The organism is Aeromonas sp. QDB23, assembly GCF_027707745.1.
Classification (GTDB): Bacteria; Pseudomonadota; Gammaproteobacteria; order Enterobacterales; family Aeromonadaceae; genus Aeromonas; species Aeromonas allosaccharophila.
Genome location: NZ_JAPCJA010000004.1, coordinates 57,672 through 115,342, shown reverse-complemented (window position 1 = coordinate 115,342; position 57,671 = coordinate 57,672). Strand labels below are relative to the sequence as shown.

Annotated in this window: 51 protein-coding genes, 1 tRNA gene and 1 pseudogene (2 of these 53 cut by a window edge); 22 read left to right on the top strand and 31 right to left on the bottom strand. The window is 60.7% G+C overall.

Annotation, left to right across the window (positions count from 1 at the left end; genetic code table 11):
• The 3 genes from PG888_RS03265 to PG888_RS03255 form a co-directional block, all read right to left on the bottom strand.
• On the bottom strand, positions 1-365 hold the 5' end (the start) of the coding sequence (locus PG888_RS03265) for a malic enzyme-like NAD(P)-binding protein (RefSeq protein ID WP_270692670.1). Its footprint begins 877 nt before the window's first position; the window shows 365 of its 1,242 coding nt (coding positions 1-365); the start codon lies at positions 363-365; the stop codon falls past the left edge of the window.
• A 254-nt stretch (positions 366-619) separates the two neighbouring features.
• A complete protein-coding gene (locus PG888_RS03260; RefSeq protein WP_100652317.1) occupies positions 620-1,846 on the bottom strand; it encodes an aromatic amino acid transporter in 1,227 nt (408 codons plus the stop codon).
• A 168-nt stretch (positions 1,847-2,014) separates the two neighbouring features.
• Complete coding sequence (locus PG888_RS03255) at positions 2,015-3,448, bottom strand: DUF2867 domain-containing protein (protein ID WP_270692669.1); 1,434 nt, start codon at positions 3,446-3,448, stop codon at positions 2,015-2,017.
• A gap of 286 nt (positions 3,449-3,734) precedes the next feature.
• On the opposite strand from PG888_RS03255, the gene PG888_RS03250 reads away from it, so the two are divergent.
• Complete coding sequence (locus PG888_RS03250; protein WP_270692667.1) at positions 3,735-4,826, top strand: hypothetical protein; 1,092 nt, start codon at positions 3,735-3,737, stop codon at positions 4,824-4,826.
• Positions 4,827-4,892: 66 nt separating this feature from the next.
• Here the strand turns inward: PG888_RS03250 and priA are convergent, their stop codons facing one another.
• Entirely contained in the window at positions 4,893-7,100 is a 2,208-nt protein-coding gene (priA, locus tag PG888_RS03245; RefSeq protein WP_270692666.1) for a primosomal protein N', read from the bottom strand.
• 147 nt (positions 7,101-7,247) lie between these two features.
• Here priA and rpmE point away from each other — a divergent pair, with 147 nt between their 5' ends.
• Complete coding sequence (rpmE, locus tag PG888_RS03240) at positions 7,248-7,463, top strand: 50S ribosomal protein L31 (RefSeq protein WP_005340673.1); 216 nt, start codon at positions 7,248-7,250, stop codon at positions 7,461-7,463.
• Between the two features lie 100 nt (positions 7,464-7,563).
• Here rpmE and PG888_RS03235 read toward each other — a convergent pair whose 3' ends face one another.
• On the bottom strand, positions 7,564-8,214 hold the full coding sequence (locus PG888_RS03235; protein ID WP_270692665.1) for a chromophore lyase CpcT/CpeT: 651 nt from the start codon (positions 8,212-8,214) through the stop codon (positions 7,564-7,566).
• 122 nt (positions 8,215-8,336) lie between these two features.
• Positions 8,337-10,190 (bottom strand): methyl-accepting chemotaxis protein, encoded by a 1,854-nt coding sequence (locus tag PG888_RS03230; RefSeq protein ID WP_270692663.1) that lies wholly within the window; start codon positions 10,188-10,190, stop codon positions 8,337-8,339.
• Positions 10,191-10,337: 147 nt separating this feature from the next.
• Between PG888_RS03230 and rraA the strand changes: the two genes are divergently transcribed.
• Positions 10,338-10,823 carry a ribonuclease E activity regulator RraA gene (gene rraA / locus PG888_RS03225; RefSeq protein WP_005340678.1) on the top strand — a complete coding sequence of 162 codons (486 nt, stop codon included), beginning with the start codon at positions 10,338-10,340 and terminating at the stop codon, positions 10,821-10,823.
• A gap of 270 nt (positions 10,824-11,093) precedes the next feature.
• Here rraA and PG888_RS03220 read toward each other — a convergent pair whose 3' ends face one another.
• The 3 genes from PG888_RS03220 to PG888_RS03210 all read right to left on the bottom strand — a co-directional run bounded on the left by PG888_RS03220 (position 11,094) and on the right by PG888_RS03210 (position 13,653).
• A complete protein-coding gene (locus tag PG888_RS03220; protein ID WP_042059239.1) occupies positions 11,094-11,768 on the bottom strand; it encodes a 7-cyano-7-deazaguanine/7-aminomethyl-7-deazaguanine transporter in 675 nt (224 codons plus the stop codon).
• Positions 11,769-11,927: 159 nt separating this feature from the next.
• Entirely contained in the window at positions 11,928-12,215 is a 288-nt protein-coding gene (locus PG888_RS03215) for a DUF3630 family protein (protein ID WP_270692661.1), read from the bottom strand.
• Positions 12,216-12,225: 10 nt separating this feature from the next.
• The gene (locus tag PG888_RS03210) at positions 12,226-13,653 is read right to left on the bottom strand and encodes a protein adenylyltransferase SelO (protein ID WP_270692660.1); all 1,428 of its coding nucleotides are present in this window, start codon (positions 13,651-13,653) and stop codon (positions 12,226-12,228) included.
• A gap of 105 nt (positions 13,654-13,758) precedes the next feature.
• Here PG888_RS03210 and PG888_RS03205 point away from each other — a divergent pair, with 105 nt between their 5' ends.
• Entirely contained in the window at positions 13,759-14,061 is a 303-nt protein-coding gene (locus tag PG888_RS03205) for a c-type cytochrome (RefSeq protein ID WP_182938478.1), read from the top strand.
• Positions 14,062-14,129: 68 nt separating this feature from the next.
• On the opposite strand, the pseudogene recQ reads toward PG888_RS03205, so the two are convergent.
• A pseudogene (gene recQ, locus PG888_RS03200) lies at positions 14,130-16,058 on the bottom strand (ATP-dependent DNA helicase RecQ); the annotation flags it as partial.
• A 184-nt stretch (positions 16,059-16,242) separates the two neighbouring features.
• Between recQ and PG888_RS03195 the strand changes: the two are divergent.
• A complete protein-coding gene (locus PG888_RS03195; protein ID WP_182969997.1) occupies positions 16,243-16,707 on the top strand; it encodes a thioesterase family protein in 465 nt (154 codons plus the stop codon).
• 124 nt (positions 16,708-16,831) lie between these two features.
• A complete protein-coding gene (locus PG888_RS03190; protein ID WP_005356927.1) occupies positions 16,832-17,359 on the top strand; it encodes an AbiTii domain-containing protein in 528 nt (175 codons plus the stop codon).
• Positions 17,360-17,628: 269 nt separating this feature from the next.
• On the opposite strand, the gene PG888_RS03185 is transcribed toward PG888_RS03190, so the two are convergent.
• From PG888_RS03185 to PG888_RS03140, 10 genes are all read right to left on the bottom strand, one after another.
• A complete protein-coding gene (locus tag PG888_RS03185; protein ID WP_270692656.1) occupies positions 17,629-17,856 on the bottom strand; it encodes a hypothetical protein in 228 nt (75 codons plus the stop codon).
• 215 nt (positions 17,857-18,071) lie between these two features.
• A tRNA-Pro gene (locus PG888_RS03180) sits at positions 18,072-18,148 on the bottom strand.
• A 155-nt stretch (positions 18,149-18,303) separates the two neighbouring features.
• Complete coding sequence (locus PG888_RS03175; RefSeq protein WP_234604205.1) at positions 18,304-19,008, bottom strand: MOSC domain-containing protein; 705 nt, start codon at positions 19,006-19,008, stop codon at positions 18,304-18,306.
• Positions 19,009-19,053: 45 nt separating this feature from the next.
• Positions 19,054-19,899, bottom strand: a complete 846-nt coding sequence (locus tag PG888_RS03170) for an ABC transporter permease subunit (protein ID WP_374759803.1) — start codon at positions 19,897-19,899, stop codon at positions 19,054-19,056.
• Positions 19,900-19,972: 73 nt separating this feature from the next.
• On the bottom strand, positions 19,973-20,878 hold the full coding sequence (locus tag PG888_RS03165) for an ABC transporter permease subunit (RefSeq protein WP_042059538.1): 906 nt from the start codon (positions 20,876-20,878) through the stop codon (positions 19,973-19,975).
• On the bottom strand, positions 20,875-22,029 hold the full coding sequence (gene potA, locus PG888_RS03160; RefSeq protein ID WP_024945572.1) for a polyamine ABC transporter ATP-binding protein: 1,155 nt from the start codon (positions 22,027-22,029) through the stop codon (positions 20,875-20,877). The genes PG888_RS03165 and potA overlap by 4 nt, the downstream gene beginning before the upstream one ends.
• A gap of 78 nt (positions 22,030-22,107) precedes the next feature.
• Positions 22,108-23,193 (bottom strand): polyamine ABC transporter substrate-binding protein, encoded by a 1,086-nt coding sequence (locus tag PG888_RS03155; RefSeq protein ID WP_042059536.1) that lies wholly within the window; start codon positions 23,191-23,193, stop codon positions 22,108-22,110.
• A 119-nt stretch (positions 23,194-23,312) separates the two neighbouring features.
• Complete coding sequence (locus PG888_RS03150; protein ID WP_082628350.1) at positions 23,313-24,410, bottom strand: polyamine ABC transporter substrate-binding protein; 1,098 nt, start codon at positions 24,408-24,410, stop codon at positions 23,313-23,315.
• A 53-nt stretch (positions 24,411-24,463) separates the two neighbouring features.
• On the bottom strand, positions 24,464-25,825 hold the full coding sequence (locus tag PG888_RS03145; protein ID WP_270692651.1) for an aspartate aminotransferase family protein: 1,362 nt from the start codon (positions 25,823-25,825) through the stop codon (positions 24,464-24,466).
• A 174-nt stretch (positions 25,826-25,999) separates the two neighbouring features.
• Complete coding sequence (locus PG888_RS03140; RefSeq protein WP_042656534.1) at positions 26,000-27,331, bottom strand: glutamine synthetase family protein; 1,332 nt, start codon at positions 27,329-27,331, stop codon at positions 26,000-26,002.
• 490 nt (positions 27,332-27,821) lie between these two features.
• Here PG888_RS03140 and PG888_RS03135 point away from each other — a divergent pair, with 490 nt between their 5' ends.
• From PG888_RS03135 to malZ, 9 genes are all read left to right on the top strand, one after another.
• Complete coding sequence (locus PG888_RS03135) at positions 27,822-28,208, top strand: TraR/DksA family transcriptional regulator (RefSeq protein ID WP_042059525.1); 387 nt, start codon at positions 27,822-27,824, stop codon at positions 28,206-28,208.
• A gap of 148 nt (positions 28,209-28,356) precedes the next feature.
• Positions 28,357-29,214, top strand: coding sequence for a hypothetical protein (locus tag PG888_RS03130; RefSeq protein WP_042059523.1), 858 nt, complete (start codon positions 28,357-28,359; stop codon positions 29,212-29,214).
• A 62-nt stretch (positions 29,215-29,276) separates the two neighbouring features.
• Complete coding sequence (locus PG888_RS03125; protein ID WP_270692650.1) at positions 29,277-29,723, top strand: Mpo1 family 2-hydroxy fatty acid dioxygenase; 447 nt, start codon at positions 29,277-29,279, stop codon at positions 29,721-29,723.
• 21 nt (positions 29,724-29,744) lie between these two features.
• Positions 29,745-30,239: a CreA family protein gene (locus PG888_RS03120; RefSeq protein WP_005355485.1), complete on the top strand. Its 495-nt coding sequence runs from the start codon at positions 29,745-29,747 to the stop codon at positions 30,237-30,239.
• A gap of 74 nt (positions 30,240-30,313) precedes the next feature.
• Positions 30,314-31,303 (top strand): 2-hydroxyacid dehydrogenase, encoded by a 990-nt coding sequence (locus PG888_RS03115; protein WP_139710559.1) that lies wholly within the window; start codon positions 30,314-30,316, stop codon positions 31,301-31,303.
• Positions 31,304-31,501: 198 nt separating this feature from the next.
• Positions 31,502-32,863, top strand: coding sequence for a molecular chaperone (gene yegD, locus PG888_RS03110; protein ID WP_270692649.1), 1,362 nt, complete (start codon positions 31,502-31,504; stop codon positions 32,861-32,863).
• A gap of 165 nt (positions 32,864-33,028) precedes the next feature.
• On the top strand, positions 33,029-33,445 hold the full coding sequence (locus PG888_RS03105) for an META domain-containing protein (RefSeq protein WP_042656540.1): 417 nt from the start codon (positions 33,029-33,031) through the stop codon (positions 33,443-33,445).
• A gap of 82 nt (positions 33,446-33,527) precedes the next feature.
• On the top strand, positions 33,528-34,376 hold the full coding sequence (locus PG888_RS03100; RefSeq protein ID WP_058052455.1) for an HDOD domain-containing protein: 849 nt from the start codon (positions 33,528-33,530) through the stop codon (positions 34,374-34,376).
• A 5-nt stretch (positions 34,377-34,381) separates the two neighbouring features.
• A complete protein-coding gene (gene malZ / locus PG888_RS03095) occupies positions 34,382-36,211 on the top strand; it encodes a maltodextrin glucosidase (RefSeq protein WP_111808761.1) in 1,830 nt (609 codons plus the stop codon).
• A gap of 99 nt (positions 36,212-36,310) precedes the next feature.
• On the opposite strand, the gene PG888_RS03090 is transcribed toward malZ, so the two are convergent.
• Positions 36,311-36,844, bottom strand: a complete 534-nt coding sequence (locus tag PG888_RS03090; protein WP_270692648.1) for an ATP--cob(I)alamin adenosyltransferase — start codon at positions 36,842-36,844, stop codon at positions 36,311-36,313.
• A gap of 89 nt (positions 36,845-36,933) precedes the next feature.
• Positions 36,934-38,076, bottom strand: a complete 1,143-nt coding sequence (locus tag PG888_RS03085; RefSeq protein ID WP_270692647.1) for a DUF5610 domain-containing protein — start codon at positions 38,074-38,076, stop codon at positions 36,934-36,936.
• Positions 38,077-38,246: 170 nt separating this feature from the next.
• Between PG888_RS03085 and trmA the strand changes: the two genes are divergently transcribed.
• Complete coding sequence (gene trmA / locus PG888_RS03080; RefSeq protein ID WP_075113748.1) at positions 38,247-39,380, top strand: tRNA (uridine(54)-C5)-methyltransferase TrmA; 1,134 nt, start codon at positions 38,247-38,249, stop codon at positions 39,378-39,380.
• A 67-nt stretch (positions 39,381-39,447) separates the two neighbouring features.
• On the opposite strand, the gene PG888_RS03075 is transcribed toward trmA, so the two are convergent.
• From PG888_RS03075 to PG888_RS03050, 6 genes are all read right to left on the bottom strand, one after another.
• On the bottom strand, positions 39,448-41,181 hold the full coding sequence (locus tag PG888_RS03075) for a methyl-accepting chemotaxis protein (protein WP_270692645.1): 1,734 nt from the start codon (positions 41,179-41,181) through the stop codon (positions 39,448-39,450).
• 51 nt (positions 41,182-41,232) lie between these two features.
• Complete coding sequence (gene mglC, locus PG888_RS03070) at positions 41,233-42,243, bottom strand: galactose/methyl galactoside ABC transporter permease MglC (protein WP_033136342.1); 1,011 nt, start codon at positions 42,241-42,243, stop codon at positions 41,233-41,235.
• Between the two features lie 16 nt (positions 42,244-42,259).
• Entirely contained in the window at positions 42,260-43,780 is a 1,521-nt protein-coding gene (gene mglA / locus PG888_RS03065) for a galactose/methyl galactoside ABC transporter ATP-binding protein MglA (protein ID WP_270692644.1), read from the bottom strand.
• A 52-nt stretch (positions 43,781-43,832) separates the two neighbouring features.
• A complete protein-coding gene (gene mglB / locus PG888_RS03060; protein ID WP_042059495.1) occupies positions 43,833-44,819 on the bottom strand; it encodes a galactose/glucose ABC transporter substrate-binding protein MglB in 987 nt (328 codons plus the stop codon).
• Between the two features lie 256 nt (positions 44,820-45,075).
• Positions 45,076-48,135, bottom strand: a complete 3,060-nt coding sequence (locus PG888_RS03055; RefSeq protein ID WP_270692642.1) for a beta-galactosidase — start codon at positions 48,133-48,135, stop codon at positions 45,076-45,078.
• 189 nt (positions 48,136-48,324) lie between these two features.
• Entirely contained in the window at positions 48,325-49,332 is a 1,008-nt protein-coding gene (locus PG888_RS03050) for a substrate-binding domain-containing protein (protein ID WP_021230745.1), read from the bottom strand.
• 202 nt (positions 49,333-49,534) lie between these two features.
• On the opposite strand from PG888_RS03050, the gene galE reads away from it, so the two are divergent.
• The 5 genes from galE (at position 49,535) to bacA (ending at position 54,796) form a co-directional block, all read left to right on the top strand.
• Positions 49,535-50,548: a UDP-glucose 4-epimerase GalE gene (galE, locus tag PG888_RS03045; RefSeq protein ID WP_108541424.1), complete on the top strand. Its 1,014-nt coding sequence runs from the start codon at positions 49,535-49,537 to the stop codon at positions 50,546-50,548.
• A gap of 60 nt (positions 50,549-50,608) precedes the next feature.
• Positions 50,609-51,667, top strand: coding sequence for a UDP-glucose--hexose-1-phosphate uridylyltransferase (locus tag PG888_RS03040; protein ID WP_270692640.1), 1,059 nt, complete (start codon positions 50,609-50,611; stop codon positions 51,665-51,667).
• Complete coding sequence (galK, locus tag PG888_RS03035; RefSeq protein WP_270692639.1) at positions 51,664-52,812, top strand: galactokinase; 1,149 nt, start codon at positions 51,664-51,666, stop codon at positions 52,810-52,812. The genes PG888_RS03040 and galK overlap by 4 nt, the downstream gene beginning before the upstream one ends.
• A 64-nt stretch (positions 52,813-52,876) precedes the next feature.
• Positions 52,877-53,866 carry a galactose-1-epimerase gene (galM, locus tag PG888_RS03030; RefSeq protein WP_270692638.1) on the top strand — a complete coding sequence of 330 codons (990 nt, stop codon included), beginning with the start codon at positions 52,877-52,879 and terminating at the stop codon, positions 53,864-53,866.
• A gap of 114 nt (positions 53,867-53,980) precedes the next feature.
• The gene (gene bacA, locus PG888_RS03025) at positions 53,981-54,796 is read left to right on the top strand and encodes an undecaprenyl-diphosphate phosphatase (RefSeq protein WP_182938494.1); all 816 of its coding nucleotides are present in this window, start codon (positions 53,981-53,983) and stop codon (positions 54,794-54,796) included.
• Between the two features lie 77 nt (positions 54,797-54,873).
• Here the strand turns inward: bacA and PG888_RS03020 are convergent, their stop codons facing one another.
• From PG888_RS03020 to PG888_RS03010, 3 genes are all read right to left on the bottom strand, one after another.
• Positions 54,874-55,563, bottom strand: a complete 690-nt coding sequence (locus tag PG888_RS03020; RefSeq protein ID WP_270692637.1) for a ChrR family anti-sigma-E factor — start codon at positions 55,561-55,563, stop codon at positions 54,874-54,876.
• A complete protein-coding gene (locus PG888_RS03015; RefSeq protein ID WP_162518057.1) occupies positions 55,556-56,125 on the bottom strand; it encodes a sigma-70 family RNA polymerase sigma factor in 570 nt (189 codons plus the stop codon). The genes PG888_RS03020 and PG888_RS03015 overlap by 8 nt, the downstream gene beginning before the upstream one ends.
• Before the next feature lie 141 nt (positions 56,126-56,266).
• Positions 56,267-56,833: an LON peptidase substrate-binding domain-containing protein gene (locus PG888_RS03010; protein ID WP_139406088.1), complete on the bottom strand. Its 567-nt coding sequence runs from the start codon at positions 56,831-56,833 to the stop codon at positions 56,267-56,269.
• A 311-nt stretch (positions 56,834-57,144) separates the two neighbouring features.
• Between PG888_RS03010 and argS the strand changes: the two genes are divergently transcribed.
• On the top strand, positions 57,145-57,671 hold the 5' portion of the coding sequence (gene argS, locus PG888_RS03005; protein WP_270692634.1) for an arginine--tRNA ligase. Its footprint extends 1,219 nt past the window's final position; only the first 527 of its 1,746 coding nucleotides appear in the window; the start codon lies at positions 57,145-57,147; its stop codon lies off the right edge, out of view.

Below are 57,671 nucleotides of genomic sequence, written 5' to 3'. Positions count from 1 at the left end.
ACCGTGTCGATAAACTGCTGGCTGGTCTCGTGCTTCACCTCGATGTCGATGGCGTCGATACCGGCGAAGCGCTTGAACAACAGGGCTTTGCCTTCCATCACCGGCTTGGAGGCCAGCGGCCCCAGATTACCCAGACCCAGAATGGCGGTGCCGTTGGAGATGACGGCCACCAGATTGCCCTTGCCGGTATAACGGTAGGCATCGGCCGGGTTGGCAGCGATCTCGCGCACCGGCTCGGCAACACCCGGGCTGTAGGCCAGCGCCAGATCACGGGCAGTTTCGGCAGGCTTGGTCAGGGCGATGGCAATTTTGCCCGGTACGGGCAGGGCGTGGTAATCGAGTGCTTCTTGACGCAGATCGGACATGGGGGACCCCGATGTGGTTGGTGCAAATGAGGTGCCGACAGGGGGCACGCAGAAGGGCGGGGATCATAAAAGAAAGCGGCGGGCATGCCCAGCAGATCATGCTGCTATCAGCCAGATCAGACCAGTTATTTCAGCACCTTACCCCACCGACACCTACCACTTTAGTTATAGATTCTGCCGCATGGGATAAAAATGGCGCAAAAAGGGCGGCAAGTTGGCCTTGCCGCCCTTTCTGTCAGTGCTGTAGACCTGACTCAGTTGCCCAGATAGACCGGCAACAGATTTGCCATCGACAGGAAGTGGAACAGCGCGGTCGCCAATCCGAACAGGATCAGCAGCCAGGCCATCAGCTTGCCGCCGGGGGTGACGAAATGGGGAGTCACTTCGCCCCGCTCGGCCCGCGCCCGGGTGCGCAGCACCAGCAATGCCGGGATGATGCAGGTCCAGATGGTAGCGGCGGCACCGGCATAGCCGATGGCCAGCAGGAAGCCGAACGGGAAGAGCAGGGAGAGCAGCAGCGGCGGCAGGAAGGTGACCGCCCAGGTCTTGCAGCGACCGGCGCGGCTGTTGTCGAACTTGAACAGATCAGCCAGATAGTCGAACACCCCGAGCCCCACCCCGATAAAGGAGGAGAGGATGGCCGCCATGGAGAAGCCGTTGATGGCGCTGGCCACCTTCTCCGATTCGATCACCCCTGAAAGCGCGGAGAGCAGCACACTCACATCCCCTCCCTTGGCAATCACCGGAGCAAAATCCTGACGGGGAAGGTTGCCGAAAATCCCCAGCAGCCAGAGCACGTAGAGCGCCAGCGCGATCAGGGTTCCCCCCAGAATGGCCCATCTGGCCTGCTGCTCGTTCTGGTAGTAGGCACGCAGGGAGGCAACCGAGTGGTGATAGCCGAACGAGGTGAGCGCCACCGGCAGCATCGCCATGGCATAAGGGGCATAGCGACTCTCGCTGCCCGCCAGATCGAGCAGGGTCGGCAGCTTGATACTACCGAGCAGACCGGCCACACCGAGGGCGAAACTGAGGATCATGAAGGCGATCAGCACCACCGAAATACGGTCAACGGCGCGGGTCGAGTGCCACACCACCGCAGAGAAGAGCGCCACAAACAGCACGGATGCAAGCTTGCTGTCGATCCCCAGTATCCCCTGCAGGATGGCGCCGGAGGAGGTGATATAGGCGTAGAGCAGAATGCCGCCAACAAAGTAGACCGAGAGGTTGTTGAGGAGATTGAGCTTCTCCCCCAGCAGCTCACGAGTCACGGTATTGAAGGAGACCCGCATATCGTGGTGCTGGAAGGATTCCAGCAGCATCCAGCCGGAGAGGGTCATCATCACCATGGTGACGGTCAGCGCCAGCACCGACCAGAGGGTCCAGGCCCCCGCCCCCGAACTCGGCAGACCGAGCATGCCAGCTCCCACGCAGACGCTGGCAATGATGCAGGCGCCCCCCAAAATTGACGGTTTTTTCTTCATAATCCCTTCTTTTTCTGACTGATTATCTATCCGCGGTAAACAAGACCGCGGCATGATGCCAGCCTTTGCCATGAGACGCCTACCACTATCTGCCATAACCGGGCATGGCCGCCGCATAAAAAGTGCCCCGAACGGGGCACTCTATCAGCGGGAATGATGTGAAGAGGGTTAATCCATCACCGGGATACCTGCCCTCGCCTCGGCCTGACGGGCGATGGCCTCGGTCATCCCCTGAAAGATAAAGAGGTGGAACGGCAGCATGGCGAGCCAGTAGGCCAGCCCCCAGGCGCCCTGCGGGTGCCAGTGAGCGGTGACCCGGATGCGGGTCAACCCGGACTCCTCCGGCAGGATGTTGAACTCCAGCCGCCCGACGCCCGGGGCCTTCATGTTGAACAACAGATCGAGCCTGCGCCCCTCATCCACCCCGAGGATCTGCCAGGAGTCGAGCATGTCACCCTTCACGAAACGATCGGGATTGGTGCGGCCACGGGTGCGGGCCGGGCCGCCGATCAGATGATCCATCCATTCGCGCACTACCCACAGCTGGTTCATGTAGAAGTAGCGCTGCTCCCCCCCCAACTGCTGCAACACCCGCCACACCACCTCGGGAGAGGCGAGGCAGATGGCCTCGCCGCTGGCGGTGCGATCGTAAAAACCATATTCGGGATGGCGCCAGCGCAGGCCGAGCGGCGTCTCCTGCCCCTGCTGTTCGGCACCCAGCTTCTGCTCCAGCGCCAGACTCTCCGCCAGCGCCTCGTCGAAGCTGAGCAGGGTCTGTGGCAGCAGGGCCCGCAGCGGGCCATCATCGGCCGGAATATCGTGCTTGAGACCCCCCACCAGCGCCTTGGCCACCGGCTGTGGCACCGAGGTGACAAACTGCAGCCACCAGGCAGAGAGGCGCGGGCTCAGAAACGGGATGGGAATGATGGGGCAGCGCTTGCCGATATGGGCGGCGAACTTCTGCAACTGCTGTTGATAGCTGAGCAGCTCGGGGCCGACCGCATTGAAAATGCAGCCATCCACCTCGTCGGCTTCCACCAGCCCACCCAGATAGTGCAGCAGGTTTGACAGCGCAATCGGCGGCGTGCGCGAGCGCACCCATTTGGGCGTCACCATCATCGGCAGGTTGAACACCAGATCCCGCATCACCTCGAACGCCGCCGAACCGGGCCCGATGATGATGCCGGCACGCAGCTCCACCGTCGGTACGCCGGAGTCACGAAACAGCTCGCCACAGTGGCGGCGGGAGTTGAGATGGCGGCTGTTGCACTGCTCAGGCTGGATTGCCCCGAGATAGATGATGCGGCGCACCCCGGCAGCACGAGCGGCGGCAGCGAAGTTCTTTACCCCCTGCTGCTCCAACCGGTGAAAATCGGCCCCCGCCCCCATGGCATGCACCAGATAGAAGACAGTATCGATGCCCGCCAGCGCAGGCAGCAGTGTGATCGGCTTGAGGCTGTCGGCGAGGCGAAACTCAACCCCCTCAGGCAAGCGACAGGGACGGCGCGCCCCGGCAATCACCCTGTAGCCGAGGGTTTGCAGGTGAGGCACCAGATAGGAACCGATATAGCCTGCCGCTCCCATCACCAGACAATTACGCATGAGTGAAGCCCTCAACATCATTGATGCAAGGGGCGCCAGACAGGAATCCACCATAGCCCGCCACGTCCATCACCAGACAATTTCTCATGTAATTCTCCCTATCCTCACCGATGCCGCTTGTCAGCCAGAGTGCGCAGCGCTACCTGAAAATGTTCAACTAGAGCGCCACCATCCAGTCTCTTGCCATCCTGCCACGCCGCCACCTTGCAACCTAGTACTAACCACCTCCCTGATTAGTCCGATTTGGTGTTAAGCCCTGTACATTAAGCGGTCGATAACTGACCAGATGTATAGCGCCGAGGGCGAACGTATGCGCATCGATCACTACGACCTCCAGGGGGAGGTGCAATACCGGCAAAAACAGGCCCAGAGCCGCAAGGTGCGCAACCTCGGGCCAGTGCCACCCGCCATCAATCCACCGGAGGGCAACAACACGGCAGCGGCCGGCGAACGCAGCAGCACCCTGACCATCACCAGCGCCCTGACGCTGCAAACCGCAAGGCAATCCGCCGCCAGCCAGCAAGCGACAACACCTCCCGCCCCGCCCGCAGCAGACGTCGGCAAAGAGCAGGATGGTATTCCCGACGATGGACTGGATAACCGCCAGCGGCTGATCAAGCTGATGATCGAGGCGATGCTGGGCCACGAAATCGAGCTGCCCAAGCCGCTCAAACCCTCCGAAGAAGGAGGCGATGGAGTGACCCAAGGAGACGCCGCTGCTCAAGCCGCCGAGCCGGATCAACTGGTGGAGGTGACTGACACCCTGCTGCAACAGGAGCAGCTCAACGTGGTGGCATCGGCCAGCGTAGCGACTCGGGATGGTCAGACTATTCAGCTCGATCTCGGCTTTGTGCTCGACTGGCGCCAGCTGGAGGTGAGCCAGCGGCGCACCACCCTCAATGCCCTCAAGGATCCGCTGGTGCTCAGTCTGGATGGCAAGATCGCCGATCTGACCGAGGCACGGGTCACTTTCGATATTGATCAGGATGGCAAAGAGGATAGCCTGCCGGGCTTGAGTGAAGGCAGCGGCTTTGTGGCGCTGGATCGCAATGGCAACGGCACCATAGACGATGGGGGCGAGCTGTTTGGTGCTCGCTCCGGCAATGGCTTCGGCGAGTTGGCCACCCTGGATGAGGATGGCAACGGGGTGCTGGATGAGGGGGATAGCCAGTTTTCAGCGCTGCAGTTCTGGCATCCGGAGCACGCACCTATCGCGCTGGTCGAACTGGGGATCGGCGCCATCCTGCTGCGCCCCCTCGACACCCCCTTCAACCATCTGGGGGAGAGCGGCAATCAGGGGGTGCTGCGCCAATCCGGCCTCTATCTCACCGAACAGGGTAAAGGAGGCTGGGTGCAGCAGATCGATCTGCGGGTCTGAGCCTTGAAATGAAGTCACCCATCGGTCGCTGACGATAACTGTCAGCGACCGGCTCCGGTGCCACCATCAACTCAGCTCGGTGGGGTCGATATCCAGACTCCAGCGCACCCTTTTGGTCTCGGGCCAGCCTTCCAGCTCCTTCACCGCCCAATCCAGCAGCTGGGCCAGCGGTGCCCGATTCGGCCCCTGCACCAGCAACTGCATGCGAAACTTGCCCGCCTTGCGCTCCATAAAGCCGCTGATGGGCCCCAGCACCTGAACGTGGGGATAGCTGGCGCTGCGCAGGGTATCGGCGAGGCGGGCGAGGAACAGCTGCACCTCGTCACGGCCGTTGGCCTCGGCGCGGAACAGCCCCTGATAGCTGAAGGGCGGCAGCCCCAGCAGGCGGCGCTCTTTCAACGCCGTATCGGCGAAGTGGCCGTAACCATTCTGGGTCAGATCCTGCAGCAGGGCGTGCTCCGGATGGTGGCTCTGCAGCACTACCAGCCCGGGTTTGCTGGCGCGACCGGCGCGGCCCGCCACCTGGGTGTAGAGCTGGGCCAGTTTCTCGGCGGCGCGAAAATCGGCGCTGAACAGGGCACCATCCACATCCAGCAGACCCACTAGCGTCACATCCGGGAAGTGGTGGCCCTTGGCCAGCATCTGGGTGCCGATCAGGATCTTGTACTTGCCCGCCTTGATGTCGCCGAGATGGGTCTCCAGCTCCCCCTTGCGGCGGGTGTTGTCCCGATCGATGCGTACTACCGGATATTGCGGGAAAACCGTGGTGAGCAGCTGCTCCAGCTGCTCGGTGCCCACCCCGGAGCCAATCAGCTCGTTGCTGCCACACTCGGGGCAGTGGTGGGGCAAGGGGCGCACGCTGTCGCAATGATGGCAGTGCAGCCGTCGTCCGGCCTGATGCCAGGTGTACCAGGCATCACAACGCTCACAAGCGGCGCTCCAGCCACATTGGTGACAGATCAGAGCCGGGGCATAGCCACGGCGGTTGAGAAACAGCATCACCTGATTGCCCGCCGCTAGATGCTCTGCCATCAGCTGCTCCAGCTGGGGAGAGAGCCCGGCCTGCAGCCGCACGCTCTTGATATCCAGGATCACCTGACGGGCGGTCTGGGCGTTACCGGCGCGGCGGGTCAGGGTGAGGTGGTGATACTTGCCGGTGCGGGCGTTGTGCAGCGTCTCCAGCGACGGGGTGGCCGAGCCAAGCAGGATGGGAATACCGGCACGATGAGCCCGCATCACCGCCAGATCCCGCGCGTGGTAGCGAAAACCGTCCTGCTGCTTGAAGGAGCCGTCGTGCTCCTCGTCGATGATAATGATGCCGAGGTTGTGAAACGGGGTGAACACCGCAGAGCGGGTGCCGATCAGGATGGCGGCGGCGCCGTCTCGACAGGCGAGCCAGGCATCGAGCCGCTCCCTGTCGTTCATGGCGGAGTTCATCGCCACCACCGGCACGTTGAAGCGGCGGCGAAAGCGGTTGATGGTCTGCGGGGTGAGGCCGATCTCCGGCACCATCACCAGCGCCTGCTTGCCCGCCTTGAGTAACGGCTCGAGGATGCTTAAATACACCTCGGTTTTGCCGGAGCCCGTGATGCCATCGAGCAGGAAGGCGCCGAACTTGTCGCTCTGGCTGGTAACGGCGGAGACGGCCAGCGCCTGCTCGCCATTGAGGCGCAGCCCCTCCCCCGGCTCAAAGCGGGCAGCCCAATCGCCATCGTGGCTCGGCTCCAGCGAACGCTTCTCCAGCAGCCCCTTCTTCTCCAGCGCGGTGAGAGCTGCGCTCTGGATCTCCTCCTGCTTGAGGGCAGAAGGTGTCTGCGGCCCCTTGCGCAGCAAGGCGAGCGCTTGCTGCTGCTTGGCCGCCCGCTTGAGCTCGTTGAGGTCGATGGCCATGCCAGCCTCGGTAGCAAACCAGAACTCCAGTTCACGATAAGCGGCAGACTCCCCCTTGCGCACCAGCACCGGCAGGGCGTGGGGCAGCACTTCCCCCAGCGGATGCTGGTAGTAGCTGGCGCTCCAGTTCATCAGCGCCAAAATATCCGGCCCCAGCACCGGAGCCGCGTCCAATACCCGTTTGATGGGCTTGAGCTTGTTGCGAGGCACCTGGCTGTCAGCCGGATGATCCACCACCAGCCCGACCAGGGTCTGGGGACCGAAAGGGATCTCGACCCGGCAACCGGGGGCAGGTAACGGCAGGGGAGAGAGATAGTCGAAGTGACGGCGTAACGGTACCGGGACAGCGACACGAACCAGATCCAGCGTTTGGGAAGAATTCACCAGGGGTTGCCTATTTTTTCTGCGAAGCCACTTGCCTGATATCAGGCATTTCCTATATTATTCGCAGCCTTTGAAACTGTGTTCAACAATCGTGTGGTGTCCGACAAGAGATCGGATGGCGACACGGCCTATTAATTGAGGTTGTCCATGAAAGCTGGTATCCATCCTGACTACGTAGCCATCACCGCCAAGTGCTCTTGCGGTAACGTCATCAACACTTTCTCTACCATCGGTAAAGATCTGAACCTGGACGTGTGCTCCGAGTGCCACCCGTTCTACACCGGCAAGCAGAAAGAAGTTTCTAGCGGCGGCCGCGTAGACAAGTTCAACAAGCGTTTCGGTGCGATGACCACCAAGAAGTAATTTTACTTCTGAAGAATTCTGAAAAAGGCGCCCAATGGGCGCCTTTTTTACGATCCCTGTTTTTCATCCTTCATGTTCCCGCAGCCAGACGCACTCTCCCCTACTGGCTAAACCCTTTGGAACGACGCAAATAGACATACCCCTCACCCGGGCTGCCCCAACGCGACCGCCCTTCGTTGTCATAGGCTCGATCCAGCAATCTGACGCTGTCGGGGCCAATCCAGATATGCTGCACCAGAGTACTGGCCCCCCCAAAATCGGTGGAGCAGTGGCCCACCCGGGTATGACCGGCATACTCGCCAGACGGGGTGCGGGTCAGCCAGATCTCGCAACCGTGGCGCAAGGAGAGCTGCTGCGGGGTCAGGCTGTCGAGCAGGGAGGGATCGTGCCAGGCACCGGCAAAATCGGTGGCCCGGGGCATGGTCAGTTCGGCCATCAGGATCCGTCCATCAGGGGCGGGGGAGAAGCGGTAGATACGCTGGCGGAACGGGCGGATGGAGCGCAGGCTCAGGTACTGTTCGGCATAGACCCAGCGATAGCCCTGATAGCCGGGCCAGATCTCCATCAGCCGCAGCTCGGCACTGGTAAAGCGGCTGTCGTAACTGGCCTGCTCCCGGCTCGTAAAGGCCCCGTTGAACCAGCTGAGCAGCGGCTCCATGCCTGGCTTGAGTGGGGTGGCCCGGGGTGCCGGGCCTGCCAGCACCAGACAGGTGCAGAACAGCCCGAATACGGCCACCAGCAACTTTGCCATCGAATCCTTCCGAATCATCATAGTGGCGGCGATTATATGAGCGAATGCCCCCAATAACAGCCATTACGATCAAATCATTGCCACTCTGATGTGAAAACCTCGCAAAGATGTCAGTCCGGTCACTAAACCCGGTATTTCGCCACCGCATGATTCAACAGTTGCGCCTGCTTGTTGAGCCCATCACTGGATTTGGCATTTTCCTCCGCCATGGTGCTGGACTCCTGGGCGATGTCGCGGATGTTGTTGACGTTGCGGTTCACCTCGTTGGCCACCAGACTCTGCTGTTCGATGGCGGCGGCAATCTGGGTGCTCATATCCATGATGTGGGTGACATCCTGGGTGATCTGTCCCAACAGCTCCCCTGCGGTGCTGGCCTGCTCCGAGCTGCGGTTGCCCTGCTCGCGGCAGGTCGCCATCATCTCGACGATGCTGCCGGTCTGCTTTTGCAGGGAGCTGATGATGCCGGCGATCTCCTGGGTCGATTTCTGGGTGCGAATGGCGAGGCTGCGCACTTCGTCGGCCACCACCGCAAAACCACGGCCCTGATCCCCCGCCCGCGCCGCTTCGATGGCCGCATTGAGCGCCAGCAGGTTGGTCTGCTCGGCAATCCCCCTGATCACATCCAGCACTGAGCCGATGGTCTCGCTCTCTTTTTGCAGTTGTCCCACCTCCCTGGACGAGCTTTCCAGATTGCCCGCCAGCGAGCGGATCTGGCTGACCGTATTTTCGACTGCGGTGCGCCCCTCCATCGCCTTGTTGTTGGTGGTCTGGGCATTGTTGGCGGCCTGTTCGGTATTGCGGGCGATCTCTTCGATGGTGGATCCCATCTCGGTGGAGGCGGTCGCCACCATGTCGGTCTCCTGCAGCTGACGCGCCGCCCCCTCGCTGGTGCGCTGGACGTTGGCCGAGAGGTGATCGGCTGCCTCCGTCAGGGTATGAACACTCTGCTTCACATCGCCGATCAGGGTGCGGAATCCGCCCAGCATCACGTCCAGATTACCCGCCAGCTGTGCCATTTCATCAGCCCCCTGCAACTCGATTTTCAGCCGCAAGTCATTATCCTGACGAATGCGATTGACCGTCTCGTTCACCCGGGTGATGGGGCGGTCGATGCTGCGGCCGAGCAGCACACTCATGATGCCGATCAGCACGATAATCACCCCGCCACAGACCAGCATCAAGCTGTTGAGGCGAGCTGTCTGCCGCTCCAGTTCATCGACAATGTGCTGGTCAACGGTCGCAAACCCCTGTTCGGTTTGATGCACCAGATCCCGCATCTGGTTGCGCAACCCCTCACCCTCTTTCAGACCCAGCACCTGCATTCCCTGCACCAGGGCGACAAAATCCTGCCGGTATTGCTTGCTGGCCTGCTCCAGCTTGCCGCGATCCGCCTCCGGCAAAGCGGCAAGGCTATCCTGAAAGCTCTTGTGCAAGGTCTCGAAGCGATCCAGATACTGGATGTCGGAGCGCAGCATGAAGTCCTTCTCCGCCCGCCTCAGCTGCAACATGGTGATGAGCAGCCCCTGCTGATCCAGTTGTTTGAGGCCATCTTCCACCTCATGTACCGCGGCCCGCAATTTGCCATAAAGACCATCTTCCGGCCCCAACCCTATCTTCTGCTGCTGGGCGACCAGGGCGCTGAAGGCACTGCCATAGGCCCCCATCTGCTGATCCAGCCGGGTCAGCTCACCATGCACCACGCTGATATTGTCATCGGCACTCAGAGTGCGGTTGAGCGTATGGAAACTCGCCAGCACTTTATTGAACTGATCGACGAAGGTCATCTCCTTGCGGATCACAAAATCCTTCTCGGCACGCCGCAGATTGAGCATGGCGATCTCCAACTGATCCACATTGCGCTGGGCATCGGCCAGATGGCGACTGACCTGACTGGAGTAGAGAAACAGGCCGCTCAGTACCAGCATGGCAATCGCCACCAGCACCGTATTCAGGATCAATTTATGACGTATCAGCACGATGGACCTCTCGCAAACCAGGCAATGGACTGCATTGAGCTTATGCAGAAAAGCGGCGACGGGTGATCTGTGCAAGGAATATTCATTGAAATGCCACACCCACTCCTTATACTGGTTGCACCTGTTTCCAGCCGTGGATTTGACACTATGGAATACAACACTTCAGAATTGTGCGACATCTATCAGGACATGGTGGATGTACTCGAACCCATGCTCTGCTCCTTCGGCGGCCGCGCCTCTTTCGGCGGCGTCATCACCACAGTCAAATGCTTCGAATCGAATGGCCTGATCCGTGAACTCGTCAAAGAGAATGGACTGGGGCGCGTCTTGCTGATCGATGGCGGTGGCTCCATGCGCCGTGCCCTGATCGACAGCGACATCGCTACGACAGCGGCCGAGAACGATTGGGAAGGGATTGTCTGCTACGGTTGCGTCCGCGAGGTCGATATTCTGGAGGATCTGGATATCGGCATTCAGGCGCTGGCAGCCATTCCGGTCGGTGCCGACAGCAAGGATGTAGGGGAGACCGATCTGCCGGTCAACTTCGGCGGCGTGACTTTCCTGCCTGACGACCACCTTTACGCCGATACCACAGGGGTAATCCTCTCACCCGAGGCACTCGATATCGAGTAAGCCACAGACAGAGTGACGACGGGAGCCTTGGCTCCCTTTTTTTATGGCTGCAACTTGCTGAAAAAAGACAAAAAAAGAGGGCCAGATAAACTGGCCCTTAACTGGAAGCAATGTGAGCAATGTCGTGCCTTCACAAGAAGTCCATCACGTTGGAACGAATGAAGTCTTTCCCGGAAAACAAGTTAACAATAATCATTCTCATTTAACTAGGCAAGCGCTATTTGCAGAAAGTGCAAATAAATTGACCACCGCGAAGGGTGGTCAATTTCATCAGGCTTGTCGGGTGGCCGTCTGCAGGCTGGATAATCCGGCCTCGCCCACCAGCTTGCGGCTGAGGTAACGCAGCAAGACGCCGTAGAGCGGCACGAACAAACCAAGGCTTATCAGTAACTTGAATACGTAATCGACGGTTGCTATCTCGACCCAGTGCTCTGCCATGAAAGGATCTGTGGTGCGCCAGAAGGCCACACTGAAGAAGGCGATGGTATCGACCAGATTACCGAACAGGGTGGACGCCGCCGGGGCAACCCACCAGGCTTTCATCAGTCGCAGCCGGTTGAACACCACCACATCCATGAACTGACCCACCAGATAGGCCATAAAGCTGGCCAGCGCGATTCGTGCCACGAACAGATTGAACTCGGCCAGATTGCCAACACCCTGGAAGCTCCCTTCGAAGAAGAGCACGGAGAGCGCATAGGAGACCGCCAGCGCAGGCAGCATCACGGTCTGGATAATCTTGCGCGCCAGACCGGCACCGAAGATCCGCACCGTCAGGTCGGTGGCCAGGAAGATAAACGGGAAGCTGAACGCACCCCAGGTGGTATGGAAGCCAAACACAGTGATCGGCAGCTGCACCAGATAGTTGCTGCTGGCAATGATCAGGATGTGGAACAACGACAGGCGAACAAGCGCCGTTTGGTACTGTGCAGGGGTCAGATTCATCTTGTGACCTTTTTGGTTAATGGGGTTAGGGAACCCATACCGCCACCATTGGCGATAATCGAGGGGCGAGATTATACGCCCCCAAATCGATAGTTCAATCTTTATGCGATGATATGCGCCCGGATTGGCCAGCCGCAAAGCAGGCCTCGCGGGCGATGGTTACCCCTTGTGTTGCCTGGCGAGCCAGAGCAACACCTCCCGATCCGCCGGACGTACAGCCTCCAGCCAGCAACCGCTGTAGTGTTCATACTCCAGCCGAAACTGACTTCCCTCGAACTCCAGCAGCCAGCAGTGGCGGTCGGCCCCCACATCCTGCTCGAACGGCTGCAACTCCCACTCTCGCAGCAAGGCCTGCGCCAACACCGGAAACGTGTCCCAGTCGAGCGCCGGGCAATCCAGCGTTACCACGGCGGCTTCGTTATCTACCTGCTTGATCTGCCAACTCATTCCCTGTCTCTCAGCTGCTGCAGGAGAGCTCGCCACCGTAATACCATGCTGGCGCAGGAGTAGCGAGATCCTCATATTCGGGTTGTTCATCATAGGGGCGCTGCAGGGCGGCGAACAGCCGCTCGAACGGCTGCATATCCCCTGCCTCGGCGGCATCGATCGCCTGCTGGGCCAGCGCATTGCGCAGCACATACTTGGGATTGATGGCATCCATCTGCGCCTTGCGCACGGCATCCTCGCTTCCTTCGCGCACCAACCGCGCCCGATAGCGCTCCAGCCACGCCTGCCAACCCCGCGGATCAGGCAACAGGGCCAGCAGATACGCGGGCCACGCCCCCTCTTGCGTTACCTCACCGAGACGGCGCAGGAACAGGTGGTAATCCACCTTGTTAGCAGCCAGCAGCCGGAACAGCTCGCGGAACAGCGCCGGATCATCCTCCTCCCACACCGCCAGCCCGAGTTTGGCCCGCATCAGTTCGGAATAGTGCAGCATCAGCTGCTGCTCGTACTGGGCCAACGCCGCAGCCAGCGCATCACCGTCTACATGGCCAGCCAGTGCCTGTGCCAGTTTTTGCAGATTCCAGTAGCCGACCGCGGGCTGCTGATCCAGCGCGTAACGACCCGCCGGATCCGAGTGATTGCAGACAAAATCGGGCACGTAGGCATCGATAAAGCCGTAGGGGCCGTAATCCAGCGTCAGGCCGAGCAGCGACATGTTGTCGGTGTTCATAACCCCGTGACAGAAGCCCGCCGCCTGCCATTTGGCAATCAGCCGCGCGGTGCGGCGTACTACCTCGGCAAACAGTTCGGCGCCATTCTCCAGCTCGGGGAAGTGGTGGCGCAGCAGATACTCGATGAGCGGCGGGATCTTCTCCCCCTGCCCGCTCCAGGCGAAATACTCGATATGACCGAAGCGCAGATGGCTTGGGGCGGTGCGCAGCACGGTTGCTCCCGTCTCGACCTGTTCGCGGTAAACAGGCTCACTGCTCCCCACCAACACCAGCGCCTGGGTGGTAGGAATACCGAGGGCATGGAGCGCTTCTGAGGCGAGATACTCGCGAATGCTGGAGCGCAGCACGGCGCGGCCGTCGCCAAAACGGGAGAACGGTGTTTTACCCGCCCCCTTCAGATGGAGATCCCAGCGGCTGCCATCCGGAGCATGCTGCTCACCCAACAGCAGCGCCCGGCCATCCCCGAGCCGAGGGCTGTAACCCCCGAACTGATGGCCCGCATAGACCTGCGCCACCGGCTGCATACCGGGCAGCACTTTTCCCTCGCCACAGCAGGCAATCCAGTCCGCCTCGCTGACGCCTCCCAGCCCCAACTCTGCCAGCAAAGCCCGGTTGAGATGAAGCAACCGGGGTTGCTGCAGCGGCTGAGGGGCCACAGACTCACAGGCCCAGGGCAACTCGGTCGCAAAAGTGTTGATCAGCTTCATGGTTGTGCCATTCGTCCCTGCGTATGCTCGTGTCACTCTTTATACTGCCGTCAGCCACGCTTGTGCTCACTGGCAACCATCATTTTTCAATTCAAGGAGAAGAAGATGCAAAAATGGGTATATGCCCTGCCTTTGCTGGCACTGGCGTGGGGTCATCAGGCCAAGGCTGCCGATATCGAAGCCGGAAAAGCCAAAGCGGCGGTCTGTGCCGCCTGTCACGGCGTGGAAGGCAAGGCGATGATCCCCAACTATCCCCATCTGGCGGGTCAGAATCCCGCCTATCTGGTGAAGCAGTTGAAAGCGTTCAAGGATGGCACCCGCAAAGAGCCCTTGATGGACCCCTTCATGGCGCCGCTGACCGAGGCGGATATCGACAATCTGGCAGCCTTCTACGCCAGCCTGAAATAACCTCGCGTCTGACCCTAGGTTCTTCCGAGCCGCGCTTACAGTGGTCGATTACGCTTCGCTAATCGACCCTACCGGCGGCAGTAGTCGATGATAAGGTCCATAAAGGCTTCGCCGAAGCGTTCCAGCTTGCGGTGGCCAACCCCGTTGATGGCCAGCATCTCGTCCTCGGTCATCGGCATCGCCGCTGACCCCATCTCCACCCGAGTTGCTATCTATCTGCGGCAGTAGTCGATGATAAGGTCCATAAAGGCTTCGCCGAAACGTTCCAGCTTGCGGTGGCCGACCCCGTTGATGGCCAGCATCTCGTCTTCGGTCATCGGCATCAGCTGGGCCATCTCCACCAGGGTCGCATCGTTGAACACCACGTAGGGCGGCACCTCTTCGTCCTCGGCAATCTGCTTGCGCAGACCCCGCAGCTCCTTGAACAACCGCTTGTCGTAGTTGGCGTTGTCGAGCAGGCCGTTGCGCTTCTCCTTGCGGCTGGAGATAGGCTGCAGGCGGGGCACCGCCAACTCCAGCTTCACCTCGCCACGCAGCACGGGGCGGGCCGCTTCGGTCAGCTGTAGCACCAGATTACGGGTGATGTTCTGGGTCAGCAGCCCCTTGTGGATCAGCTGGCGGATCACGCTCATCCAGTATTCGTGGCTCTGATCCTTGCCGATGCCATAGGTCGAGAGCTTGTCGTGGCCGTGATCCTTGATGCGCTGGTTGAGGGAGCCGCGCAGCACCTCCACCACATAACCCACCCCGAAAGCCTGCCCCACCCGCCAGACACAGGAGAGCGCCTTCTGGGCATCTTCGGTACCGTCATAGCTCTTGGGCGGATCGAGACAGATATCGCAGTTGCCGCACGGCTTGTCGTTGTATTCGCCAAAGTAATTGAGCAGCACCTGACGGCGGCAGGTCTGCGCCTCGGCGAAGGCCTCCATCACGTTGAGCTTGTACTGCTCCACCTGCAACTGCTGGGGATTCTCGATGTTGTCGAGCAGACGGCGTACCCGGCCGATGTCGGCAGGATCGTAAAGCAGCAGCGCCTCGGCGGGGGTGCCATCACGACCGGCGCGACCGGTCTCCTGATAGTAGGATTCGATGTTCTTCGGAATGTCGTAGTGCACCACGAAGCGCACATTGGGTTTGTCGATACCCATGCCAAACGCCACCGTCGCCACCACGATCTCGACATCATCCTTGAGGAAGGCATCCTGGGTCTGCTGGCGCTGCTCGAGCGGCAGCCCCGCATGATAGGGCGCCGCCTTGCAACCGTGGCGGGATAGCCGCTCGGCCACCTCCTCCACCCGGTTGCGGCTGGAGCAGTAGACGATGCCGCAGTTGCCCTTCTGGCTCTGCACGTAGCGCAGCAGCTGCTCCGCCGCCTTGAATTTCTCCACCAGGCTGTAGCGGATATTGGGTCTGTCAAAGCTGGCGGTGTGAATAAAGGGGTCGTTCAGCTCGAGCCGGTGCAGCATATCGCTGCGGGTCGCCTCGTCGGCGGTGGCGGTGAGCGCCACCACCGGCACCTGCGGGAACCACTGTTTTAGCCGGCCCAGCGCCGCGTATTCCGGCCGGAAATCGTGGCCCCACTGGGAGACACAGTGCGCCTCGTCGATGGCGAACAGCCCGAGCGGCAGCTCGGCCAGCCGGTCCATAAATTCGTGCTGCAGCAAGCGCTCGGGGGAGACATAGACCAGCTTGATCTCGCCGCGACGCATGGCGGCGAAGTTCTGGATCATCTCCTCCCGGCTCAGGGCCGAGTTGATGTAGACCGCCGCCACGCCGTTGGCGCGCAGACTGTCGACCTGATCCTTCATCAGCGAAATAAGGGGAGAGACCACCACCCCGAGCCCGGGCCGCAGCAGTGCCGGGATCTGGTAGCAAAGCGACTTGCCGCCACCGGTGGGCTTGAGCACCAGCGCATCGCGCCCCGCAACGATCTGCTCGATGATCTCGAGCTGACCCGGCCGAAACTGCTGATAGCCGAAGACCGCCTGCAGCAGGGCAAGCGGACTCTCTGGCTGAGGATCTGGCAGGGTTTCGGCAATCGCGGTCATGGGCTCTCCTTTGGGGTCGCCATTCTAAAGCAGCCGCCGCCCACAATAAACCTGCCATTGCGACTGTTAAGGAACTGTTGCAGACTGGCTGGAGTTTTTACTCGGCTTTGATGACAAGGATTGGGATCAGAGAATGAAACAGATGCTCAAGAAGATGGCGCTCAGTGGCATTGCCAACCTGTTTGCCGAGAGGATGCCGTTCAACAAGCTGATTGGCATGCAGGTGACCCACTACGACTTCGACAAGGTGGAGCTGCGCATCAAGATGGACGAGAAGCTGATCGGCAACCCTTTCCACAACATCCTGCACGGTGGCGTCACCGCCAGTCTGCTGGATGTGGCGGGCGGCATGATTGTCGCCGCCTCCTGTATCGACGAGCTGGAGGAGTTCTCCCCCAGCTATCTCAAGGAGCGCTTCGCCCGCCTCGGCACCATCGATCTACGGGTGGATTACCTGCGCCCGGGGCGCGGCAACGAGTTTATCGCCACCGCCCACATCATCCGGGCGGGCAGCAAGGTGGCCGTCGCCCGGATGGAGCTGCACAACGAAGAGGGCACCCACATCGCCTTCGGCACCGGCACCTATCTGGTGGGTTGAACCAAATTAGTGCATAAAAACCACGCTGCTAATCCACTTTTAATCATTAGATTCCTTACCCCCTCTGGCCGAACAAGGTCCATACTGATAGTCGGGATTGTGTGCAGAGGGAGGATTGCAGGCGATGAGTGCGAAACTGGCCATCAAACCATCCAGAGCCTTGTTGACACAGCTCGAGTCCATGCTCGACGAGGTGCAGACACCCGAGTGTCGCCACTGGTTGGAACAGGAGCTTGAGGGGTATTCTCTCTCCTCACCCCTGCCTTGGTATCGCATCGTTCCCTGTCGGCAACGCGGTCACTTTCTGGATCTGAAAACGGGAAAATATTTGACCTGTCATATCAACAGTCAAACGCTATGCCAACGCGATCTGGCCCAAATTCAGTTCATTTATGCCCGTGAACCCGCCGCCCACTATTTACTGCAACGCAATTCCGGTATTGAACCCTGGCCAGAGCAGCTGCTGGAAGATTATCAGGAGCAGTTGATCCCCGGCCATTTATGCCTGCAAGCCTGGCATGAGCCCGTGATTTCATTACGTGCACAACTGATGGAGGGAATAGAACATTTCATTAGTGAGTACCCCAAGCACGCGGCCTTGCTGCCTCAACACAGTTTCAAGGCTTTGCGGCATCAGCACTGGCATATCTGAGTAAGCGCCTAGCGCGCAAGGAGGGCACCATAGACAAGACCCATAGCGAGATTGCCACAATCTAGAGTGCCGGAGTCAGGATCAGACTCCACCGATGGGCCACCGAGCGGTGGCCCTTTTAATTTCCGCAGCAGCTACACTATCGACAGCCCTATGCGCAATAAGCACCCTCTGCTTATACCCAGCCTTTCTTCCTTTACCCGCCCTTCTCATATCCCACCGACTTATCGCACCTCTATCCCCTTCCGGCCGGAAAAAGTGGGTTGCCATCACAAGCCGAAAACGAATAGCGAATAGCGAATAGCGAATAGCGAATAGCGGATAGCGAATAGCGGATAGCGGATAGCGGATAGCGGATAGCGGATAGCGGATAGCGGATAGCGGATAGCGGATAGCGGATAGCGGATAGCGGATAGCGGATAGCGGATAGCGGATAGCGGATAGCGGATAGCGGATAGCGGATAGCGGATAGCGGATAGCGGATAGCGGATAGGCAAAGTGTGGCGCCGCGCGCCGTGAAGCCGCAACCCTAACAAGCAATCATTGCCCGTTGAATCTTGGACTATCGGCAGGTCGGCAGGTCGGCAGGTCGGCAGGTCGGCAGGTCGGCAGGTCGGCAGGTCGGCAGGTCGGCAGGTCGGCAGAGAAAAGGGCAACCCGCGGCGGAAAGCCAATGCAAAAAGGCCGCTCAATTGAGCGGCCTTTTCAAATTTGGTCGGTGTGAGAGGATTCGAACCTCCGACCCCTTCGTCCCGAACGAAGTGCGCTACCAAGCTGCGCTACACACCGATGTCTGCGGGACGGGAATTTACCGAAAGCCCCGACCCGACACAAGCCTTTTTTGCATTTGGCAGGAAAAAAAGTGCCATTCGCTCAACTATTCAGCACTCTTTTCACCCGTTTACCGGGCTGCAGCCAGCTAGTGACATTCCGGCAACCCGCCGTCAGGTCAAGCGCTGGGAGGCTGGCCCCAGCAGACGGCGCTGCCAGTCAGCCACAGTGCCATGCTCCAGCCAGTCGGCTGCATGCTGGCGCCAGTTTGGCGAGAGGGCCGGATTTTCCAGCAACAGCAGCAGGTCGGTCTCGTTACGTACCTGATTGAACAGAATATCCGCCGTGCGCTTCACCGTCAGGTCGGGATAGGGCCTGTCTACCAGCTCCATGGCCGCGTCGGGCGCGATCATGCCCTCCTCCAGCACCCGCAGTAGCCAGCCACAACGGCCACCCAGCTGCATCACCTGCGACATCTGGCCATAACCAAAGCGCTGGTTGAGCTTGAAACAGGGGGATCTCGGCTGGCTGACCTGGATCAGCGCCTCACCGAGTCGATAGACATCGCCGATGCAGGCTTGCGCCTCAGTCAGCCCGATACCGGAGAGGTTCTCGCCAAAGGCGGCAGGTTGCCAGGGGGTGCGTGGCGCAGGAAGGCCCAGCGCGGTTTGCCAGGTCTGCCACCAGAGGTAGTGATCGGCCGGATAGAAGTGGAGCGCCCGATCCGGGCCACCGTGGTGGCGCTGGTCACACTGTTCATCCCCTTCCAGACCGGCAAAGGTACAGCGAACTGGCGCAGAGATCGGTTGCTTGTGAATGGCGCTGATGAGGCCGGGCACCAACTCGGTGCCACGACCGCTAAAAAGGGAGATCCGCATACTCATCCTCCAGATTGACGAGAGTAGGCGGATCTTAGCATGACGTCAGACGACGGCCTGCATCTGGGTAGTCATGGCGATCTCGGCGCGACGGCGCTTCTCCGCCCTGGCCATCAGATACCAGCTGCCGAAGGTAAAGAGCGATACCGACAGCAGGATCAGGCTGGCCACCGCGTTGATCTCGGGTTTCACCCCAAGTCGCACCGCCGAGAAGACCTCCATCGGCAGCGTGGTGGAGCCCGGGCCGGAGACGAAGCTCGCCAGCACCAGATCATCCAGCGACAGGGCGAACGACATCATGCCGCCTGCCGCCAGCGAGGGGGCGATCATCGGGATGGTGATCAGGAAGAACACCTTCCACGGCTTGGCGCCGAGATCCATCGCCGCCTCCTCGATCGAGAGATCCAGCTCCCGCAACCGCGCTGACACCACGATCGCCACGTAGGCGGTACAGAAGGTGGTGTGCGCGATCCAGATGGTCAGCATGCCCCGCTCGGCGGGCCAGCCCACCAGTTGGGCCATCGCCACGAACAGCAGCAGCAGCGACAGACCGGTGATCACCTCGGGCATCACCAGCGGCGCCGTCACCATGCCGCCGAACAGGGTACGACCACGGAAGTGGGGAATTCGGGTCAGCACGAAGGCCGCCACCGTCCCCAGCGCCACCGCGGCGATCGCGGTGTAGAAGGCGATCTCCAGCGAGCGGAACACAGACCCGATCAGTTGCTTGTTGTCGAGCAGGCCGAAGTACCACTTGAGCGACCAGCCACCCCATACCGTCACCAGCTTGGAGGCGTTGAAGGAGTAGATCACCATAATGACCATGGGCAGGTAGATAAACAGCAGCCCCAGCCAGAGCATCAGTTTGGCAAAACCGAAACGTCTCATCATGCCTTGTCCTCCAGCACTCTGAACTGGTTACGGTTGCAGCGGCTGGATACGGGATTGAACAACGCTGTTTTCATCATGCTTTACCCTCCAGCTCTTTGGCCTGGTTACGGTTGAAGAGGATGATCGGAATGATCAGCACCGCCAGCATCACCACCGCCAGCGCAGAGGCGACCGGCCAGTCGCGGTTGTTGAAGAACTCCTGCCACAACACCTTGCCGATCATCAGGGTCTCCGGGCCGCCCAGCATTTCGGGGATAACGAACTCCCCCACTACCGGAATAAATACCAGCATGCAGCCAGCGATAATGCCGTTCTTGGAGAGCGGCACCGTGATCCGCCAGAAGCGGGTCAGGTTGCGGGCACCGAGATCGGAGGCGGCCTCCAGCAGACTCTGATCATGCTTGACCAGATTGGCGTAGAGCGGCAGCACCATAAACGGCAGATAGGAGTAAACGATGCCGATATAGACCGCCAGGTTGGTATTGAGGATCTGCAGCGGCTCGTCGATCACCCCGATCCCCAGCAAGACGCTGTTGAGCAGGCCGTTGTTGCTGAGGATCCCCATCCACGCATAGACCCGGATCAGGATGGCGGTCCAGGTCGGCATCATGATCAGCAGCAGCAGCACGGTCTGGGTCTCCTTGTTGGCCCGTGCGATGGAGTAGGCCATCGGATAGCCAATCAGCAGGCAGAGCAGGGTGCTGATGAACGCCATCTTGAGGGAGCCCAGATAGGCCGCGATATAGAGCTCATCCTCCTGCAGCAGCAGGTAGTTGCCCATGTTGAGCAGGATGGTGAGCTGATTGTCGGCCCAGCTCACCACGTCGGTGTAGGGCGGGATCGCCACATCCGCTTCCGCGAAACTGATCTTCACCACGATGACGAAGGGCAGCAGGAAGAACAGGAACAGCCAGAAGAAGGGGATGCCGATCACCAGCCGGCGCCCCCCGACCCGCTTCAGTCGTTGCAAGAACTTCATGATTGCAGCACCACGCCGCTGTCATCTTCCCAGTAGAGGAACACCTGGTCATCCCAGGTTGGCCGCTTGCCGTGGCGTTCGGCATTGGCGATGAAAGCCTGAACGATTTTGCCCGAGGGCAGCTGGATGTGATAAACCGAGTGGCCGCCCAGATAGGCGATGTCATAGACCTCACCCTTGGTCCAGTTGAAGTCCGGGTGCTCGATCTCCTCCGGCTTTTGCAGACTCATCAGCAGTTTTTCCGGCCGCAGGGCGTAGGTCACCTTCTTGTTCTCGGCGCGGGAGCTGATGCCGTGGCCCACATAGATGGGCTGCTCCAGATCGGCGCAGGCGATAGTCGCGTGGTCCTGCTCATCCTCCACCAGCAGGCCATCGAACAGGTTGACGTTGCCGATGAACTCGCACACCAGCCGACTGGCCGGGGTCTCGTAGATATCCATCGGGCTGCCGATCTGCTCGATGCAGCCGAGGTGCATGATGGCGATCCGCTCCGCCATGGTCATCGCCTCTTCCTGATCGTGGGTCACCATGACGCAAGTAACCCCGACCCGCTCGATGATCTCCACCAGCTCCAGCTGCATCTTGGAACGCAGCTTCTTGTCGAGCGCCCCCATGGGTTCATCGAGCAGCAACAACTTGGGACGCTTGGCCAGCGAGCGGGCTAACGCCACCCGCTGACGTTGACCACCGGAGAGCTGGTGCGGCTTGCGACGGGCATACTGGGTCATCTGCACCAGCTTGAGCATCTCCTCCACCCGGGCATCGACCTCCGCCTTGGGCAGGCCGTCCTGCTTGAGGCCGAAGGCAATGTTCTGCGCCACCGTCATATGGGGGAACAGGGCGTAGGACTGGAACATCATGTTGATGGGGCGCTCGTAAGGCGGCATGTCGGTGATATCGACCCCGTCGAGGAACAGCCGCCCCTCGGTCGGGCGTTCGAAACCGGCCAGCATCCGCAGCAGGGTCGATTTGCCGGAGCCGGAACCACCGAGCAGTGCGAAAATCTCGCCCTTGTGGATATTGAGAGATACGTTATCGACCGCCAGCGTTTCGTCGAACTGCTTGCTTACCCGATCAATCTTCACCAGCACTTCTTTGCGCTGCTGACTGCCCTCGAGGGCTTTCTTGTAGGCACTGGAGGCTATCGCCATTACCAAACTCCCCAACGTGATACCGACCTCACGGCCGATCCATAAAAACGATTTGGCGCCCCCGAACGGGCACCAAGGTTAGGTTCCGGACTTGATCTTGTTCCAACTCCGGGTCATCAGCCGCATCACTGCGCGAGGGTGTGTCTGCGACACATAAAGCCTCGCCAGCACCGGCTGTGGTGGATAAACAGACTCGTCGTCACGCACTTTTTCATCCATAAACGCTGCCGCTTTGGCATTGGGATTGGCATAGCCCACATAGTTGCTGACCTTGGCAATCACTTCGGGCTGCAGGACGTAGTTGATGAGGGCGTGCGCCTCTTTGACATTGGTGGCATCAGCCGGAATCGCCATCATGTCGAACCAGAGATTGCCCCCCTCTTTCGGAATGCTGTAGGCAATCTTCACCCCCTTGCCAGCTTCATCGGCGCGGGCAGCGGCCTGCAGGATGTCGCCGGAAAAACCGGCTGCCACGCAGATATCGCCATTGGCGAGATCGCCGATGTATTTGGAGGAGTGGAAGTAGGCCACATAGGGCCGCACCTTGAGCAGCAGCGCCTCGGCCTGTTTGATATCAGCCTGTTCGTGGCTGTTTGGATCGAGTCCGAGGTAGTTGAGGGCAGCAGGGATCATCTCGTCGGCAGAATCGAGGAAAGCGACGCCGCAGCGAGAGAGTTTCGCCATGTTTTCCGGTTCGAAGATGGCCGCCCAGGAGTCAATCTTGTCGACCCCCAGCACCGCCTTGATTTTGTCGACGTTGTAGCCGATGCCGTTGGTTCCCCACAGATAGGGCACCGCGTATTGATGACCCGGATCCACCTTGTCGAGCTGCTTGAGCAGTACGGGATCCAGATTGGCCATATTGGGCAGCAGGGATTTGTCCAGCTTCTGGAACGCTCCCGCCTCTATCTGTTTGGCCAGGAAATTATTGGAAGGCACCACCAAATCGTAACCGGTCCGCCCCGTCAGCAACTTGCCTTCCAGGGTTTCGTTGGAGTCAAACACGTCATAGACGGTCTTGATCCCGGTCGCCTGCTGGAAATCGCTGAGCGTGGTCTCGCCGATATAGTCTGACCAGTTGTAGAAGTGCAGCTCTGGCGCAGCCTGAGCCACATTCGCCAATCCCATGGTCAGCGCTATGGTTAGCAATTTGGTTGTCTTCACGGTGTCAGTTCTCCTGTTGCAGTGGTTGACCGTCTGCGCATCCATTCGCGCGGCCCATCCGGATGGATGGCATCACTACCCTCCCGGCCGAACTGCGGACCGGGAGGGGTATTCGTTACTTACTTGCCGGACTTGATCTTGGTCCAGCTGCGAGTCATCACTCGCTGCACCTTGGCCGGCAGATCCGGGAAGGTGTAGATCTTCTGCAAGGTGGCCGCATCGGGGTAGATACCCGGATCGGTGCGGATCGCCTCATCCACCAGCGGGGTTGCCGCCTTGTTGCCGTTCGGGAACTGCACCACGTTGGTGATACTGGCGATCACCTCAGGCTTCATCAGATAGTTGATGAAGGTGTGGGCAGCCTCGACGTTCTTGGCATCCGCCGGAATGGCGATCATGTCAAAGAAGCTGCCCGCCCCCTCTTTCGGAATGGTGTAGGTCAGCGCCACGCCATTGTTGGCCTCGGCTGCCCGCGCCTTGGACTGCTGCAAGTCACCGGAGTAACCGACCGCGACGCAAAGGTTGCCGTTGGCCAGATCCGAGATGTACTTGGAGGAGTGGAAATAGGCGGTATAGGGGCGGATCGAGAGGAACAGCTCCTCTGCCTTCTTCAGCTCGGCCGGTTTCTGGCTATCCGGCTTGAAGCCCAGGTATTGCAGGGCAGCCGGCAGCATTTCGGTCGGTGAATCGAGGAAGGAGACGCCACACTCTTTCAGCTTGGCCATGTTCTCCGGCTTGAACACCAGATCCCATGAGTTGACCGGGGCATCGGCACCCAGCACGGCCTTCACCTTCTCGGCGTTGTAGGCATAACCGATGGTGCCCCATAGATAGGGGATGGAGTACTGGTTACCCGGATCGCTCGGCTCGAGCGCCTTGAGCAGGCCGGGATCCATATTTTGCCAGTTGGAGAGCTTGGACTTGTCCAGCTTCTGGAACACGCCCGCCTTGATCTGTTTGGCCAGGAAGGGGTTGGATGGCACCACGATGTCGTAGCCCGAGCTACCCGCCAGCAATTTGGCTTCCAGCACCTCGTTGCTGTCGAATACGTCATACACCACCTTGATGCCCGTCTCTTTCTGGAAGTTATCCAGGGTATCCGGCGCGATATAGTCGCTCCAGTTGTAGACGTGCAGCACCTTCTCTTCAGCCATTGCTCCGGCACTTGCCATGACCAGAGCCACAGAGGCAGCGATCACTCCTGTTTTGAAAGACATCATCCTTGTCTCCTAAGCAAATTGTATGCGCATGCCAACCTGCCCGACCCACCTCAACCTTTCAGCTTTTCGGCTGTTAGATCCAGACTGCGCCTGGCCAGATCGACCAATTCATCAACCTGTTCCTCGGTGATCACCAAGGGGGGCGATATGATCATGGTATCGCCTACCGCCCTCATCACCAAGCCATTGTTAAAGCAGAACTCCCGACAGGTCATCCCCGCATTTGCCTGGGCCGGGAAACGCCGGTTGGTCTGCTTGTCCTGCACAATTTCCAGCGCGGCCACCAGCCCGCGGCCACGGGTTTCCCCTACCAGCGGATGATCGGCCAGCTCGGCCCAGCGGCGCTGCAAATAGGGGCCGATGGCATCATGCACTCGCTTAACTATGCTCTCTTTCTGCATAAGCTGGATATTGGCCACCGCCACCGCGCAGGAGACCGGATGGCCCGAGTAGGTGAAGCCGTGGTTGAACTCGCCCCCCTCCTCCACCAGCCTCTTGGCGACCCGGTCGCTCACCATGACGGCGCCGAGCGGCAAATAGCCGGAGGTGATCCCCTTGGCCAGACACATCAGATCCGGCTTGATGCCAAACCCTTCGCTGGCGAACCAGTGGCCGGTACGGCCAAACCCGCAGATCACCTCGTCGGCGATCAGCAGAATGCCGTAGTGGTCGCAGATGCGCTGGATCTCCGGCCAGTAGCTGTCGGGCGGAATAATGACGCCGCCCGCCCCCTGGATCGGCTCGCCGATAAAGGCGGCCACCTTGTCCACCCCCAGTTCCAGAATCTTCTGCTCCAGCTGACGGGCCCGCTCCAGCCCGAAGTCGTGGGCGCTCATCCCCTGCCCCTCACCGAAGTGATAGGGCTGGTCGATGTGCACTATGCCGGGGATGGGCAGGCCCCCCTGGGCATGCATCCCCTTCATGCCGCCCAGACTCGCCCCCGCCACGGTAGAGCCGTGGTAGGCGTTGTGGCGGCTGATGATCACCTGTTTGTCAGGCTGCCCCTTGCTGGCCCAGTAGTGGCGCACCATCCGCAGCACGGTGTCGTTGCACTCGGAGCCGGAGCCGGTGAAGAAGACGTGGTTGAGGTGAGACGGCGTGACTTCGGCCAGCAGGGTCGCCAGCTCGATCACCGGCGGGTGAGCGGTCTGGAAGAAGAGGTTGTAGTAGGGCAACTGCTGCATCTGACGGGTGGCGGCATCCACCAACTCCTGGCGGCCATAGCCCATATTGACGCACCACAGGCCTGCCATGCCGTCGAGAATGCGGTGGCCGTCGGAATCTTCCAGATAGACGCCGCTGGCTTTGGTAATGATGCGCGAGCCCTTCTTGTTCAGGGCCTGAAAGTCGGTAAAGGGGTGCAAGTGGTGGCTGGCATCCAGCTGTTGCCACTCACGGGTTGTCTGCTGCATTTGTTGCTCCTCGGTTCCTTCGATTTAGCAGGATTAGTTTGTCAATTCATCAGGAGGGCTGGCATGCTCGCAGCCACAGCCACTCACAGGTGGCTGCCGCCACCTGACTCGCGTTCCGGTGTCTTCGATACAGGGACCGGAGAGGCCGACTCCGGCCTCCCCGTTACAGAGGGATCAGACGTTCAGCAGCAGGAACTCCCGCTCCCAGCGACTGATCACCCCGAAGTAGGTCTCGTACTCTTTGCGTTTGACCGCTACGAAGGCGCGAGTGAAGCGCTCGCCCAGCATCTCCTTGATAGGCTCGCACTGTTCGAGATGGCTCAGTGCCTCCTCCAGCGATCGGGGCAGGCTGTAGGGCAGGTCATAGGCGCTCGACTTCATCTCCTGCATGGGCTCCAGCTTCTCCATCATGCCGAGATAGCCACAGGCCAAGGTGGCGGCCAGCGCCAGATAGGGGTTGGCATCGGCACCGGCGAAGCGGTTCTCTACCCGGCGCGCACTCGGGTCGGAGAAGGGCACCCGCAACCCGCAGGTGCGGTTCTCTACACCCCACTGGACGTTGCGCGGCGCGCTCTCGCCAAAGGTGAGGCGGCGGTAGGAGTTGACGTTGGGGGCCAGCAGGGCCGTCACCGCCGGGGTGTATTTCTGCAGACCGGCGATGAAGTGCATGAACTGTTCGCTGTTGCCGCCGCTCGCGGTACCGAACAGGTTGTGGCCGTTCACATCTTCCAGACTCTGGTGGATATGCATGGCGGAGCCGGGCTCGTCGCTCATCGGCTTGGCCATAAAGGTGGCGTAGATGCCGTGCTTGTGGGCCGCCTCACGCATGGTGCGTTTGAACAGAAACACCTGATCTGCCAGATCGATGGCATCCCCGTGCAGGAAGTTGATCTCCATCTGGGCGGCACCCGATTCGTGGATCAGGGTGTCTACCTCCAGCTCCTGCGCCTCGCAGTAGTCATACATGTCTTCGAAGATGGGGTCGAATTCGTTGACCGCATCGATACTGAACGACTGGCGGGCGGTCTCCGGGCGGCCGTTGCGACCCACCGGCGGCACCAGCGGATAGTCGGGGTCTTCGTTGCGTTTGACCAGATAGAATTCCAGCTCGGGGGCGACCACCGGCTTCCAGCCCTGCTTCTCGTAAAATGACAGAACCCGACGCAGCACGGAGCGCGGCGCGATGTCGATCAACTTGCCGTTGATGTCAAAACAGTCGTGGATAACCTGCGCAGTGGGCTCCAGCGCCCAGGGGACGAAACGGATGGTGTTGGGGTCGGGATAGAGCTGCATGTCCCGCTCCAGCGGGTCGATCATGCTGTCGTCATCCGGATATTCGCCAGTCACCGTCTGGGTGAAAATCACCTCGGGCAGACGCATGCCCCCTTCGCGCAAAAACTTGTTGGCTGGGATGATCTTGCCCCGGGCGTTGCCGGTGAAATCCGGGAACAGACACTCCACTTCCGTGATGCGATTGCTCTCCATCCAGCCTTTGATACTGTCCATGTTAAACCCCGACTTTACGGTTGCCATTGGCAAGGGTGTCTAATATATGGAACACCCTTGTTATAAAATTGTAATCAACATCACCATAAAAGCCCGCCATCAAGGGCAATGTCAAGCGGGTGTGTTTAAAAAACTATAAATAACGGCGCATATAATGACCAGGTCGGCACCAAATACTAAACACTCAAATCCGGACTCTGCCCGCCGATCCCGCCCTTGCAGAGCATTGCAAAGCCGATGCCAACAGAGGGGGCCGCGGGTGCCGGAACACGACCGATCCCCCGTCGGAACGGGCCATTTTTTTGCAAAGGCGCACAATCCTTACCCTATTTGCTTTGCTTGGCTGCATTTTTTTGGTACAAGGCCCGCCCTGATTTGCACTCTCTTGCATGAAACGGGTGCAAATCGGGATACAAGGGCTTGGTCTGTAGGCAGACAGCCCCCATAAACAGGGATAATTGGGTTAGTAAACTGACTGGTAGTTAATCGTATGTGTGATTTCATGACTGAAGACCAACTGGCCTTTTACAAGGGGCAGATCGAGCGACAGATCGTCGAGCTCGAAGAGCGCCTGAACTCCCAGGCCAGCCAGGCCATCGCCACCGACACCAACGAGATGGCTGATGAAATTGACCGTGCCAGTATCGAGGAAGCCCGCCGTCTGGAGCTGAACCGCATCGAGCACGACAAACTGCACCTTCGCAAGCTGCGGGGCGCATTGAAGCGCATCAGCGAAGGGGATTTTGGTTACTGCGAATCTTGCGGTGACGAGATCTCCATAAAGCGGCTGCATGCCCGTCCGGAATCCCGTTTCTGCGTCGAATGCCAGAGCACCAAGGAATTTAACGATACCCACGTGTTCCGTCGCGTCGCCTGATTCTTCGAAGAACCGTCACCATTCTGGTGCAACAGGCGGTCAGCAAGGCAGAGCCCAACGCTCAAACCTTGCACACCGCCTCGCAACAAGATGGTGACAAGTTCTGTTAGACTCCGGACACGTTCCGGAATCTACAGGAGAACAGAGAGTGAAATGGCTCATCAAGCTGTGTTTGTGCCTGCCGCTGCTGGCACAAGCACAGGTTCTGACGGTCAAGGTCCCCAGCCGTCCCGTCAACAATCTTGACCAGGAGTACCAGTACAAGCTGCTGGAACTGGCCCTGACCCGCTCCGGGCAACCCTTTCGCATCCAGCCTGTCGAACTCGACCTCAACCAGTTCACCCTCCAGCAGCAGCTGAGCAAGGGCAAGACCATCAACGTCTTCTGGATGGGCACCTCCAGCGCACTCGAATCCTCCCTGATTGCCGTCCCCATTCCGTTGTTTCGCGGGCTGGAAGGATTGCGGCTGTCATTCATCCACGCGGACGCTCAGGAGAAGTTCAACCAGATCAATACCCTGGCCGATCTCAAACAGCTGAAGGCGGCGCAAGGGGTGGGGTGGGCCGATAACAAGATCCTGGAAAATGCCGGTATCCCGACCTTCTCCGGCCGATACAGCAGCCTGTTTCGCCTCATCAACGACGGCGACAAGATCGACTTCTTCCCCCGCGCCCTGGTGGAGATCTTCGCCGAGCGCAGCGAGCTGGTGGCGCAGTATCCCAACCTCGCCATCGAGCAGCACCTGCTGATCCGCTACCCCTTCGCCCAGTTCTTCTTCGTCAGCCCCGAATACCCCAAGCTGGCCAAGGCGATTCAGACCGGGCTGGAGCGGGCCTATGCCGACGGCAGCTTCATGAAATTCTTCCATGACAACCCCAAGATCCGCGAAGCGCTGGCCAGCGCCAACCTCGATCAGCGGGTCACCATCGCCCTGCCCAATCCGGACATGACCCCGTTGCTAAAATCCATTCCGGCCCAATATTGGGATTATCCACCGCAGGGATAAGCATCCCGAGCGCCTGACCATGAGGGTCGGGCAGCGTGAGCACAGTGCGCCAGGGAGGTGCCATGAAGGGAATCCAGGAGTGGTTTGCGGAGTACGGCCAGAGCCATCGCCATCCGGTCAACGTTGCCATCCACAAGCTGGCGGTGCCGGGCATCTATCTCTGCTCGCTGGCGCTGCTCTGGTGTCTGCCACACGGGCCCTTGCCAGAGCCCCTCAACTGGGCGGCAGTGGCAGCCATTCCGGTGCTGCTGTTCTATCTGCAGGTGTCATTTTCGCTGTTCGCGGGGATGGCCGGGCTGACCGCGCTGGGACTGTGGCTCTGCCACCAGTGGCAGGGGCCGCTGTTGTGGCCCGCAGTGGCGGCGTTCGTGCTGTTCTGGATAGCCCAGTTTGTCGGCCACAAGATCGAGGGCAAGCGTCCCTCCTTCCTCGCCGACCTGCAATTTCTGCTGATAGGCCCCGCCTGGGTGCTTGCCAGCCTCTATCGTCGCTTGCGCCTTCCCTACTGAGGAGGGCCAACAGGAGAGACCATGACACATAACCACACGCGACATAACGCCCTTCGCCGCGCCCTGCCCCTGCTGCTGGGGGCCCTGTTTGCTGGCCCGGCACTGGCCGACAAGGCCGACCCGGTCGGTGAAGTGAGCACCGCCTTCAAGCTGTTTGGCCCCAACCACAAGATCCTGGTCGAGGCGTTCGACGATCCCCGCATCGACGGCGTCGCCTGCTATCTGGCACGCCCCAAGACCGGCGGCGTCAAAGGCGGGCTGGGGCTGGCGGAAGATCCCTCCCACGCCTCCCTGTCGTGCCACCAGATTGGCCCCATCACCCTGCCCGAAAAGCTGAAGGCGGGGGAAGAGGTGTTCGATGTCAGCACCTCGCTGGTGTTCAAGGAGCAAAAAGTGGTGCGTTTTTACGACAAGAAACGCAATGCGCTGGTTTACCTGACCTACAGCACCAAACTGGTGGATGGTTCGTACAAGAGTGCAGTCAGCGCCGTTCCCATCATGCCGTGGGGACAATAACCAGCCGGTTTGTCCGGTGATGGCCGACCCATTTTGTTGTAATTTGACGACACACATACTACGGAGCACACACCATGAAAGTCGCCGTATTCAGTACCAAGAGCTATGACAAAGAGCATTTTAACCAGGCCAACAGCCAGTACGGCTTCGACCTGGAGTTTTTCGATGTGCGGCTGGAGGCCAAAACGGCCCGACTGGCTCACGGCTTCCCGGTGGTGTGTCTGTTCGTCAATGACGATGCCGACCGCGAGGTATTGACCGAACTGGCTGCCAACGGCACCCAGGTGATCGCCCTGCGCTGCGCCGGTTACAACAACGTGGATCTGGCCGCCGCCAAAGAGCTGGGGCTGAAAGTGGTGCGGGTGCCTGCCTACTCCCCCGAGGCGACCGCCGAGCACGCCGTCGGCATGATGATGTGCCTCAACCGCCGCATCCATAAGGCTTATCAGCGCACCCGCGATGCCAACTTCTCGCTGGAAGGGCTGGTCGGCTTCAACATGCATGGCAAGACGGTCGGTGTGATCGGCACCGGCAAGATCGGTCTGGCTGCCCTGCGCATCCTCAAGGGCTTCGGGGTTCGCCTGCTGGTCAACGACCCGTACCAGAATCCGGCAGCCATCGAGCTGGGGGCCGAGTACGTGGATCTCGACACCCTGTTCCGCCAATCCGACATCATCAGCCTGCACTGCCCGCTGTTCAAAGAGAACTACCACCTGCTGAACAAGGAGGCGTTCGCCAAGATGAAGGACGGGGTGATGATCATCAACACCAGCCGTGGCGGCCTGCTCGACTCCAACGCCGCCATCGAGGCGCTCAAGACCTCTCGCATCGGCGCGCTGGGGCTGGATGTCTACGAAGAGGAAGAGGATCTCTTCTTCTCAGACAAGTCCAACGAGGTGATCACCGATGACGTGTTCCGCCGCCTGTCGGCCTGTCACAACGTGCTGTTTACCGGCCATCAGGCGTTCCTGACCCGGGAGGCGCTGCACGCCATCGCCGATACCACCCTCGGCAATATCCGCGCCATCGAGAGCCAGGGCCGCTCCGACAACGAAGTGGAATAAGGGCTCGTCCTCTCTTCGTCACGCGCCGGGTTGTGAGACCCGGCGCCTTCGGGTAGGCTAGCCCCCCTTTTTTATTCAGGAGTCTGGCGCCCATGTTGATCGGATTTGCTCACTGTCCCTCCGACCGTGCGTCGGGTGGTGAGACCCGGCACCTTCGGGTAGGCCAGCCCTCCTTTTTTACTCTGGAGTCTGGCGCCCATGTTTATCGGATTTGATTACGGTACCTCCAACTGTGCCGTGGCCGTGATGGAACAAGGTAGCCCCAGGCTGCTCAATCTCGGCGCATCCCGCTATCTCCCCTCTACCCTGCACGCGCCCCACCGGGATGCCATCGCCGGTCTGTTGGCCGAAGGGCTGGCACCGGCCCAGCAGGCGGAGTACCTCAAGCTGCGTGGCCCTGTGGTCACCCGCGCCCAGATGGTTCGCCGCCAGATGCGCGAAGAGGGGCTGATCGACGAGCTGAGCTTCGGCGGTGCCGCGCTGGAACGCTATCTGGAAGAGCCGGACGACGGCTATTACATCAAATCGCCGAAATCCTTCCTCGGTGCCTATGGCCTCAAGGCCCCCCAGATCGCCCTGTTTGAAGACATCGTCTGCGCCATGATGCTCCATGTCCGCCAGCAGGCGGAGCAGCAGCTCGGCGCCCCGATCCGCCAAGCGGTGATCGGCCGCCCGGTCAACTTCCAGGGGCTGGCAGGGGAAGAGAGCAACAGCCAAGCCATCGCCATCCTGACCGAGGCAGCCCGTCTGGCCGGTTTCGAACAGGTGGAGTTCCTCTACGAGCCGGTGGCCGCCGGGTTTGAATTCGAGGCGCGCCTCACCGAAGACGCCGTGGTGCTGGTGGTGGATATCGGTGGCGGTACCACCGACTGCTCCATGCTGCGAATGGGCCCCGGCTACCGCGATCAGCTGGATCGCAGCGGCGACCTGCTCGGCCATAGCGGCCAGCGGATCGGCGGCAACGACTTCGATATCCGCCTGACGGTGGAGGGGATGATGCCGCTGCTCGGCATGCACGAGACCCTCAAGACCGGCAAGCCGCTGCCCCACCCGCTGTTCTGGGATGCGGCCGCCATCAACGACGTCAGCGCCCAGAGCCGTTTCTACAGCCTCGATACCGCCCGCCAGCTGCAGGATCTGCAGCTCGACAGCCTGCCGGGCAGCAAACTGGGACGGCTGGCCAGCCTGCGGGCCCACAAGCTGAGCCACCAGCTGGTGTGGCGCGCCGAGCAGGGCAAGATCGCCCTCTCGGAGCAAGAGCTCAATCGCCAGTCACTGGCCGAGCTGGAAAAAGGGCTGGAAGCGGAGCTGACCCGCGAACAGCTTGCCAACGCCTCGGCCCTGCTGCTGGAGAAGATTGGCGAGCTGATGGACGAAGCGATTGCCGCCGCCGGTGTACAGCCGGATCGCATCTTCGTCACCGGCGGTAGCGCCCGCTCACCGCTGATCGCCCGCTTTATCCGCCAGAAGCTCCCGTCCATACCGCTCGAGGGGGGCGATGACTTCGGCTCGGTAGCCGCCGGTCTTGCCCGTTATGCCGAGCGGCTGTTCGCCAACTGAGCCCTGAGATAGCGCAAACTGATGGCAATATCACCAAGGTGTTGCCATTAAGCGACAGTGGTGCGGGACAAGGGGCGACAGAAGCGGTCGGTCGCCCCCTCTCGCGCCCTGCTCCCGTATGCTCAAAAGGGGTATTCTTGAGGCTCCCCCAACCGGAGCCCCCTCATGCCCAGATTGCCCTTTCTGCTGATCCCCCTGTTACTGCTCGCTGGCTGCAGCTCGACCGCCTTTGTTCAGCAAGATCTGCAACATCACCACTGGGTACTGAGCAAACTGGATGGCGAACCGGTCGCCGCCTTGCGCGACAATCCCCCCGATTTCGAGATCGGCGAGCACTTCACCGTCAACGGCATCGCCGGTTGCAACCGCTACTTCGGTCAGGGCCATCTGGAAGATGACAAGTTGTGGGTCACCAGTCTGGGCAGCACCGAGATGGCCTGCATGCCGCCGCTGGACACCATCGAACAGGCCGTGCTGACCACGCTTACCGAGGGGGCGACCCTGAGCGGCACCAGCCAGACCCTGATCCTGCAGGGCAAACAGCACCGTTTGGAATACACCTTGCGCGACTGGGTGCTCTAGCGCCCGCAATCCCCATCACAAAGCCGCATCACAAACAGGAACATGTTGTCCGGCTGTGGCACAATATGAGGCAGAGTTCGCAATGGAGGCTGCCTCAGCCATGTCGATGGATCGCCTGTTTGACAAGATCAAACAACTCCCCACTATTCCCAAGCTGCTGCACGAGTTGATGCAGAGCTTCAACGACGAGAATGCCCGCATCGACGAGATTGCGGCCAAGATCGCCATGGATCAGGTGATCAGCGTCAAGGTGCTGCGGATGGCCAACTCGGCCGCCCTGCGCCGGGGCAACGAAGTGACCTCCATCGAACAGGCGGTGATCCGGCTCGGCTTCAACCGGCTGCGCTCCGTGGTGGTCGCCTCCGGCATCATCGGCAGCTTCAAGGCCCCGCCCAGCTTCGACAAGAACAAGTTCTGGACCGAGACCTTCCAGGTCGCCACCATTGCCAAGACCCTGGCGCAGGAGACCAAGGCACTGGATCCCGAGACCGCCTTCACCTGTGCCCTGATCCACAACATCGGTGAACTGCTGATCCAGAGCACCCTGCCGGAAGAGGCGGAACTCATCAATCTGGCGATCCAGAACGGCAGCAGCCGGGTCGAGGCCCAACGGGAGATGCTGGGCTACGACTATGCCCAGCTCGGTGCCGAGCTGGCGCGACGCTGGAACCTCTCCGAGGCCTTCGTCGATGCCATCTCCCAGCAGCTTGACCCGCTCTCCCACGATCCGGTCAGCAAGGAGGCGGTGCTGATCCGCCTCGCCGTGTTTATCTCCTTCGCCTGGAATGCGGGAGTGCCTGCCCAGGCCATCATCGCCCGCTTCCCCAAACCGCTCGCCGACCAGTTGGGACTGGATCCCAAGTCGCTGGCAGGCCAGCTCGAAACGCTCCACGAACAGGGTAACGCCCTCGCCGACCTTCTGACTCAATAAACATCATGACCCATCCGTTTCTGTTTCATCCCCAGGTGGCGCCCTGGTTCAAAGAGAGCGCCGACGCACTGCAACTGACCCTGTTCACCGAACTGGACGCCCCGATCCGCGAGGTGTGGTTGCGCCACGAGCCGGATAACGAGGAGTACCTGATCCCGATGACGGCGGTCTCGACCCGCGACCGGCTGCAGGTGTGGCAAGCTACCCTGCCACTTGGCAAGGGGCAGGATATCCACCTCTACTGCTTCAAGTGCCTCACCGACGAGGCGCAGTGGTGGCTGCACGGTGCCGGTGTCAGCCCCGCCATGCCGCCACGGGAGCAGCATTTTCGCTTCAACAGCCTGCACCAGCCACCAGCATGGGTGCAGGATCAGGTGTTCTACCAGATCTTCCCCGACCGCTTCTGCAACGGCGATCCGTCGCTGAGCGTCAAGCATCACGAGTACGAGTACCGCGGCAAGGCGGTGATCAGCAAGGCGTGGGGTGAGCCGGTCAGCCGCCACGAAGAGGGCCACGGCGCCTGCGAATTTTACGGCGGCGATCTGGCTGGCATCGATGCCAAGCTGCACTACCTGCAATCTCTCGGGGTGACGGCGCTCTACCTCAACCCCATCTTCGATTCGCCGAGCAACCACAAGTACGACACCCAGGACTACTTCAAGGTGGATGCCCACCTCGGCAGCAACGAGCAGTTCGCCGAGCTGACCCGCAACCTGCACCAGCGCGGCATGAAGATCATTCTCGATGCGGTGGTCAACCACACCTCGACCCAGCACCCCTGGTTCTGCCCGCCGCTGGGGGCCAACAGCAACCCGGACTCCCCGTGGCGCAGTTTCTACACCTTTGATAACGAAGGGGATTACGTCAGCTGGAAGGGCATTCGCAGCCTGCCCAAGCTCGACTTCTCCTGCGAAAAGGTGCAGGACGCCGTCTATCGGGCCGACGACGCCATCCTCCGTTACTGGATGCGCGCCCCCTATCAGATCGATGGCTGGCGTTTTGACGTCATCCACATGCTGGGGGAGCGCGGCACCGCCGAGGGTAACCGTAGCCATGTGCGTGCCATTCGCGGGGCGGTGAAGCAGGAGAACCCGGACGCCTATGTGCTCGGTGAACACTTCTTCGAGGCAAGTCAGTGGCTGCAAGGGGATCAGGAGGATGGCGCCATGAACTACTACGGCTTCGCCCACCCGATCCGCGCCTTCCTCGCGGGGCAGGATATCGCCTACCACCCCATCAAGATCAGCGCCGAAGAGCTGGATCGCTGGCTCAAGCTGGCGCGGGCCCATATCCCGTTCAAGAACCAGCTTGCCCAGTTCAACCTGCTGGACAGTCACGACACCGCCCGCTTCCTCCATCTGCTGGGTGAAGACAAACAACGGATGCAGCTGGCCGCCACCCTGCTGCTCACCTATATCGGCGTGCCGTCCATCTACTACGGCGATGAAGTGGGACTCTCCGGCGGCAACGACCCGGACTGCCGCCGCTGCTTCCCGTGGGATACCACAGACTGGGATCACGTGCTGCACGACCACTATCGTCGCCTGATCCAGATCCGCCGCCAGCGCCCCTCCCTGCGCCGTGGCGACATCCAGACCCTCTATGCCGGGCCACACAGCTATGTGTTCGCCCGCACCCTGCAAAGCGATCAGGTGGTAGTGGCCTGCAACCGTCATCCGAGCGAGCCGCGCACCATCAGCCTGCCCCTGTGGCAGACCGCCAGCCCCGCCAGCCGCTTCACCGACGCCTTCAACGGCGAGAAGTTCGAAGTGGTGCAGGGCGAGGTGCAGCTCACCATCCCCGCCAACTCGGCCAGAGTGCTGATCTCCAGCTGAGTGGGCGACTGACGCGCTGAAAAACAAAACCGGAGCCCAAGGCTCCGGTTTTTTATTCCGCTCAATCCACCATGACGTCTGGCCCCTTGTCCACCGCCATCAGTAGTTGATGCTGACGTAGGGCACTTCCGGTACCTGCCAGCGCTGCTTGAGGTAGACGGTCAGCACGAAGAAGAAGTTGGCCAGCAGGTTGGCGAAGCGATAGAGAATGGGATCGAAGGTCACCTCGCTCTCTTCCAGCCGGACCAGCAGCCGCACCACCTTCTTGCTGCCACAGCGGCACAGATGGAGGGTGGGAATGGGCTGCGGCCCCTGCGGCAACACAAAACCGGTGACGCTGCCGCGACTCGCCTCGTTGTAGTGGTCATAACGGGCCTTTAGCCACTCAAGATCTGCATCGAAAATCCCCAGCTTGCCGCGCACCGAGCCGTTGAGGTTGTAGATAAGCCGCTGCAACACCGCGAGATCCGCCAGCATGGGCTCGGTATCGGCATCCGGCGCAAGGTGTGACAGCACAGCCCCAACCTGACAGCAGAGCTCGTCGGTGGCGATTTCAAAATCACATTTGAGCGAGGTTTCGAAGATAAAGGGGTAGCAGAGCTCGCGCTTGTCTCTTGGCTTCTTGGGGTTCATGGGGCAACCGGATTGGGAAAAAGGCCAGTTTGCCAGCCCCGGGAAGGACTGGCAAACGGCAGGTCATTACTTGCGTTACGCGCTGTGGCTCAGGCGTTCTTACTGGCGGGCTCGGTGGAGGGCTGGAACTGGCTGATCATCCGCAGCGCCTCCAGCATCCGCTGGTTGAAGCTGGTGAAGCGATCGACCTGCAGCGGGTCCTCTTCCCCTCTTGCGGCCAACACGGCCGGGGTCAGCGCCTGTTGCTGGGATGGTGGCAGCAGGCTATCCGCCTGTTTCTGCACCTGATCCAGCTTCGGCAGGTAGTCGGCAAACGGCTTGATCAGATCCTGCAGGGAGTGCGCCCCCTGATAGGTCTGGCTCAGCTTGACGCTCTGCTTGAGCTTGAGGGAGTAGGAAGCCAGCTGGCTGTCATCCAGTTTCAGCTCGCTTGCCTTGTCCAGCAGATCCTCGAAGTTGCCGGAGAAGAAGTTCCCCGCCAGCTCATCGATCCCTTTGACCAGCTTGCCGATGGACTCCATCTCGTCGCTGTTAAGGTCGCCCTCCAGCGAGAAGCTGAAGCTCTGGCTCGACTTCAGGCTGAACTGGCTGCCGCTCTCGCCGCTCTGGGACTTGGTCTGCCAGCTATCGTTGAAGCGCAGCACCACCTTGTCGCCATCCTTGGTCTGGATTTCCAGATAGCCCTGCTGGCGGCTGGCCATCTCGGCCTGCCCCATGTCGGTCGGGGAGACCTTGCCGAAAAACTCCTTCTCGAACTCCTCGAGCCCCTTCTGGATCAGCTTGTAGCTCTGATCGATACCGGTCTTGATATCCTCGTTGTCGGTCGCCCACTTACCGAGCTGTTTTTTTGCCTCGCCAAAGCCCTTGTCGATCCCCTTGCGGGCCTGCTCCATCATCCCGGTCAGGTCGTCATCGGATTTGCCATCGGCCCGCGCGGCACCAAGCCGCCCGGTCACGAACTGCAGCACGTTGTCCGCCACCGACTGGAAGTCGAACAGGGTCTCCGGCGTTATCTCCTCGGGCTCCTTCACCTTCGGAGCCTGGTAGCCCTGGCCGTTGATCTCCAGCGAGAACTGCAGCGCCTGCTGGATCAGCACCTGCGCCCACTTGGGCGGCTTGTGCAAGGAGACCTCCTCCTCGCTCTTGACCTGTTTCGACTCCGCCTGTTGGGGCGATTTGGGAGAAACACCCACTCCCTTGGGTTGGGCCGCGCCCACGCCTTCGATTTGCATAATGTGTCCTCCCACCATGCCTGTAGATCAGCTATCGGCCTGACTGAACACTTCTTGACCACAAAATACTGGACAATCTGCCGCTGGCTTTTAAAATCGGGCCCCTTTGGGTGGCCTGTTGCCTTCCCCCGATTTCGACCCGGCCCGGCCGGTGTGCATGTGAGGTATTTATGACCCAATCCCAACAGCCTTCCGCGAACGCTCCGGCCCCTAGAACCGCGGCCGACTATCAGGCCCAACTCGACGAAAAGAGCGCTCGCCTCACCGAGCTGTTTGCCGGCTTCACCCTCCCGGCGCTGGAAGTGCACAGCTCACCGGCAGAGTACTACCGGATGCGCGCCGAATTTCGCATCTGGCACGAAGGGGATGACCTCTTCCACTGCATGTATGCCCCGGCGACCAAAGAGATCATCAAGATAGACCACTTCCCCACCGCCAGCCGCCTCATCAACCAGTTGATGCCGCTGCTGCTGGAGGGGCTGCGCCCGCACCCGGTGCTGCGCCGCAAGCTGTTCCAGATCGACTACCTCTCCACCCAGTCCGGCCAGATCATTGTCAGCCTGCTCTATCACCGCAAGCTGGAAGCCGAGTGGCAACAGGCCGCCGAGGCGCTGCAGGCAGACCTGCGCGCCAAGGGGTTCGCACTGCAGCTAATCGGCCGCGCCCACAAGCAGAAGATCTGTCTGGGGGATGACTTCGTCATTGAGCAGCTCAACGTGGCGGGTCGCCAGCTCACCTACAAGCAGGTGGAGAACAGCTTCACCCAGCCCAACGCCGCCATCAACGAACAGATGCTGGCCTGGGCACTCGATGTGACCAAGGGGAGCGAAGGGGACCTGCTGGAGCTCTATTGCGGCAACGGTAACTTCTCCATCGCGCTGGCGCAGAACTTCCGCAAGGTGCTGGCCACCGAGATCGCCAAGCCGAGCGTCGACTCCGCCCAGTTCAACATCGCCGCCAACGGCGTCGACAACCTGATCATCCTGCGCATGTCAGCCGAAGAGTTCACCATGGCGATGCGTGGCGAGCGGGAGTTCAACCGCCTCAAGGGTGTCGATCTCAAGAGCTACCAGTGCAACACCATCTTCGTCGATCCGCCCCGCGCCGGTCTCGATGATGCCACCGTCAAGCTGGTGCAGGAGTACGACAACATCCTCTATATCTCCTGCAATCCCGAGACTCTGCAGGCCAACATGGCGGTACTGGGCGAGACCCACGAGATCGCCCGTTTCGCCCTGTTCGACCAGTTTCCCTGGACCCATCACATGGAAGCCGGGGTCTATCTGCGCCGCAAGGCCGGTTGATTCAGGCAGAAGGGAAAACAACAACAGGGCCGGATGGCCCTGTTTTGTTATTGGCTGAACATCGGCCTCACTCCAACCGGAAGTGGCCCACTATCTCCCGCAGCCGGTCGTAGGTCTGCCCCATCGCCGCGGAACTGGCGACCGTTGCCTCCCCGTTGTGGGTCAGCTGACGGATCACCTCGGCGATGGCGCTCATGTTGCGGTTGATCTCTTCGGCCACCGCACTCTGCTGCTCCGCCGCCGTGGCGATATGGCTGATGAGATCGTTGATCTCCACCACTTCTCCCGCCATCAGATCCAGCGACTCGTTGACCTTGGTGGTGTTCTCGGCCGCCCCCTGACAGCTCTGCTTGGTGTTGCCCATGGCCTCCACCACAGTCCGGGTGCCGCGCTGCAGGCTGGCCAGCATGGTCTGGATCTCGGCAGTGCTCTTCTGGGTGCGGGCCGCAAGGGAACGCACCTCGTCCGCCACCACCGCAAAGCCACGGCCCTGTTCCCCTGCGCGGGCCGCCTCGATGGCGGCGTTGAGCGCCAGCAGGTTGGTCTGTTCGGCAATGCTGCCGATTACCCCGAGCACTGAGCCAATCTGCTGCACATCCTGCTGCATCGCCTCGATGGAGCGAGCGGTCTCCTCCACCTCGTCCACCAGCGCCATCACGCTGGCCATCGCCTGATCCACCACCTGACGTGACTGGCTCGCCAGCTGCTGGCTCTGGCCGGTGAGCTGGGCGGTGCTGGCCGCACTCTCGGAGACGGAGACCGCAGTGCGGCTCATCTCGTTGATGGCGGTCACCACCTGCTCGGTCTCGCGCACATGGTCCGCCAGCAGGGACTGGGCGGCGCCGGTCTGACTGGCCAGCCCCTCGATGCCGCTGTTGAGCTGGCCGCTTGCCTGCCGCACCTCCCCCATCATCTCCTGCAACCGTTCGATAAAGCGGTTGATCCCGGCCGAGATCTGACCGAGGTCATCCTTGCTGGTCACCGCTAACCGGCGAGTGAGATCGCCGCTGCCACGGGAGAGCTCCAGCACCAGATCCCGCAACGAGACAATGGGTCGATAGGCCACATTGAGCGCCAGCATCGCCAGCACCATCACCACGATCGCCACACCGAACAGCGCCATGATGATCTGGCCGTTGAGGGACCGGGTCATGGCACGGATGTAGTCAAGGTCGATGTAACCGGTCAGGGTCCAGCTGCTGCCGCGAATATCCAGCTGGTTGGGGCGCGCTTCGCTCTCCCCTTGCGGCTTGCTGTCATAGAGGCTGTTGCCCTGACTGTCGGCCAGCGAGAAGTAACGGCCCTCGCCACTCATCTTCTCCAGCAGGCTTTTGAACTCGCTCATGTCGAGGTAGTAGAGATAGGCGGAATCGGCACCGCGCGGCACCAGAATAGTGATGACCGGCTTGCCATCCACCTGTTGCAGCGAGCTGACGGTGATCTGGTTGTTGGCGGCGGGGATCAGCTTGCGCAGGGCATCGACTCTGGCGCTGTCGTTGATGACCCCGCTCACATCGAAGGCCATGTCGCCGATCACCTTGACGATGTTGTGAAAGCCGGTCTCTTGCAGGGTCTTCTTGACGTTGGTCACCCCGAAGTTGAGGTTGGCGGCCAACAGGATTTTCTGATTGATGTCGCTGGCCAGCTTCTCTTTGACCAGGGTGATCTGCTCGTTGATGTTGTGGGTCGCCTGAGTGCGAATGTAGCCACTGATGAAGTGGTTGACGCTGAGCCCGGCGGTGCCGATGGTGACCAGAATGGCCAGTAGCAGCAAGAGGTAAATCTTGACCTTGAATGGCATGGGTTCCCTCCAGAAGAGAGGGCTGGCAGCGCCAACCCTCCCTGCCAATCGTTATTTCTTCTTGGCGTACTTCATGGAATCCAGTGCCACCGCCAGAATGATGATGCCGCCCTTGATGATGAACTGCCAGTAAGGGCTGACCCCGATATAGGTCAAACCATAGTTGATCAGGGTGAAAATGAGTACGCCGGTGATCACACCCGCAACCGTGCCCACCCCGCCAGCAAACGACACGCCGCCCACCACGCACGCCGCGATGGCATCCAGCTCGTACATGAAGCCGAGGTTGTTGGTGGCACTACCGATACGGCCCGCTTCCAGCATGCCGCCGAAGGCGTAGAACACCCCCGCCAGCGCATAGATCATCACCAGATTGACCGCCACATTGACGCCGGAGACCTTGGCTGCTTCCGGGTTGCCACCGATGGCGAAGATGTTTTTGCCAAAGCGGGTCTTGTTCCACAGCACCCAGACAAAGACGCTGGCGATGGCCGCATAGAAGGTGAGATACGAGAGCTTGAATCCTCCTATCCGGATAAACCCTTGGGCAAAGCTGGAGAAGCGGGGATCAAACCCGGCCACCGGCGACGCCCCGACCGAGTCAAAGTAAAGGGAGTTGATGCCGTAGACGATGATCATGGTGCCCAGGGTGGTAATGAACGGGGTGACGTTCAGGTAGGCCACGATCAGACCGTTGACCAGACCAATCAGCGCCCCCACCACACACACCAGCAGGATCACCACCGGAATGGGTACCTCTCCCAGCGTCGGGAACACCTTGTTGACGTTGGTCAGCGCCTGCAACATGGTTGCCGCGATGAGTGCCGCCAGACCGACCTGACGACCGGCCGACAGATCCGTCCCCTGGGTGATGATGATGCCCGCCACCCCCAGCGCGATGATGACCCGCACCGAGGACTGGGTCAGGATGTTGCTGAAGTTGGTGAGGCTCAGGAAGGATGGCTCCTGGATCACGATGACCATGAGCAGCACCAGCAGCACCAAATAGATGGCGTTTTCCTTGAGCGCCTGCATCAGATTGAAATTTTTAGCCGACTCCATAAATGTCTTCCTGTCTCTAGAGGTACAGAGATGCCAGGCGCAGTATCTCGCTCTGGTCAGTTTCTTTGGTATTGACGATCCCGGCGACCCGGCCATTGCTCATCACCATGATGCGGTCGGTGATCCCCAGCAATTCCGGCATCTCTGACGAGATGATGATGATCCCCTTGTCCTTCTTCGCCAGCTCCAGGATGAGCTGGTAGATCTCGAACTTGGCCCCGACGTCTATGCCGCGGGTGGGCTCGTCGAGCATCAGGATCTCCGGCTGGGTCAGCAGCCAGCGACCGATGATCACCTTCTGCTGGTTGCCCCCGGAGAGGGAACCGATCTGGGTCTGCTGGGTCGGCGTCTTGACCCGCATGGAGTCGATGACCCACTGGGTATCGCTCTTCATCTTGTTGTCGCTGAGCAGCCCCATGGAGCCTTTGTAGCTGTCCATGTTGGCGATCAGGGAGTTGAAGGCGATATCGAGCCGGGAGTAGATACCGGTGGAGCGGCGCTCTTCCGTCACCAGCGCAAAGCCGTTGCGGATCGCTTCGTGGGCGTTGTAGTTGGCCACCTCTTTGCCGTGCAGCTTGATGCTGCCCTGGCTGCGATCGCGAATACCGAACAGGGTCTCGACGATATCGGTGCGCTTGGCCCCCACCAGTCCGGCAATGCCGAGGATCTCCCCCTTGTGCAGGTTGAAGGTCACATCCTGAATGGAGGGCTGGTTCTTCGCCGTCAGGTGTTCGATCTCGAGGATCACCTCTTTCGGCTGGTTGGTTTTTTCCGGGAAGCGCTGGGTCAGTTCACGGCCGACCATCATGCCGATGATCTGATCCATGGTCATGCCCTTGAGCGGCTGGGTTGCCACCCACTGGCCATCCCGCAATATGGTGATCTCGTCACAGAGCTGGAAGATCTCCTCCATCTTGTGAGAGATGTAGACGATGCCGCACCCCTTCTCCTTCAACTTGTTGATGATCTTGAAGAGGTGGTTCACCTCTTTCTCGGTCAGCGAGGAGGTGGGTTCGTCCATGATGACGATCTTGGCATCGTAGGAGAACGCCTTGGCGATCTCGATCATCTGCATCTGGGAGACCGACAGGGTCGCCACCTTGACCCGCGGGTCGATGTCGATGTCGAGCTCATCGAAGATGCGCTTGGTATCGTCATACATCTTGCCGTGGTCGATAAACCACCCCCTGGTGGGGTAGCGACCGAGCCACATGTTATCCATCACGGAGCGCTGCAACACCAGGTTGAGCTCCTGATGCACCATGGAGACGCCATTTTCCAGCGCCTCTTTCGAGGAGGTGAAGTTGATCTCCTGCCCCTTGAAGAAGATCTTGCCCTGATCCTTCTCGTAAATGCCGAACAGGCACTTGAGCAGGGTGGATTTCCCCGCTCCGTTCTCGCCCATCAACGCATGCACAGAATGAGGACGGACCCGTAAATTGACATTATCGAGTGCCTTGACGCCGGGAAAGCTCTTACTGACGTCAATCATCTCCAACAGCCATTCTGATTGTTGCTGTGTTGTCATATCAGCCATCACATCTGGTTGAAAAAAGGGCAAGGGGATCTCCCTTGCCCTGGAGGGGGAATTACTCGAATTGGGACAGGTTGTCTTTATCCACACCAACGTAGGCAACGCGCACTACCTTGTTGTCGATCTTCCAGTTGGTACCTTCACCGGCCGGTTTGCCTTCAGCCAGGTTCTTGGTCAGCTCGAAGGTGGCTTTGGCCTGGTTGGCCGCATCGTTCAGCACGGTGCCCGCCATGGCACCGCTCTTGACCATGGCCAGCGCTTCCGGCAGCGCATCGACGCCGAATACCGGGATATTGCTCTTGCCCTGGGCTTTCAGTGACTCGACCGCGCCCATTGCCATACCATCGTTGTTGGCGATGACCACTTCGATCTTGTTGGCGTTGGGGCCGGAGATCCAGGCGTCCATCTTGTCTTTCGCCATGGCGGTATCCCACATACCGGTATCCATGTGCAGCTGATCCGTCTTGACGCCGCCATCGTTCAGGGTCTTGATCACGTAGGAGGTACGGGCTTCCGCATCCGGGTGGCCCGGCTCCCCTTTCAGCAGCACGAACTGGATCACGCCATCCTTGTTCAGATCCCACTCCGGATGGGCTTTCCAGTGTTTGGCAATCAGCTGACCCTGGATGATCCCTGACTCCTTGGAGTCGGTCCCCACGTAGTAGGCCTTGTCATAGCTGGCCAGATCGGTAGCGCTCGGCTCCTTGTTGTAGAAGACCACCGGGATATCTTCACCGCGAGCCTTCTCGATCACCACCGGCGCCGCTGCCGGGTCAACCAGGTTGATGGCCAACGCCTTCACCCCTTTGGCCAGCAGCACGTCGATCTGGTCGTTCTGCTTGGACTGGTCGTTCTGGGAGTCGTTCATCAGCAGCTCCACACCCGGAGTGGCCGCCGCCTCCTTCTCGATGGCCTTGCGCACTACCGCCATGAAGTTGTCATCGTATTTGTAGACGGTCACCCCGATACGGGTGTCAGCCTGGGCATTGGCGCCAGCCATCATGCCCATCAGCAGGGCGGCAACGGTCGTCAGTTTTTTCATTGTGTGTGCTCCGATGTATCTATCTGTTTGTTTGTAGGGTGGCGAGCAATTGAGCAAGCGCCAGTCAATGTAATCAGTTTGTTGTCATTTCTTCTGTGATCATGACGACAAAATGAAAACGATTACACTCTGTTACATTGAAGGTTTTATTTTATTTATCAATGACATAAGAATTAAATCCGAATGAGAGACTCAAACAATTCCACTGCATAGAGGCTAGTCGTTATCGCTCTGTTGTCAAAACGGTCCGACTGATTCAACCGAGAGTGCAACCCCAGCGGTAACGGCGCCCCAGCAACTGATACTCGGGACGTACGCTCTGGCTCCAGGAGTCATCGCCACCTACCCCCATGTGGGCGCCATCAAGACAAACCCACAGCCCTTCTTCGGCCACCAGATCGCTCTGGTGACGAGCTGCGGCCAGCTGTTGCTGACTGAAGCGGCTGGCACTGAAATGGAAGCTGCCGCTCACCGTCGTGCTGCCCAGCTGCAGCTGACGGATATCGCAGCGCAAGCCGTTGTCGCTCGGGAAAATATAAGGGGTGTGCATCGCCTCCAGCGGCAAACTCCAGCGCCCCAGATCGGCGCCCAGCAGGCGATCCGGATAGTTCTCGTGAGGACCTCGCCCCAGCCATTCGGATCGCGCCGGCACCTCGGCCAGATGGAGCAGCAGACCGATCCGCGGCAGCGACGGCAACGTCTGCGCCAGCTCGGTCTCTATCTCCAGGCTCATGGTGCCATCGTCGGTAAAGCGGTGATGCCAGTGACTCACCAGCAGCAGCTCATCGTGGTGGAAGTAACCGTGACTGACCCGGATATCCGCTCCGGCGACCGCAATCCCCAAACAGCGGTGTTGCCATTGACCGAGACCACAGCCCTGCCAGCGAGCAATCCAGGAGCCAGGGTCGGCGTGATCCGCTTCGCTGGTGCCGATGTCGTTGTCCAGCGGCGCGCGGTAGAAGTGATCCATGACCGGCGCCAGCAGCTGCTCCTGCCCCGATTTTTGCCAACTGGTGATGCGGCCGCTCTGCTTGTCGAGCCACCACTGGCTGTTTGCGGCAGTGATCCGCCAGCCATCCGACTGCTCGCTCAGGGTGGCGGCAGCGGCAGGAGCAGGCAGAGCAAGGGGGGTCGGCAGGGTGAACTGCTGACGGGCGACCTTGTGATCCGCCTGCGACCAGAGGGTGGCCTGTGGCTGAACGATGGCCAGATCGAGCCAGGCCAGTGAGCCTGCCGCAAAGGCGGGCAGTGTCTCGCTCAGGGTTAACTCGACCACCCCCTGTGGCGCCAGCGTGAGGGAAACCTCCCCCTGCTGCTGCACATGGCCGTTCTCGCACAGCTGCCAGCTGAGCCGCTCGTTATCGGTTTCCCGGAACAGGTATTCGCTCTCGATCCGCACCCGCAGCGGGGTGTGCTCAAGCAGGGTGAAGCGGAACGGCTGCTGGGCACGCTTCGCCTCGCACAGGGCGGGATGGGGGGTGCGATCCGGGAACAGCAGGCCGTTGCAGCAGAACTGGCGATCGTTTTGCAGATCGCCAAAATCGCCGCCATAGCCCCAGTAGTGGCGGCCATCGGCGGTGTATTTGTCGAGCCCCTGATCGACCCAATCCCAGACAAAGCCGCCTTGCAGACGTGGATGATCGCGAAACGCCTGCCAGTAGTGGGCGTAGCCCCCCAGACTGTTGCCCATGGCGTGGGCATATTCGCAGAGGATCAGCGGCCGGTGCTCGCCGGGCAGGCCGATCCACTTGGCCAGCGCCCACTTGGGCACCGCCGGGAAGGGTTGATCCTGATGGGTTCTGGCATACATGGGGCAGATGATGTCGGTGGCCGGGGTATCGGCCCCGCCCCCCTCGTACTGCACCGGACGGCTCGGGTCGCTGCGCTTGATCCAGCCATACATGGCATCGTGGGCCGGGCCGTAACCCGACTCGTTGCCGAGCGACCAGATGATGATCGAGGCGTGGTTGAAATCCCGTGCCACCATGCGGGTCGCCCGCTCCAGAAAAGCGTTGCTCCAGGCGGGATCCCGCGCCAGCCGCCCCATGGGGGTCATGCCGTGGGTCTCCAGATTCGCCTCGTCCACCACATAGAGGCCAAGCCGATCGCACAGACGATAAAAATCGGGGTGGTTGGGATAGTGGGAGCAACGCACCGCATTGAAATTGTGCCGCTTCATCAGCAGCAGATCCCGCTCCATGGTGGCGCGATCGATGGCATAACCCTTGGCGGGGTGATGCTCGTGGCGGTTGGCACCGCGAATGAGCAGCGGCTGACCGTTGACCCGCAGCAGGCCGCCACGGATCTCCACCACCCGAAAGCCCACATCGCACGCCTCGCTCTCGATGGCCTGGCCCTGCTCGTCCAACAAGGTCAGGGTCAGGCGATAGAGATGGGGCGTCTCGGCGCTCCACTTGTGCGGCGCCGCCACGTCGAGCCACAGCTCGGCGCGATCGTCATAAGCCCCTTTTTCGTCAATGGCTTGGGTGCCGATCGGCTGGCGCAGGGTCGCGACCCGCTCGCTACAGTCATAGAGATTGGCCTCCACCGACAAACCGGCCGCATTGGCTGCCTGCAGTGCAATCTTGAGACGGCCATCCCGATAACAGGCATCCAGCTCAGGGGTCACCCGCATATCCATCAGATGGCGGATCGGTTTGTGCAGCAGGCTGACGGAGCGGAAGATCCCCGACAGCCACCACATATCCTGATCTTCCAGATAGGAACCGTCAGACCAGCGCAGCACCAGCACCGCCAACCGGTTGCAACCGGCGTGCAGGTACGAGGTCAGATCGAACTCGGCGGGCAGGCGGCTGTCCTGGGAGTAGCCGACCCAGTGGCCGTTGCAGAACAGGTGGAAGGCGCTGCTCACCCCATCGAAAATGATCCGGCTCTGGCCGCTAGCCAGCCACTCGGCAGGGAGTTCGAACTCGCGGGAGTAGCAACCGGTGGGGTTCTCTGCCGGTACTCGCGGTGGATCGCAGGGGAAGGGGTACTTGATATTGGTATAGATGGGGCCATCGGTGAGCGGCCGCTCAGCCGGATAGGCGGCATCCAGCTGCCAGTTACCCGGCACAGTAATGGGAGTGGCATCCACCAGATCCTGCGCCAGCCAGCTCTCGGGCACTAATTCGGGGGCGGCAAAGAAGGAGAAGCGCCACTCGCCATCGAGCAAGAGACGGGAGGAAGAGGCCAGATCACCTCTGGCATCCGCTTCGCTGCGCCAGCTGAACATGGGGGTATGGGCAGCCAGCCGGTTTACCGACGTAATGGCCTGAGTCTGCCAATCCTGACGCGCCACTATCTCCCTGAGCATTCACTCTCTCCCTGCTGATTGGAAAACGTATTCAGTCTAGAGAAGTATGACGCAGGGAACGGCGATCTCGCTCACACAGATGTAAACGATTACACTGAATTTGTTAAGTAAAGCGGAGTAAAAATGATTAAAAATAGGTAAAACAATAATTGTGCAAGAAACGGCCCCGAACAGGGCCGCAAAAGGGGGCTATCCGGCCCGAACCGGTGCAACCGAGTGGCGATTGATCAGGGTGGGGGTATAGATCCGGCTCTGGGTCGCTTCACTCTCCCCCGCCGCCAGCTGAATGGCCAGCTTGGCCGCCTGGGCCGCCATCAGCTCGATGGGATAGCGCATGGTGGAGAGCTTGGGGCGCAAGTATCTGGCATAGATGATGTCATCGAAGCCCACCACCGAGACCTCCTCCGGCACTCGCAGGCCGTTGTCCGCCAGCACGGAGATGGCGCCAGCCGCCATGGCATCGTTATAGGCAACCACGGCGGTCACCTTGAGCCCCTTGGCCAGCAGGTTGAGCATGGCGCGCTCGCCCCCCTCCTCGTTCGGCGTGCCGCTCTCGATAAGCTCAGGATCGGCTGCCAGCCCAGCCTCCATCAACCCATCCTGATAACCCTGCAGGCGCAAGGTGGCATCCTCGATGGCGTGATCCGAGCTGATAAAGGCGATATGGCGGTGACCCAGTTCGATCAGGTGGCGAGTCGCGGTGGCGGCACCCAGCCGGTTGTTGAGAGCGATGCAGCGCCCCTTGAGGGCCGGAATATCGCGGTTGATCAGCACCATACCGGGCACCCGCATGGCGTAATCGTAAAGCTCTTCGTCGCTCAGCGCCTTGCTGTGCACCACCAGCGCCTCACAGCGTTTGCCGATCAGCAGCTCGATCGCTTCACGCTCCTGACGCGCCTTGTGAAAACCGTTACCCATCAGCAGGTGGAGGTTCTGCTCGACGGCGATGCCGGAGACCCCCTTCACCAGTGCACCGAAGAAGGGATCCGCCACGTCACCTACCACGACGCCCATGGTGTCACAGGTCTGGCTGACCAGAGCCCGCGCGTTGGCGTTGGGGGTGTAGCCCAGTTCGGCCATGGCCTTCTGCACCACCTCGCGAGAAGCGGCGCTGGCCTTGGGGGAGTTGTTCATCACCCGTGAAACCGTTGCCACCGACACATTGGCCAAACGGGCGACATCCTTGATGGTGCTCATGCTGTTTTCACTTCTTTCACTGTGCAATAGAGCGCCATTATACCCAGCAAACCCATTGAAAACAGGGGTGAAATAAATATCTGCTGTCAGGATAATCACAAAAACAGTGTAATCGTTTACACTGTTTTGCAAGCAAGCTCACAGTTTGGTCGCCACACCCTCGGCTAGACTCCTTCCAGACACTTTTTCAGTGGAGAGCAAGATGAACGTTCTGGTCACCGGCGGTTGCGGATATATCGGCAGCCACACCTGTCTGGCCCTGCAAGCGGCAGGCATGAATCCCGTGGTGGTCGACAACCTCGGCAACAGCAAGCGCAGCGTGCTGGCCCGAGTCGCCGCCATCAGCGGCCAGCAACCCCTGTTCTATCAAGGGGATATTCGCGATGCGGCCCTGCTGGACAGGATCTTCGCCGAACAGCAGATCGATGCTGTGATCCACTTTGCCGCCCTCAAAGCGGTCGGTGAATCGACCCGCATTCCACTGGATTACTACGAGAACAACCTCGGCGGCACCCTCACCCTGCTGCAGGCGATGAAACGGGCTGGCGTGCACAATCTGGTGTTCAGCTCATCGGCCACCGTCTACGGCGATCCCGCCAGTTTGCCGATCCGCGAGGATTTCCCCCGCAGCGCCACCAACCCCTACGGGCGATCCAAGCTGATCATCGAGGAGATCCTCGAAGATCTGCAGGTCGCCGAGCCGCACTGGAGCATGACCCTGCTGCGCTATTTCAATCCGGTCGGCGCCCACGAATCGGGCACCATGGGGGAAGATCCCCAAGGCATTCCCAACAATCTGATGCCCTATATCACTCAGGTCGCCATCGGCCGTCGCGACTGCCTCTCGGTCTTTGGAAACGATTACCCAACTGTTGATGGCACCGGTGTGCGCGACTACATCCACGTGATGGATCTCGCCGAAGGGCACGTCAAGGCGCTGCAGCACTGCGTTGGCAAGGGTGGCGTGCACACCTACAACCTGGGCACCGGTCAGGGCCAGAGCGTGTTGCAGCTGGTCGCCGCTTTCTCTGCGGCCTGTGGCAAGCCGCTGCCATTTCGCATCGAACCGCGTCGCCCGGGCGACATCGCAGCCTGCTGGGCCGATCCGGCCAAGGCCGAGCGCGAGCTGGGCTGGCAGGCGACCCGCAACATCGACGCCATGTGCGCCGACAGCTGGCGCTGGCAATCCGCCAATCCGAACGGTTACGAGGAGTAGGCCGGCCTACTCCCCGTTAATAAACGACTTTAATTTTCCATATCTTATTCAGGAGAGATGATGTTCAACCCCGTCGATCATCCCCATCGCCGCTTCAACCCGCTGACCGGTCAGTATGTGCTGGTCTCCCCCCATCGGGCCAAGCGCCCCTGGCAGGGGCAGGTGGAGAAAGTGAGTCAGGCCCCCAAACAGGCCCACGATCCCGACTGCTTCCTCTGCGCCGGCAATACCCGGGTCACCGGTAACATCAACCCCGACTATCAGGGCACCTTCGTTTTTACCAACGACTTCGCCGCTCTGATGCAGGATACCCCGGCCGCCGATAACGCAGGCGACCCCCTGCTGAAGTTGGAAGCCGCCCGCGGCACCAGCCGGGTCATCTGCTTCTCGCCGGATCACGGCAAGACCCTGCCCGAGCTGCCACTGCCCGCCATCGAAGGGGTGATCACCACCTGGATGGATCAGGTCGCCGAACTGTCAGCCCAGTGGGAGTGGGTGCAGGTGTTTGAAAACAAAGGGGCTGTCATGGGCTGCTCCAACCCGCACCCCCACGGCCAGATCTGGGGCAGCGACTTCCTGCCCAACGAGATCGCCCGTGAAGAGCAGCACCAGCGCGACTGGCTGGCCGAGCACGGCCGCCCCATGCTGCTGGAGTATGTGGATCGGGAGCTGGCGGATCGCTCGCGCATCGTGGTAGAGACCGAGCACTGGCTCGCCGTGGTTCCCTTCTGGGCCGCCTGGCCGTTCGAAACCCTGCTGCTGCCCAAGGCGCACGTCCCCTCCATGCTCAACCTGACCCAGGCCCAGCAACAGGATCTGGCGGTGGCGCTCAAGGAGCTCACCAGCCGCTACGACAACCTGTTCGAGTGCAGCTTCCCCTACTCCATGGGCTGGCACTTTGCACCGCCCAAGTCGGAGTGCCCCGAGGCGTGGCAGTTGCATGCCCACTTCTATCCGCCCCTGCTGCGCTCCGCCACCGTGCGCAAATTCATGGTCGGCTTCGAGATGCTGGCCGAAACCCAGCGTGACCTCACTCCCGAGCAAGCCGCCGAACGGCTGCGCGCCCTGAGCCCCATTCACTACACCCAGACCAGCCACACCAATGAGGAGGCCCTATGACCCCCAGCCAACGCGTCAGCACCGTTTTTGCCGAGCAATTTGCCAAAACGCCCGATCTGCTGGTGCGCGCCCCCGGTCGCGTCAACCTCATCGGTGAACATACCGACTACAACGACGGCTTCGTGCTGCCCTGCGCCATCGACTACGAGACCTGCGTCGCCATCGGCCTGCGCGATGACCAGCAAGTGCAGGTGATCGCCGCCGACTACGACAACCAGCGCGACCAGTTCGACCTCGGGCAGCCCATCGAGCATCACCCCAGCCAGCGCTGGAGCGACTACATCCGTGGCGTGGTGAAATATCTGCAAGCGCGTGGTTATGCCCTGCGCGGCCTCGATCTGGTGGTTTCCGGCAACGTGCCACAGGGCGCGGGGCTCTCATCTTCCGCCTCACTGGAAGTGGCTATCGGTCAGGCCTTCAAGGAGGCGCTGGGGCTCGACATCAGCCAGGCCGAGATCGCCCTCAACGGTCAGCAGGCGGAGAACAAGTTCGTTGGCTGCAACTGCGGCATCATGGATCAGATGATCTCCGCCAGCGGCAAAACCGATCACGCCCTGCTGCTCGACTGCCGTTCGCTGGAGACCCGTCTCATCCCCATGCCGGCGGATCTGGCGGTGCTGATCGTCAACTCCAACGTGCGCCGCGGTCTGGTGGACAGCGAATACAACACCCGCCGTCAGCAGTGCGAGGCCGCCGCCCGTCACTATGGGGTCAAGGCGCTGCGCGACCTCGATCTGACCGGACTGGAAGTGGGCAAGGCCGGGCTGGATGATGCTTGCTACCGCCGTGCCCGTCACATCGTCGGTGAAAACGCCCGCACCCTGGCGGCCGCCGATGCACTGGCGAGCCATGATCTGACCCGTCTCGGCGAACTGATGGCCGAGTCGCACGCCGCCATGCGCGACGACTTCGAAATCACAGTGCCCGCCATCGACGGTCTGGTAGATATCATCAAGGCCAACATCGGAACTGATGGCGGCGTGCGGATGACCGGTGGCGGCTTCGGCGGCTGCGTGGTCGCCCTGCTGCGCCCGGAGAAAGTGGCCGAGGTGATCGCCGCGGTCGAGGCAGAGTATCCGGCCATCTCCGGCCTCAAGGCCGACTGCTACGTCTGCCGTGCCAGCGCGGGGGCGGGAAAACTATGAGCCCATTTATGATGCAGGCCGACGGCTACGTCTGCCGGATCGGCAACACAGGTGCAGGCAAGTTATGAGCAGCGCCATGACGCCATTCGAGCTGGAAAACGAGGAGGGGCTGCGCCTGCGCGGCCTCAATTTCGGCGCCACCCTCACCTCCCTCACCCTGCCGGTGGCGGGCCAGCGCCGTGAAGTGCTGCTGGGCTGTGCCGACGACGCCTATCCCACCCAGCAGGTGTGGCTGGGTGCGGTGGCGGGCCGCTTTGCCAACCGCATTGGCGGTGCCGAGCTGGTACGCGATGGCCAGCGCTGGCCGCTGGATGCCAATCAGGCACCCAACTGTCTGCACGGCGGGAAGGCAGGCTTTCATCGCCAGCAGTGGCAGATCAAGGAGCTGGAGGCAGATCGGGTCAAACTGGTGTTGCTCTCCCGTAGCGGGGATCAGGGCTTTCCCGGCAATCTGCGGGTAACACTGGAGTATCGACTGGAGCAGAGCGATCTGGTGATCGATTTTGTCGCCAGCACGGATGCGCCGACCCCGGTCAGCCTCACCAGCCACGCCTACTTCAATCTCGATGGGTCAGCCGATGGCGGCGATGTGCGTGACCACCTCATCAGCATCAATGCCGACCACTTCCTGCCCACCGACCCGAGCGGTCTGCCGCTCGCCATCACTCCGGTGGCGGGGCCGTTCGATCTACGCCACGAGCGCCTGATTGGCCAGGATTGGCTGAGCCATCCCCAGCAACAACAGGCCAAGGGGTACGATCACGCATTTGTGCTCAACGGACCGGCTGCCGAGTGGTCGGCACGGGTGGTCTCGGGGGATCGCCAGCTGGCGATGGAGGTCTACACCAACCAGCCTTCACTGCAGTTTTACACCGGCAACTGGCTGGCCAACACTCCCAACCGCAGCGGCCAGTCACACCGGGATCACGACGGCTTCTGTCTTGAGGCGCAACAGCTGCCGGACAGCCCCAATCGCCCCGAACTGGGCAACCCCTGGTTGTTGCCGGGCGAGCGTTATCACCACCAGACCCGCTACCGTTTTATCCGCGACTGACTTAAAGGTTTCATGATTTTTACATAGCCTCAGCAGTCACAATCGAGCAAGATAAGCCGCCCCGAGACCCTTCCGGGGCGTTTTTACATCAACGAAGTAAGGATTGTTTGTTCGATGACTGACACCTATAGCCTGCTGGTCGCCTTTATTCTGGGCGTCGTCGAGGGGCTGACCGAGTTCCTCCCCGTCTCCTCCACCGGCCACATGATCATCGTCGGCCATCTGTTGGGCTTTGAAGGGCCCAAGGCCGCCACCTTCGAAGTGGTGATCCAGCTTGGCTCCATCCTCGCCGTGGTCGCCGTGTTCTGGCGCCGCCTGTTTGGCCTGATTGGCATTCACTTCGGCCAGAAGCCCTCTCAGGATCATGCCACCCTGTCGCTGATCCACGTCATCCTCGGCATGATGCCCGCCATCGTGGTCGGTCTGGCCATCCACAGCTGGATCAAGGCCCATCTGTTCGGGCCAGAGACAGTAATGTACGCGTTGATCGCGGGGGGCATCCTGCTGATCATCGCCGAGAAGTTCCGCCCGGCCGTCAGCGCCGAAACCCTGGATGACATCAGCTACAAGCAGGCGTTCGGCATCGGCCTGTTCCAGTGTCTGGCACTGTGGCCCGGCTTCTCCCGCTCCGGCGCCACCATCAGTGGTGGCATGCTGATGGGGATCAGCCGTCACGCGGCGGCCGAGTTCTCCTTCATCATGGCGGTGCCCATGATGATGGCGGCAAGCACGCTGGATCTCTACAAGAGCCGCGACTTCCTCTCCATGGCTGACTTCCCGATGTTTGCGGTGGGCTTTATCACCGCCTTCGTGGTGGCCATGTTTGCCATCAAGACCTTCCTGGCGCTGATCCGTCGTCTCGACTTCATCCCGTTCGCCATCTACCGCTTTATCGTGGCGTTCGCCGTCTATCTGGTGTTTGTCGCCTGACCGGCAGCCAGCAATGAAATGACAAAAGGGACCAATCTGGTCCCTTTTTCTATGGCGAATCTATGGAGAGGTTGAGCTCAGTAGAGGTGCTGGCTGATGCCGTTCAGCAGCCGCGACAGACCCTTGGTGAACTGCACCGGCGCATCCTGCACCGTGTAGCAGAGGCAGCCATCCGGCGTGTGCGGACTGTGGGAGTGGCTGGCATCGCGCCAGATAAAATCTCCCGCCTTGTAAAGGGTATCGCCATCCTCGATAGTGCCCGCCAGCAGCAGGGTCAGCTCATAGCCCTGATGGGTGTGCTCGGGGATGCGGCCACCCGCCTCGATATGGAGCAGGCTGGCGCGCGCGCCCATCTCGTCCAGCGGCAGACTCTGCTGACGAATGGCGCCGATATGGCGCCACTTGGGCGAGCGGTAGCGGGCCAGCACCCGTGGCAAGCGGTAGGCATGACCGGCCACCTCCAGCTCGCCGGACTGGGCTCGGGGCAGATCGATAACGGGTGCAGCAACCGGTTCGGGCTGCGCCAGAATATCCGCCAGCATGGCGTCGAATCCGGCATCCAGCGCCACGTCATCGCGAGGAGCCAGCTCGGGCTCTGCTGGCGAGGCAAGATATTGCTGCGCCAACTCCTCTTCGAATGTTTTCAGTCGGGCAGCGCAATCGGGGCAGAGTTCACAGTGGGCGGAGAGTCCCACCGCCAGTGGCAGAGGGAGCTCGTCGGCGGCGAAGGCGCGCAGCATAGGGTCGGTCGGATGGGCTTTAATCATGGCCTTGCTCCACTTGCTCTTTCAGTTTCTGTAACGCCAGCCGGAGGCGGGACTTGATGGTACCGAGCGGCACGCCGAGTCGCTCCGCCAGCTCCTGCTGGGAGAACTCCTGCAGATAGATGCCGCGCACCACCTGCTGTTGCGGCTCCGGCAGCGTGCCCAGATAGTGGGCCATCTGACGGGTCAGCACCGCATCCTCACCGCCGCTCAGGTGCTCCTCTTCGGCCTGAAACTCCAGCACCGGCCACAGCTCCTCGGCACAGAGATCCTCCTTGCTGGCGCGACGACGGCGCAGCATGTCGAAGCACTGGTTGCGCATCACGGTATAGATCCAGGTGGTCGGCGCCCCCTTCTCCGGGTGATATAGGCGCGCCTTCTGCCACACCAGCAGCATGGTCTCCTGCACCAGCTCCATGGCGTTGGCCTCGCTACCGAGGTGGCGCAGGCCATAGCTGCGAATGCGCGGCGCAAAATGTTGGAACAGGTGGGCAAAAGCAGCCTTGTCGGCCTGCTCTGCCACCCTGATCAGCAGAGATTTGAGGTCGCCATCCGGGTTATCCATCACGGGCGAGATCCTGCGTATGGTCGAGTGTGGTTGGCCAGTATATGCCATTGCGCCATCCCTTTGGTGTGCTGTCGAACATGCTGTGGTGATGACTGATACGATGCTACGGCGCTGGCGGATCAGCGGGTCAGGAAAAAATCAGTGGCTGGCCACCAGCACTCCCTTGAGCAGGGCGATGGCAGGCTGATTATCGGCCGCGGCCAGCAGCAGCTGCTTCTGTTCGGGCGGGATCGGCAGCACCTCCAGCCAGCGCTGCGCCACCCAGTTGCCATCGTCCCAGCGGGGCACGGGATAGAGGGCGGCATAGTCTGGATAGTCGGCAAATACCTCCCGCAGCGCATCGACCAGCGGCAGCTGATCGGGATGGAGCCGGCGTGGCGGCCAGGCCGGCAGCGGGCTCACCTCACCGATGCGCAGGCCGTCTGGCTCCTGCCACAGATCCTCTATCTGCACCCGCTCCATCCCCTGCACCGTGATCCCCAACATACCGTCCGGCAGCCGGTCGAAATCGATGATGGTGACCCGGGTGGCGATGGGCAGCATGTTGCGCAGGGCATCGGGCTGGCGAGGGTCCACCATGCAGAGGGCAAAGCCGGACTCCCCCGCCTCGGCGATCATCCGCTGGTATCTCGGTTCGAAGATCCGCAGCGGCATGATGCCACCGGGCAGCAGGTGGGCAGATAGGGGAAACAGCGCCAGTCGCATCGCAAACTCCTCGGTTGGGAACCTCTGTTGATACGCCGGGCCAGAGGGAGGAGATCATTCCCGTCATCGGGAAAGGAAAAACCCTTAACAATCAGGGAAAAATAGCCTGGACAAGCCGCTTCGATATGCAGTAGAAATGGATAAGCACCGTAATTTCCGCCCAATATTCTGGAATATGGCGCCAAACGCAGTGAAATATCCGCCCGACAGCGAGCGGCGGGTCATCCCTATAGTTTTCTCGGGCCGATGCGGGTAAAATTCACGCCCTTATATATCAGTCATTTTTCGACGCGCAACCTTGGTGGTCAGTTATGAAAGAGCATATTCATCATCTACTTGAACAAACGGTAGCCAATCTCAAGTCAGCAGGCGTCCTGCCGGCGGACCTGGAAGCCCGCGTGCAAGTAGACCGATGCAAGGAAAAAGCTCACGGCGACCTGGCTACCAACCTGGCCATGCTGCTGGCCAAACCGGCCCGCAAGAATCCCCGTGAGCTGGCAGCGGCCATCATCGAGCACCTGCCCGCCTCCGACCTGATCGCCAAGGTCGAGATCGCCGGTCCCGGCTTCATCAACTTCTTCTTCGACCAGCGCTGGCTGGCCGGTCAGGTCGAGGCCATGGTGACCTCTGCCAACGCCAACGTAAGGTTGCCCGCGCCACAAACCGTGGTGGTGGACTACTCCGCCCCCAACGTGGCCAAAGAGATGGCGGTGCACCACATCCGCTCCACCGTTCTCGGTGACGTCGCAGCGCGCGCGCTGGAATTCCTCGGCCACAAAGTGATCCGTGCCAACCACATCGGCGACTGGGGCACCCAGTTCGGCATGCTGATCGCCTA

Excerpts from the sequence above, each read along its gene's own strand:
- PG888_RS03115 (WP_139710559.1), top strand. The coding sequence starts at position 30,314 with ATGAAAGTCGCCGTATTCAGTACCAAGAGCTATGACAAAGAGCATTTT.
- PG888_RS03100 (WP_058052455.1), top strand. The coding sequence starts at position 33,528 with ATGGAGGCTGCCTCAGCCATGTCGATGGATCGCCTGTTTGACAAGATC.
- mglA (WP_270692644.1), bottom strand. The coding sequence starts at position 43,780 with ATGGCTGATATGACAACACAGCAACAATCAGAATGGCTGTTGGAGATG.
- bacA (WP_182938494.1), top strand. The coding sequence starts at position 53,981 with ATGACTGACACCTATAGCCTGCTGGTCGCCTTTATTCTGGGCGTCGTC.
- yegD (WP_270692649.1), top strand. The coding sequence starts at position 31,502 with ATGTTTATCGGATTTGATTACGGTACCTCCAACTGTGCCGTGGCCGTG.
- PG888_RS03165 (WP_042059538.1), bottom strand. The coding sequence starts at position 20,878 with ATGAAGTTCTTGCAACGACTGAAGCGGGTCGGGGGGCGCCGGCTGGTG.
- malZ (WP_111808761.1), top strand. The coding sequence starts at position 34,382 with ATGACCCATCCGTTTCTGTTTCATCCCCAGGTGGCGCCCTGGTTCAAA.
- trmA (WP_075113748.1), top strand. The coding sequence starts at position 38,247 with ATGACCCAATCCCAACAGCCTTCCGCGAACGCTCCGGCCCCTAGAACC.
- mglC (WP_033136342.1), bottom strand. The coding sequence starts at position 42,243 with ATGGAGTCGGCTAAAAATTTCAATCTGATGCAGGCGCTCAAGGAAAAC.
- PG888_RS03050 (WP_021230745.1), bottom strand. The coding sequence starts at position 49,332 with ATGAGCACCATCAAGGATGTCGCCCGTTTGGCCAATGTGTCGGTGGCA.
- galK (WP_270692639.1), top strand. The coding sequence starts at position 51,664 with ATGACCCCCAGCCAACGCGTCAGCACCGTTTTTGCCGAGCAATTTGCC.
- PG888_RS03210 (WP_270692660.1), bottom strand. The coding sequence starts at position 13,653 with ATGAAGCTGATCAACACTTTTGCGACCGAGTTGCCCTGGGCCTGTGAG.
- PG888_RS03075 (WP_270692645.1), bottom strand. The coding sequence starts at position 41,181 with ATGCCATTCAAGGTCAAGATTTACCTCTTGCTGCTACTGGCCATTCTG.
- PG888_RS03055 (WP_270692642.1), bottom strand. The coding sequence starts at position 48,135 with ATGCTCAGGGAGATAGTGGCGCGTCAGGATTGGCAGACTCAGGCCATT.
- PG888_RS03195 (WP_182969997.1), top strand. The coding sequence starts at position 16,243 with ATGAAACAGATGCTCAAGAAGATGGCGCTCAGTGGCATTGCCAACCTG.
- PG888_RS03170 (WP_374759803.1), bottom strand. The coding sequence starts at position 19,899 with ATGATGAGACGTTTCGGTTTTGCCAAACTGATGCTCTGGCTGGGGCTG.
- PG888_RS03020 (WP_270692637.1), bottom strand. The coding sequence starts at position 55,563 with ATGATTAAAGCCCATCCGACCGACCCTATGCTGCGCGCCTTCGCCGCC.
- PG888_RS03040 (WP_270692640.1), top strand. The coding sequence starts at position 50,609 with ATGTTCAACCCCGTCGATCATCCCCATCGCCGCTTCAACCCGCTGACC.
- PG888_RS03125 (WP_270692650.1), top strand. The coding sequence starts at position 29,277 with ATGAAGGGAATCCAGGAGTGGTTTGCGGAGTACGGCCAGAGCCATCGC.
- PG888_RS03235 (WP_270692665.1), bottom strand. The coding sequence starts at position 8,214 with ATGGCAAAGTTGCTGGTGGCCGTATTCGGGCTGTTCTGCACCTGTCTG.
- PG888_RS03015 (WP_162518057.1), bottom strand. The coding sequence starts at position 56,125 with ATGGATAACCCGGATGGCGACCTCAAATCTCTGCTGATCAGGGTGGCA.
- PG888_RS03250 (WP_270692667.1), top strand. The coding sequence starts at position 3,735 with ATGTATAGCGCCGAGGGCGAACGTATGCGCATCGATCACTACGACCTC.
- PG888_RS03260 (WP_100652317.1), bottom strand. The coding sequence starts at position 1,846 with ATGAAGAAAAAACCGTCAATTTTGGGGGGCGCCTGCATCATTGCCAGC.
- PG888_RS03135 (WP_042059525.1), top strand. The coding sequence starts at position 27,822 with ATGTGTGATTTCATGACTGAAGACCAACTGGCCTTTTACAAGGGGCAG.
- PG888_RS03010 (WP_139406088.1), bottom strand. The coding sequence starts at position 56,833 with ATGCGACTGGCGCTGTTTCCCCTATCTGCCCACCTGCTGCCCGGTGGC.
- galM (WP_270692638.1), top strand. The coding sequence starts at position 52,877 with ATGAGCAGCGCCATGACGCCATTCGAGCTGGAAAACGAGGAGGGGCTG.
- PG888_RS03220 (WP_042059239.1), bottom strand. The coding sequence starts at position 11,768 with ATGAATCTGACCCCTGCACAGTACCAAACGGCGCTTGTTCGCCTGTCG.
- PG888_RS03105 (WP_042656540.1), top strand. The coding sequence starts at position 33,029 with ATGCCCAGATTGCCCTTTCTGCTGATCCCCCTGTTACTGCTCGCTGGC.
- PG888_RS03175 (WP_234604205.1), bottom strand. The coding sequence starts at position 19,008 with ATGCGGATCTCCCTTTTTAGCGGTCGTGGCACCGAGTTGGTGCCCGGC.
- PG888_RS03215 (WP_270692661.1), bottom strand. The coding sequence starts at position 12,215 with ATGAGTTGGCAGATCAAGCAGGTAGATAACGAAGCCGCCGTGGTAACG.
- PG888_RS03085 (WP_270692647.1), bottom strand. The coding sequence starts at position 38,076 with ATGCAAATCGAAGGCGTGGGCGCGGCCCAACCCAAGGGAGTGGGTGTT.
- PG888_RS03255 (WP_270692669.1), bottom strand. The coding sequence starts at position 3,448 with ATGCGTAATTGTCTGGTGATGGGAGCGGCAGGCTATATCGGTTCCTAT.
- PG888_RS03090 (WP_270692648.1), bottom strand. The coding sequence starts at position 36,844 with ATGAACCCCAAGAAGCCAAGAGACAAGCGCGAGCTCTGCTACCCCTTT.
- PG888_RS03190 (WP_005356927.1), top strand. The coding sequence starts at position 16,832 with ATGAGTGCGAAACTGGCCATCAAACCATCCAGAGCCTTGTTGACACAG.
- PG888_RS03150 (WP_082628350.1), bottom strand. The coding sequence starts at position 24,410 with ATGTCTTTCAAAACAGGAGTGATCGCTGCCTCTGTGGCTCTGGTCATG.
- PG888_RS03205 (WP_182938478.1), top strand. The coding sequence starts at position 13,759 with ATGCAAAAATGGGTATATGCCCTGCCTTTGCTGGCACTGGCGTGGGGT.
- potA (WP_024945572.1), bottom strand. The coding sequence starts at position 22,029 with ATGGCGATAGCCTCCAGTGCCTACAAGAAAGCCCTCGAGGGCAGTCAG.
- galE (WP_108541424.1), top strand. The coding sequence starts at position 49,535 with ATGAACGTTCTGGTCACCGGCGGTTGCGGATATATCGGCAGCCACACC.
- PG888_RS03140 (WP_042656534.1), bottom strand. The coding sequence starts at position 27,331 with ATGGACAGTATCAAAGGCTGGATGGAGAGCAATCGCATCACGGAAGTG.
- mglB (WP_042059495.1), bottom strand. The coding sequence starts at position 44,819 with ATGAAAAAACTGACGACCGTTGCCGCCCTGCTGATGGGCATGATGGCT.
- PG888_RS03145 (WP_270692651.1), bottom strand. The coding sequence starts at position 25,825 with ATGCAGCAGACAACCCGTGAGTGGCAACAGCTGGATGCCAGCCACCAC.
- PG888_RS03120 (WP_005355485.1), top strand. The coding sequence starts at position 29,745 with ATGACACATAACCACACGCGACATAACGCCCTTCGCCGCGCCCTGCCC.
- rpmE (WP_005340673.1), top strand. The coding sequence starts at position 7,248 with ATGAAAGCTGGTATCCATCCTGACTACGTAGCCATCACCGCCAAGTGC.
- rraA (WP_005340678.1), top strand. The coding sequence starts at position 10,338 with ATGGAATACAACACTTCAGAATTGTGCGACATCTATCAGGACATGGTG.